General features: G+C 34.2%; 59 protein-coding genes, 1 pseudogene and 1 other annotated feature (1 of these 61 running past the window's edge). Of the genes and pseudogenes, 3 read left to right on the top strand and 57 right to left on the bottom strand.

The window, feature by feature from the left end:
- The 38 genes and pseudogenes from rpmA to EKH84_RS12545 form a co-directional block, all read right to left on the bottom strand.
- Window positions 1-47, bottom strand: the start of a protein-coding gene (rpmA, locus tag EKH84_RS12730) for a 50S ribosomal protein L27 (protein WP_013657117.1). 244 nt of this gene lie to the left of the window's left edge; the window shows 47 of its 291 coding nt (coding positions 1-47); its start codon is at window positions 45-47; its stop codon lies beyond the left edge, outside the window.
- A 12-nt stretch (window positions 48-59) separates the two neighbouring features.
- Window positions 60-395, bottom strand: a complete 336-nt coding sequence (locus tag EKH84_RS12725; RefSeq protein ID WP_013657116.1) for a ribosomal-processing cysteine protease Prp — start codon at window positions 393-395, stop codon at window positions 60-62.
- A 5-nt stretch (window positions 396-400) separates the two neighbouring features.
- Complete coding sequence (rplU, locus tag EKH84_RS12720; protein WP_013657115.1) at window positions 401-712, bottom strand: 50S ribosomal protein L21; 312 nt, start codon at window positions 710-712, stop codon at window positions 401-403.
- A 119-nt stretch (window positions 713-831) separates the two neighbouring features.
- Entirely contained in the window at window positions 832-2259 is a 1428-nt protein-coding gene (locus EKH84_RS12715) for a ribonuclease E/G (RefSeq protein WP_127066592.1), read from the bottom strand.
- Window positions 2256-2948, bottom strand: coding sequence for a TIGR03936 family radical SAM-associated protein (locus EKH84_RS12710; protein ID WP_190283320.1), 693 nt, complete (start codon window positions 2946-2948; stop codon window positions 2256-2258). The genes EKH84_RS12715 and EKH84_RS12710 overlap by 4 nt, the downstream gene beginning before the upstream one ends.
- Window positions 2938-4785, bottom strand: a complete 1848-nt coding sequence (locus EKH84_RS12705; protein WP_127066590.1) for a TIGR03960 family B12-binding radical SAM protein — start codon at window positions 4783-4785, stop codon at window positions 2938-2940. Before EKH84_RS12705 ends, EKH84_RS12710 begins: the two co-directional genes overlap by 11 nt.
- On the bottom strand, window positions 4782-5090 hold the full coding sequence (locus EKH84_RS12700) for a hypothetical protein (protein ID WP_013657111.1): 309 nt from the start codon (window positions 5088-5090) through the stop codon (window positions 4782-4784). Before EKH84_RS12700 ends, EKH84_RS12705 begins: the two co-directional genes overlap by 4 nt.
- 107 nt (window positions 5091-5197) lie before the next feature.
- Window positions 5198-5593, bottom strand: coding sequence for a methylglyoxal synthase (mgsA, locus tag EKH84_RS12695; protein WP_013657110.1), 396 nt, complete (start codon window positions 5591-5593; stop codon window positions 5198-5200).
- Between the two features lie 13 nt (window positions 5594-5606).
- On the bottom strand, window positions 5607-6725 hold the full coding sequence (gene rodA / locus EKH84_RS12690; RefSeq protein ID WP_127066589.1) for a rod shape-determining protein RodA: 1119 nt from the start codon (window positions 6723-6725) through the stop codon (window positions 5607-5609).
- A gap of 31 nt (window positions 6726-6756) precedes the next feature.
- Window positions 6757-7041, bottom strand: coding sequence for a cell division topological specificity factor MinE (gene minE / locus EKH84_RS12685; protein WP_013657108.1), 285 nt, complete (start codon window positions 7039-7041; stop codon window positions 6757-6759).
- A gap of 16 nt (window positions 7042-7057) precedes the next feature.
- On the bottom strand, window positions 7058-7855 hold the full coding sequence (minD, locus tag EKH84_RS12680; RefSeq protein WP_013657107.1) for a septum site-determining protein MinD: 798 nt from the start codon (window positions 7853-7855) through the stop codon (window positions 7058-7060).
- Window positions 7856-7877: 22 nt separating this feature from the next.
- Window positions 7878-8564: a septum site-determining protein MinC gene (locus EKH84_RS12675; protein ID WP_127066588.1), complete on the bottom strand. Its 687-nt coding sequence runs from the start codon at window positions 8562-8564 to the stop codon at window positions 7878-7880.
- A gap of 33 nt (window positions 8565-8597) precedes the next feature.
- Window positions 8598-11678: a penicillin-binding transpeptidase domain-containing protein gene (locus tag EKH84_RS12670; protein ID WP_190283319.1), complete on the bottom strand. Its 3081-nt coding sequence runs from the start codon at window positions 11676-11678 to the stop codon at window positions 8598-8600.
- A 32-nt stretch (window positions 11679-11710) separates the two neighbouring features.
- Entirely contained in the window at window positions 11711-12220 is a 510-nt protein-coding gene (gene mreD / locus EKH84_RS12665) for a rod shape-determining protein MreD (RefSeq protein ID WP_013657104.1), read from the bottom strand.
- A 13-nt stretch (window positions 12221-12233) separates the two neighbouring features.
- A complete protein-coding gene (gene mreC / locus EKH84_RS12660; protein WP_013657103.1) occupies window positions 12234-13046 on the bottom strand; it encodes a rod shape-determining protein MreC in 813 nt (270 codons plus the stop codon).
- A gap of 17 nt (window positions 13047-13063) precedes the next feature.
- Window positions 13064-14074: a rod shape-determining protein gene (locus EKH84_RS12655; protein WP_013657102.1), complete on the bottom strand. Its 1011-nt coding sequence runs from the start codon at window positions 14072-14074 to the stop codon at window positions 13064-13066.
- A gap of 90 nt (window positions 14075-14164) precedes the next feature.
- Window positions 14165-14317 (bottom strand): annotated as a pseudogene (locus EKH84_RS12650) (JAB domain-containing protein); the annotation flags it as partial.
- Between the two features lie 73 nt (window positions 14318-14390).
- On the bottom strand, window positions 14391-15716 hold the full coding sequence (locus EKH84_RS12645; protein WP_127066586.1) for a site-specific integrase: 1326 nt from the start codon (window positions 15714-15716) through the stop codon (window positions 14391-14393).
- A 15-nt stretch (window positions 15717-15731) separates the two neighbouring features.
- Window positions 15732-16034, bottom strand: a complete 303-nt coding sequence (locus EKH84_RS12640; RefSeq protein ID WP_127066585.1) for a helix-turn-helix domain-containing protein — start codon at window positions 16032-16034, stop codon at window positions 15732-15734.
- Window positions 16035-16037: 3 nt separating this feature from the next.
- Window positions 16038-17114, bottom strand: a complete 1077-nt coding sequence (locus EKH84_RS12635; RefSeq protein WP_207669737.1) for a tyrosine-type recombinase/integrase — start codon at window positions 17112-17114, stop codon at window positions 16038-16040.
- Window positions 17115-17150: 36 nt separating this feature from the next.
- On the bottom strand, window positions 17151-17762 hold the full coding sequence (gene radC, locus EKH84_RS12630) for a RadC family protein (RefSeq protein ID WP_127066584.1): 612 nt from the start codon (window positions 17760-17762) through the stop codon (window positions 17151-17153).
- 79 nt (window positions 17763-17841) lie between these two features.
- On the bottom strand, window positions 17842-18396 hold the full coding sequence (locus EKH84_RS12625; protein ID WP_013657100.1) for a Maf family protein: 555 nt from the start codon (window positions 18394-18396) through the stop codon (window positions 17842-17844).
- A 12-nt stretch (window positions 18397-18408) separates the two neighbouring features.
- A complete protein-coding gene (locus tag EKH84_RS12620; protein WP_013657099.1) occupies window positions 18409-18672 on the bottom strand; it encodes a DUF4321 domain-containing protein in 264 nt (87 codons plus the stop codon).
- 123 nt (window positions 18673-18795) lie between these two features.
- Window positions 18796-19653 carry an RnfABCDGE type electron transport complex subunit B gene (locus tag EKH84_RS12615; protein WP_127066583.1) on the bottom strand — a complete coding sequence of 286 codons (858 nt, stop codon included), beginning with the start codon at window positions 19651-19653 and terminating at the stop codon, window positions 18796-18798.
- Window positions 19654-19665: 12 nt separating this feature from the next.
- Window positions 19666-20241 (bottom strand): electron transport complex subunit RsxA, encoded by a 576-nt coding sequence (gene rsxA, locus EKH84_RS12610; protein ID WP_013657097.1) that lies wholly within the window; start codon window positions 20239-20241, stop codon window positions 19666-19668.
- Window positions 20242-20253: 12 nt separating this feature from the next.
- The gene (gene rsxE, locus EKH84_RS12605; protein WP_127066582.1) at window positions 20254-20850 is read right to left on the bottom strand and encodes an electron transport complex subunit RsxE; all 597 of its coding nucleotides are present in this window, start codon (window positions 20848-20850) and stop codon (window positions 20254-20256) included.
- Window positions 20847-21410 carry an RnfABCDGE type electron transport complex subunit G gene (locus EKH84_RS12600; protein ID WP_013657095.1) on the bottom strand — a complete coding sequence of 188 codons (564 nt, stop codon included), beginning with the start codon at window positions 21408-21410 and terminating at the stop codon, window positions 20847-20849. Before EKH84_RS12600 ends, rsxE begins: the two co-directional genes overlap by 4 nt.
- Complete coding sequence (locus EKH84_RS12595; RefSeq protein WP_127066581.1) at window positions 21407-22390, bottom strand: RnfABCDGE type electron transport complex subunit D; 984 nt, start codon at window positions 22388-22390, stop codon at window positions 21407-21409. Before EKH84_RS12595 ends, EKH84_RS12600 begins: the two co-directional genes overlap by 4 nt.
- Before the next feature lie 16 nt (window positions 22391-22406).
- On the bottom strand, window positions 22407-23726 hold the full coding sequence (rsxC, locus tag EKH84_RS12590; protein ID WP_127066580.1) for an electron transport complex subunit RsxC: 1320 nt from the start codon (window positions 23724-23726) through the stop codon (window positions 22407-22409).
- Between the two features lie 111 nt (window positions 23727-23837).
- Window positions 23838-24380: an ATP-binding protein gene (locus EKH84_RS12585; RefSeq protein ID WP_013657092.1), complete on the bottom strand. Its 543-nt coding sequence runs from the start codon at window positions 24378-24380 to the stop codon at window positions 23838-23840.
- Window positions 24381-24485: 105 nt separating this feature from the next.
- Window positions 24486-25643 (bottom strand): phosphoglycerate dehydrogenase, encoded by a 1158-nt coding sequence (locus tag EKH84_RS12580; RefSeq protein ID WP_013657091.1) that lies wholly within the window; start codon window positions 25641-25643, stop codon window positions 24486-24488.
- A gap of 11 nt (window positions 25644-25654) precedes the next feature.
- The gene (serC, locus tag EKH84_RS12575) at window positions 25655-26734 is read right to left on the bottom strand and encodes a 3-phosphoserine/phosphohydroxythreonine transaminase (protein WP_041712959.1); all 1080 of its coding nucleotides are present in this window, start codon (window positions 26732-26734) and stop codon (window positions 25655-25657) included.
- Between the two features lie 195 nt (window positions 26735-26929).
- Window positions 26930-27865, bottom strand: coding sequence for an ornithine carbamoyltransferase (gene argF, locus EKH84_RS12570; RefSeq protein WP_127066579.1), 936 nt, complete (start codon window positions 27863-27865; stop codon window positions 26930-26932).
- 207 nt (window positions 27866-28072) lie between these two features.
- On the bottom strand, window positions 28073-28801 hold the full coding sequence (locus EKH84_RS12565) for a pseudouridine synthase (RefSeq protein ID WP_127066578.1): 729 nt from the start codon (window positions 28799-28801) through the stop codon (window positions 28073-28075).
- A gap of 9 nt (window positions 28802-28810) precedes the next feature.
- Window positions 28811-30172 carry an RsmF rRNA methyltransferase first C-terminal domain-containing protein gene (locus tag EKH84_RS12560; RefSeq protein WP_127066577.1) on the bottom strand — a complete coding sequence of 454 codons (1362 nt, stop codon included), beginning with the start codon at window positions 30170-30172 and terminating at the stop codon, window positions 28811-28813.
- 57 nt (window positions 30173-30229) lie between these two features.
- A complete protein-coding gene (locus EKH84_RS12555; protein ID WP_127066576.1) occupies window positions 30230-30919 on the bottom strand; it encodes a metallophosphoesterase in 690 nt (229 codons plus the stop codon).
- A 14-nt stretch (window positions 30920-30933) separates the two neighbouring features.
- A complete protein-coding gene (locus tag EKH84_RS12550; RefSeq protein WP_127066575.1) occupies window positions 30934-31896 on the bottom strand; it encodes a TIGR01212 family radical SAM protein in 963 nt (320 codons plus the stop codon).
- A 1-nt stretch (window position 31897) separates the two neighbouring features.
- Window positions 31898-32815: a M14 family metallopeptidase gene (locus tag EKH84_RS12545; protein ID WP_127066574.1), complete on the bottom strand. Its 918-nt coding sequence runs from the start codon at window positions 32813-32815 to the stop codon at window positions 31898-31900.
- A 190-nt stretch (window positions 32816-33005) separates the two neighbouring features.
- Between EKH84_RS12545 and EKH84_RS12540 the strand changes: the two genes are divergently transcribed.
- Both EKH84_RS12540 and EKH84_RS12535 read left to right on the top strand, forming a co-directional pair.
- Entirely contained in the window at window positions 33006-33227 is a 222-nt protein-coding gene (locus tag EKH84_RS12540) for a DUF378 domain-containing protein (protein WP_127066573.1), read from the top strand.
- Between the two features lie 185 nt (window positions 33228-33412).
- Window positions 33413-33826 carry a twitching motility protein PilT gene (locus EKH84_RS12535; protein ID WP_127066572.1) on the top strand — a complete coding sequence of 138 codons (414 nt, stop codon included), beginning with the start codon at window positions 33413-33415 and terminating at the stop codon, window positions 33824-33826.
- A gap of 65 nt (window positions 33827-33891) precedes the next feature.
- On the opposite strand, the gene EKH84_RS12530 is transcribed toward EKH84_RS12535, so the two are convergent.
- The gene (locus EKH84_RS12530) at window positions 33892-35850 is read right to left on the bottom strand and encodes an alpha-amylase family glycosyl hydrolase (RefSeq protein WP_127066571.1); all 1959 of its coding nucleotides are present in this window, start codon (window positions 35848-35850) and stop codon (window positions 33892-33894) included.
- Window positions 35851-36035: 185 nt separating this feature from the next.
- Window positions 36036-36232 (top strand) — a binding site (T-box leader).
- A gap of 61 nt (window positions 36233-36293) precedes the next feature.
- Between EKH84_RS12530 and tyrS the strand changes: the two genes are divergently transcribed.
- Window positions 36294-37517: a tyrosine--tRNA ligase gene (gene tyrS / locus EKH84_RS12525; protein ID WP_127066570.1), complete on the top strand. Its 1224-nt coding sequence runs from the start codon at window positions 36294-36296 to the stop codon at window positions 37515-37517.
- A gap of 71 nt (window positions 37518-37588) precedes the next feature.
- Here the strand turns inward: tyrS and EKH84_RS12520 are convergent, their stop codons facing one another.
- The 18 genes from EKH84_RS12520 to EKH84_RS12435 form a co-directional block, all read right to left on the bottom strand.
- Window positions 37589-38848: an AI-2E family transporter gene (locus EKH84_RS12520; RefSeq protein WP_127066569.1), complete on the bottom strand. Its 1260-nt coding sequence runs from the start codon at window positions 38846-38848 to the stop codon at window positions 37589-37591.
- Window positions 38849-38867: 19 nt separating this feature from the next.
- Entirely contained in the window at window positions 38868-40328 is a 1461-nt protein-coding gene (locus EKH84_RS12515) for an aminoacyl-histidine dipeptidase (protein ID WP_127066568.1), read from the bottom strand.
- Window positions 40329-40351: 23 nt separating this feature from the next.
- Window positions 40352-41710: a PFL family protein gene (locus EKH84_RS12510; protein ID WP_013657077.1), complete on the bottom strand. Its 1359-nt coding sequence runs from the start codon at window positions 41708-41710 to the stop codon at window positions 40352-40354.
- Between the two features lie 56 nt (window positions 41711-41766).
- Window positions 41767-42036 (bottom strand): ACT domain-containing protein, encoded by a 270-nt coding sequence (locus EKH84_RS12505; RefSeq protein ID WP_013657076.1) that lies wholly within the window; start codon window positions 42034-42036, stop codon window positions 41767-41769.
- 15 nt (window positions 42037-42051) lie between these two features.
- Complete coding sequence (locus EKH84_RS12500) at window positions 42052-44115, bottom strand: cell division FtsA domain-containing protein (RefSeq protein WP_127066567.1); 2064 nt, start codon at window positions 44113-44115, stop codon at window positions 42052-42054.
- An 11-nt stretch (window positions 44116-44126) separates the two neighbouring features.
- Entirely contained in the window at window positions 44127-45026 is a 900-nt protein-coding gene (locus EKH84_RS12495; protein WP_127066566.1) for a DUF4931 domain-containing protein, read from the bottom strand.
- Between the two features lie 104 nt (window positions 45027-45130).
- Window positions 45131-46729 carry a peptide ABC transporter substrate-binding protein gene (locus tag EKH84_RS12490; protein ID WP_127066565.1) on the bottom strand — a complete coding sequence of 533 codons (1599 nt, stop codon included), beginning with the start codon at window positions 46727-46729 and terminating at the stop codon, window positions 45131-45133.
- Window positions 46726-47337 (bottom strand): dephospho-CoA kinase, encoded by a 612-nt coding sequence (coaE, locus tag EKH84_RS12485; RefSeq protein WP_013657072.1) that lies wholly within the window; start codon window positions 47335-47337, stop codon window positions 46726-46728. Before coaE ends, EKH84_RS12490 begins: the two co-directional genes overlap by 4 nt.
- A 10-nt stretch (window positions 47338-47347) precedes the next feature.
- The gene (polA, locus tag EKH84_RS12480; RefSeq protein WP_127066564.1) at window positions 47348-49996 is read right to left on the bottom strand and encodes a DNA polymerase I; all 2649 of its coding nucleotides are present in this window, start codon (window positions 49994-49996) and stop codon (window positions 47348-47350) included.
- Between the two features lie 220 nt (window positions 49997-50216).
- Complete coding sequence (gene recO, locus EKH84_RS12475; RefSeq protein WP_127066563.1) at window positions 50217-50975, bottom strand: DNA repair protein RecO; 759 nt, start codon at window positions 50973-50975, stop codon at window positions 50217-50219.
- 7 nt (window positions 50976-50982) lie between these two features.
- On the bottom strand, window positions 50983-51120 hold the full coding sequence (locus EKH84_RS12470; RefSeq protein WP_013657069.1) for a YqzL family protein: 138 nt from the start codon (window positions 51118-51120) through the stop codon (window positions 50983-50985).
- A gap of 96 nt (window positions 51121-51216) precedes the next feature.
- A complete protein-coding gene (gene era, locus EKH84_RS12465; RefSeq protein ID WP_013657068.1) occupies window positions 51217-52125 on the bottom strand; it encodes a GTPase Era in 909 nt (302 codons plus the stop codon).
- A 21-nt stretch (window positions 52126-52146) separates the two neighbouring features.
- Window positions 52147-52551: a cytidine deaminase gene (locus tag EKH84_RS12460; protein ID WP_013657067.1), complete on the bottom strand. Its 405-nt coding sequence runs from the start codon at window positions 52549-52551 to the stop codon at window positions 52147-52149.
- 12 nt (window positions 52552-52563) lie between these two features.
- Complete coding sequence (ybeY, locus tag EKH84_RS12455; protein ID WP_330547543.1) at window positions 52564-53076, bottom strand: rRNA maturation RNase YbeY; 513 nt, start codon at window positions 53074-53076, stop codon at window positions 52564-52566.
- Entirely contained in the window at window positions 53066-55093 is a 2028-nt protein-coding gene (locus EKH84_RS12450) for an HD family phosphohydrolase (RefSeq protein ID WP_127066561.1), read from the bottom strand. Before EKH84_RS12450 ends, ybeY begins: the two co-directional genes overlap by 11 nt.
- A 36-nt stretch (window positions 55094-55129) precedes the next feature.
- Entirely contained in the window at window positions 55130-56098 is a 969-nt protein-coding gene (locus tag EKH84_RS12445; RefSeq protein WP_013657064.1) for a PhoH family protein, read from the bottom strand.
- The gene (gene yqfD / locus EKH84_RS12440; RefSeq protein ID WP_127066560.1) at window positions 56085-57317 is read right to left on the bottom strand and encodes a sporulation protein YqfD; all 1233 of its coding nucleotides are present in this window, start codon (window positions 57315-57317) and stop codon (window positions 56085-56087) included. Before yqfD ends, EKH84_RS12445 begins: the two co-directional genes overlap by 14 nt.
- Window positions 57318-57332: 15 nt before the next feature.
- Window positions 57333-57632, bottom strand: a complete 300-nt coding sequence (locus tag EKH84_RS12435) for a YabP/YqfC family sporulation protein (protein ID WP_127066559.1) — start codon at window positions 57630-57632, stop codon at window positions 57333-57335.
- Window positions 57633-57671 lie beyond the last annotated feature (39 nt).

The following is a 57671-nucleotide window of genomic DNA, read 5'->3' as shown; positions in this document are numbered from 1 at the left end:
CCTTGTCCTTTTTTATGAGCAAAGAATTGAAGGTCTAAACGTAACATGTGATCCACCTCCTATTTATTTAGAATATTAATGTATTTTTCTCCGTACATTTCCTTGACGGTCTCAAGACCTAATATCATACTTTTAATAAGTAGTTCGGCTTCTGGTGCATATTCCCCTGTCTTACGACGTGGAAATTCTACATCAATAACGCCTTCTTTTTGATTAATACAGATTTCTTTAAAAGGCTCATCTGTATAAGATTCTATAGCATTTAATGTGTTTATGGTAAGCATGCTAATTGCAGCACAAACAACATCTTCACCATGTTCAGCAAAACTAGCATGTCCGTCTACTCTAAAGCGATAAACATGTTCGTCTTTCTGATAAAATGTAACCTCCGTCATAACAATTAAGCTTCAATAGCTTTGATTGTCACTTTTGTGAAAGGTTGACGATGACCACGTTTTTTGTGGTAAGATTTTTTAGCTTTGTATTTGTAAACGATGATTTTTTTACCTTTACCTTCAGCTACTACTTCAGCTTTAACTGTTGCATTAGCAACAACTGGAGTACCTACAGTTAAAGAATCCTCTTTACCTACTGCTAAAACTTTGTCAAAAACAACTTCTTCACCAGCTGCAACATTTAATTTTTCAACGATAATGCTGTCTCCAACTTTAACGTTGTATTGTTTGCCACCTGTTTCAATAATTGCGTACATGTGTACACCTCCTTATTCCGAAAACTCGCCGAATACGGTACTGCCAAGACAGTTTAGACCTCTTCGTGCGGCTTAAAACACTTAAGTATTCTATCATAGGGCATCTATCCTGTCAACGCTTATCTTTGATAAAATTGACATAAAAACATTTTTTTTGAACTTGCAGTGCTTCTTTCTATTTGAAGTTGTAAATTATAAGCATTTTCTAATTGTTCAATACAATTATTTTTAAGAAGAAATTGATAAAAAATCGGAGCTACTTCCACAAAAACAGCTGTATGCTCTGTTTTTTCACTGATGTCCTTAATGGTCTTCTCTAGCTCCATCATATAGTAGGATAAGCTATTTTCACTATAGGGGGCTTCACATTGTATACAACTTGTAAAAAGTTGTTGTGGAAGTCCAATATACTTTTTAGTTCGAGAAAATTGTAATAAACCTAAATCTGTGAGAGGATAGACCTTTGTTCTTCTATCTCCCCACTTATTGAGTAATTCTTTGGCGTATTCATAGATGTACTGTTTATCTTCCTGACTAGGCATTTCAACTAAATCAATCACAATTATTCCAGATAAATTACGTCTAAGCATTTGCAATATACTTTCTTTAACAGCCAAAAGATTAAGATCTAAAACAGCCTTTTGAGGATTCTTAGTTAAAATGGCCTTAGCGCTATTCACATCAATAACTGTCATAGCTTCTGTATAATCTATTACTAAATTACCACCATTCTTAAGCCATATCTTCCTATTTAAGAGTTGTGTTCGCTTTTTTTCAATATCATAAACCTGAAAAAGTCCTTCTATCTCATTACATAACTTGAATGAAATGTGCTCCTCATCATCTTCTTCTCCTATATCAGCTTGAATAGCCGATAATACACTTTGTTGATTACAGATAATTTCTACTTTCTCCGCACCTTCTAGCTCTTCTCTAACAATCTGCATGAATAAAGGAGGATCTTCATAGAGCTGGGATCCCTTTGATAGATAATCTTTAGCTTTCATAAAAGCATCTGCTTTTTCTATCAGTTCAAGTGCATCTTTTTCTAAAAGTGATTCGCTAGCATTCTTAGCTGTAGTTCTCACAACAAAACCATACTTGCCATTAGACAAGCACTGTAACTTTTGTTTAAGTACTTCTCTAATTTCTTGTTCTTTTATTTTTTTAGAAATGTTTATACCCGTTTCAAAAGGTAAACAAACTAAAAATCTCCCCATCAAATTAACTTTCCCAGTTAATTTATAGCCCTTTTCCCCACTATTTTGCTTAACAACTTGTACAGGTAATCTACTACCAGGCGAAAGTTTATTTTGATAGCATTCGGGTACTTGTTTTATATGAAGTAAACCATTTTTTTCTTCTCCAAAATTTACAAAAACAGCTTTTAAATTTTTAACAACTTGTTCTACTTGTCCTACAACAATGCGATTTTGTTTATCACTCTTTATACAAGTCTCTAAATAAAAAGAAATAAATTCACTTTCTTGAAGAATAGCAATCTGTGTTGATAAAACATTTTTTTCAATTAAAATTTGTTTTCTCATTCAACTCTACCAAATGTATCAATTGCCTGATAGCCTTGGTGCCCTTCTGTATACATTTCCTTCCTTGTCACCTGAATCTCATAGTCTGTTGTATATTCTTCAATTAAGGCTTTTACTAAAAGTTCAGGATTTAAGTTTTGGCTACTCCCTGCTAATACCTGACTTTGAATATGAATACCATCTTCACACGCTACAATATTACAACTCAAAATAAGGGGTTTAATATCAATTGGTTTAATACCCTTCTTCCCTTTTTTCATAACTGTTAATTCATCTGAGCGACTTAATCGTTCTTTTAATAGCTCGGCTGATAAACTATCATTTTCTTTTAAAACAAGTCTAATGTCATAATCAGCAGCAGCTACTAAACTCATAAGTGAATCTCCCTTATCTTCTACTTGCCATGATTCTAGGATACAAATACCACCTACAAGTACTTTATTTAAACGATTCATAACGCTTTCAGGTGCTATATCTTCTGCTGTAATAATCTCCATATATTCTCCTGTACTACTTACACCCACGCCTAAAGGCAAGGCAAAATAAACAAGAGAATGAGGACTAAAACCTTGTGAATAAGCAACAGGAATGCCGGCTACCTTAATAGCCCTTTGGAAAAGGCGCATTGTGTCTAAGTGTCCTACATACTTTACTGGTCCTTGTTTTGTAAATTTCAATCTAATTTTCATGACATAATCCCTTTCCAAATCTACTTGCACCACATCCTGTACATTTTTCTCGGCAGTTTGGCGTAGTGGCTGCTGCCTTTGCTCTTTCATTCTCGCGTATTAAAAATTGTTTTGTAACGCCAATATCAATATGATCCCATGGTAAAATTTCTTCATAACTACGTTCACGGTGCGCATAAAACTCAAAATCAACCCCTGTTTCCTTAGCAGCTTCTAACCAAGCCTCTGGTTTGAAGTGCTCTGACCAACTATCAAAAGTACACCCTTTTCGATAGGCTTTATAAATAAGTTCAGCTACTTTTTGGTCACCTCGAGCAATCACCGCTTCTAAAACACTGGTTTTAGCATCATGGTGATTATACCTAATTTGTTTTCTTTTAATGGCACCTTTTAAAAGTTTAATTTTGTGTTTGAAGCTTTCTTCACTGTCTTGTGATGCCCATTGGAAAGGTGTAAACGGCTTTGGCACAAAACAAGAAGTACTTACAACTAACTGTAAGCCTGGTGCACGTTTTTCTTTATCAACTCCAAAATAGGTCATAGCAATCTTTTCTGCTAGTTCAGCAATTCCTAGAACGTCGCTTTCTTCTTCATTTGGTAAACCTAACATAAAGTATAATTTAACACGATTCCATCCACCCTCAAAAGCCAATTTACAACCACTTAATATTTCTTCTTCTGTTATATTTTTATTAATCACATCTCTTTGTTTTTGTGTACCTGCCTCGGGTGCAAAGGTCAAACTACTTTTTCGTACTTCCTGAACTTTTTGCATTAAATCTACTGAAAAAGCATCTACACGTAAAGATGGAAGAGAAATATTAACACACTCACTAGTGCAAAGTTCCATGAGTTCATTTGTAAAAGCTTCTAAATCTTCATAATCACTAGTACTTAAAGATGCTAATGATAATTCATCATAACCTGTGCTTGCTAATAAATTCTTAGCATGCTTTAACAGTGTTTCTTTGTTCTTTTGCCTTACAGGTCTATAAATCATTCCTGCTTGGCAAAAACGACACCCTCTGATGCATCCTCTAAACATTTCCAAGGTTGCCCTATCATGCACTGCACGGATCCAAGGTACCACCTGAGCTTTTGGGTAAAATGCTTCATTCATATCTGTCACAACTACTTTACGAATGGTATCTGGTGCATCTGGATGTAAGATTACACGCTCTTTAATAGTTCCATCTTCATGATAAAGCACTTCATAAAAGCGAGGTATATACATACCTGGTACTTTTAAAAGTTGAACTAAAAAGCTTTCTTTGTCACCGCCATTTTTCTTCCAAACTTTATAAAGATCAAAAATCTCATCATAACTTACCTCACCTTCTCCGATATAAAAAATATCAATAAAAGGTGCTAAAGGTTCTGGATTATAAGCACAGGGGCCACCTGCAATAATAAGAGGGTCCTCCTCAGTTCTATCCTTACTATAAATAGGGATATGAGCTAGCTCTAGCATATTAAGAATGTTTGTATAACTCATTTCATACTGTAAAGTAAAAGCTACAAAGTCAAACGCTTTAAGAGCTGTATGCGTCTCCAGACTGAATAATGGCAACTTTTCTTCGCGCATAATTTGCTCCATATCTGTCCATGGTGCAAAAACACGTTCACAATAAACATCTTCCCTTCTATTAAAGAAGTGGTATAAAATTTGCATTCCTAAGTGGCTCATACCTACTTCATATACATCAGGAAAACAAAATGCTACCCTTGTTAATTCCGGTGTTATTTCCTTTTTACTACTATTCAGCTCACCACCAATATAACGTGCGGGCTTATCTACTTTATTTAAAATCGAATCTGGTACTACTACTTTTGTCATTTTATCCTCCAGTATTTGTCACTCATTTCTTCTAGTTCATATATAAACTGTTTTACATCTTCTATTTCAACTGTTTGTGTTAACTCCTTCTTGATTTGTTCCTCAAACATAGTATTAGGCTCCATATACTTTAAAAATAATACCGCAATAATCATTATTATACAAATAGATGTTTGAATAAAAAAGCCATTTCCTCGAGTAGTTATACTGTTGGACTCAGTAGCTTCCTTCTTGTTATCTTCGGTAATATTTTTATTAACCTCTTCAATACTCATCTTTGATTTTTCTTCTCTTACTTGGTGCATATTAAGTCACCCCATATCTTTTTATACTATATATATGGACAATAGAAATGACTTATGCACCTGGCATTAAAATACCCACAAAATAAAAAAGACTTTAAAAAAGTCTTTTATCTCATTACCTCACGCCAGCTTAGATCACCTCTCTCTAATGCTTTTACAAGCAATTCTGCAGTGGCTAAATTTGTGGCAATAGGTATATTATGAATATCACAGAGTCTTTCGATACTGCCTAAATCAGGTTCATGAGGTTTCTGTGAAACAGGGTCTCTTAAAAAAATCACCATATCGATTTGATTATGAGCAATTTGTGCTCCTAATTGTTGTGCACCACCTAAATGACCTGCTAAATACTTATAGATATTCAAATTGGTGGCTTCCTCTACGAGTCTACCTGTAGTACCTGTTGCATACAAAGTATGTTTTGTTAAAATATGTCTATAAGCAATAGCAAAGTTTTCCATTAATTTCTTTTTTGCATCATGTGCAATTAATGCAACGTTCATATAATCACCCTCTCTAAAACATCTTTTCTTCCCTGCGCATTGCAACATTAAGGACCAATCCTAATCCCATCATATTAGCCCATAGAGAACTTCCTCCATAACTAATAAACGGAATAGGGATACCTGTATTAGGTAATAAATCTGTTACAACTCCCATATTGACAAAGCCTTGCATTGCAATCATTCCCATATAACCTACCACAATAAACCGACCTAAATCATCTGGTGCACCTCTAGCAATCCAAATGCCACGTAATATAAAAGCAAGTAAAAGAACTACTACACTTACTGCCCCTATAAAGCCGAATTCTTCTCCAATAACTGCCATAATAAAGTCGTTGTGAGACTCTGGTAAATAATTAAGTTGACTGATAGAACCCTGGTATAATCCCTTGCCTTGTAAACCACCTGAACCTATAGCTTGTACGGCTCGTTGTGTTTGATATTTATCAGCTGAAGCATCTCCACCATTTACTAAGCTCATAATACGATTACGTTGATAATCTTGAATAAGCTTTTGATCAGGATTTTTAACAATATATACAAAAGCTATTACAACTACTAATAAGCTGACAACTGTTGCAGTAATAATATACTTAAAATCTATTTTTGACATAAATAATTGTATCACTAAAATCACAACAATGACAATACTAGTTGATAAATTAGGTTGTTTATTAACTAAAATAAATGGAATAAATTCAAATGCACCTATTATTAAGATTGGCCATAACTGATTAATACGGTTGTTATATTTATTAATGATTGTAGCGCCACATAAAATCATTCCTATCTTAGCAAACTCAGAAGGTTGAATTCTGATAGGACCAATTTCAAGCCATCTAGTAGCACCATTTACGTTTTTTCCCAAAAAGAAAACTGATGCTAATAAAATGATAATGCCAACATATATAATTAAATACCAATTAGCTAATAAGTGATAATCTATACTCATAACAATCAACATCAGTACTAATCCTGCAATAAAGAATGTTATTTGATTTTTCACATTAGAAGTGTCTCCAGAATATGCTGTGGCACTATTAATAGCTACAACACCTACTCCAAATAATATAAGCATTAATAAAATAAGCCATAAATCAATTCGTTTAATAAGTTCCTTAATGTGCATTTTTTAATATTAAGTCCTTTCAATTCAATAATTACTTAACTTTCTTTAAGTTCTTGATTGGAATATTGGCTGATAGCACAGGTGCTTTCTTTCCGCCTGCTTCATATTCCATATTAGAAATTTCAATATTTAGTTCTTCTGTATCTATATCTACATATTTGCAGATAACAGCAAGTATATCTGCTCTCATCATCTCAAGTAACTCTGTTGAGCAATTCATACGATCATGAATTAATACCAATTTAAGACGATCTTTAGCTACATTACTAGATTTATTCTTCTTTCCGAATAAAGTATTAAAATCTAACATCCCCATGCTTGTCCCCCCTTAGTTAGTTTCCAAATCCAAATACTTTTTTAATGCGTCCCATCAAATTATTGTTGACATTCAAATCCAAGAATGGAACATCTTCACCCTGTACACGAGCTGCAATATTTTTAAATGCTTTACCAGCTAAAGAGTTACCGTCTGCTGAAGCAGGTTCACCCTTATTAGTAGTGATAACAATATTCTCATCATCTGGAACAACACCTATTAGATCAATGGCTAAGATTTCAACAACATCTTCCATCGCCATCATGTCACCACGTTTCACCATATTCATTCTTACACGATTGATAATAAGTTGCATATTAGATACACCATGTGATTCTAATAATCCAATAATACGGTCTGCATCTCTTACAGCAGAAACTTCAGGTGTTGTAACAATAAGTGCACGATCTGCTCCTGCCACTGCATTTTTAAAGCCTTGCTCAATACCAGCCGGGCAATCCAAAATAACATAATCAAATTCTTCTTTTAAAGAATCACAAAGTTTTTTCATTTGTTCTGGACTTACTGCATCTTTATCTCTAGTTTGAGCTGCTGGTAGTAAAAAAAGACCTTCAAAACGCTTATCTTTAATTAATGCTTGTTTAAGCCTACATCTTCCTTCAACAACATCTACTAAATCATAGACTATTCTATTTTCGAGTCCCATAACAACATCTAAATTTCTAAGTCCTATATCTGCATCCACTAAAACTACTTGTTTTCCTTGTAATGCTAATGCTGTTCCAACATTTGCCGACGTCGTTGTTTTACCAACGCCACCTTTGCCTGACGTAATTACTATGACTTCACTCATCATTTTGCCCCCTATTATTATTTTACCTTAGCATATGATTTAAACTTTTTGCATCTAGAACATCTACGTATATCTGCTCTTCATTTAAATAAGCAATCTGTAGATCTTTACCATCCTTAGATCCAAAAGATTCACCTCGCGGTGCTTGTGCAATAATATTGCCTATACCAATTTGTATGGGATCCATAACCTCACTAATAATAAATGGATGTGGGTAACTATTATCTAATCCTGCATGGACCTTTCCTTTAAGACTTCCTAAAATAATCACATTTCCTCCAGCAGTAATAAGTCCTCCTGGATTGACATCGCCTAATACAATTACATTCCCTTTATAATCAATATGATTTCCAGAACGTACAATGCCATAATGAAAATGTGTTAAAGATCCTTGCTTACTTTCCAGCTGATCCTTTATCCAAATCCAGTCCTTATCATAATGAGTTTCTTCTCCTTCAAACTGATGGACAAACGAAATATTTAAGATATTTTGATGTGCCAGTAGGTCCATTAATTCTTCCTGCTGTTCTTTACTTAAAGAACGTCCTTTAAAACGTATACTAATTTTAGAACCCTTAAAAAATTGCTTAGATTCTTCTAATTTTTGTTTGAAATGGCTTATCACCTGTTCAAAGTCAGCTTGATTATCTAAGAGTACAGTAATACCATCAACTGTTCCTTTGAAAACGACAAGATTTCCCTCTCCCATATTTCCCCCTCTATTCTATATTAAAATAATGACTTATATTTTTTGCTTAAAATAACAAGATATTAAGTCTTTTGCAACCTCTTGACCATAGCTTCCTAAACGGTCTGTATCATACAGCGTAACCACAACAGCCATCTCAGGATTATCCGTAGGTGCAAAACCAACAAACCAACTGTGTGCATGATTGCCTTCTTCTGCTGTTCCTGTCTTAGCAGCTATACTTATACCTAAGTCTTTAAGCATTCCATAAGCTGTACCATTTGGTTCAGAAGTAACAGCTGACATGCCTTCATGAATGGCTAAGATAGTTTCTTCTTTTAAGTCTAAAAGTGTCTTTTTGGTATCTAGCTGAGTATAATACGTTGCCTTGGTATAATCATACATACCTTTAACAAGTGTTAGGTCACACATATACTTACCATTAGCTATAGCCGCAATATATCTTGCAATTTGCACTGGAGAAAAAGTATTATCTCCTTGACCTATAGCGCTACGTACGGTAATGCCATCACTCCACTTTAATTCTACACCATCTAGTAAGTCATTGACAATTATATTTATCATATTTTGTCTTATTTTTAATAGAATATCTTCAAAATTATTGTTTTTTAATGTTTTTATCCTTTGTAATTGTATTTTAACAACGTTAGCTTCTTCCTTCTTATCTGAGTTCCTAATAAGCTGGCGATATAACTGTGTATAAGTCGTTTCATAAGCATCTAGTATTTCATCATTATTCATTGCATCTTGTACATCGTCTAAATGAGCATCTAGTATTTCTCCAACCCATGTTTGTATGTCAGCTACCATACTCTGTTTAATTGTTGTTTCTATCTTCTTAGTATCCGCACCAATTAGTGCTTTCTCAATCCACTGCTCTATAAATAGTGATGCATTCTCTTTTAACCTCAAATCTATTGTCTTGTAGATTTCTATAAGAAGTTCCTCATAAATAGGTGTTAGCTCTTTTTGAACCATAGGCTCGATTGCCAATGCTAATCGTTGCTTGTAATATTTTGCTTGTTCAGTGTCCATAGGAAAATCTATTGGCAATTCATTTAAAATACCTTGGCGCATTATTTCTTTTACACTTTGAATACGTTTTATCCTATTCTCAGCTATTTCGCCTTGATAAGTATTTAAAGCTGTTTTAAGTTGTCTATTTAAAAAAGCAGATGGATTAGAAATACAAGGCTCACTTTCTTCTAGCTCAATTCCTGTTACATGGTCTAGCCCTAGCTTCTTACCATAATAGGAAAAAATATTAGCTGCATCAAACGGTTTTTTACTTAAATTTTCTAGCCGCATAGCTACTTCATAAAAATAATAATTACACGATACAGCCAATGCCTTTTTTAAATTGACTTTTCCATGAGTGGTTCCGTTTGTATTGGCTACCCAACATTTTGGATACGGAACACCTGCTTTTTTATAAATACCTTCATCTAAAATCTCATCCTCTGGTGTTATTACACCTTCCTCTAATCCAGCAATAGCTGTTAGCATCTTAAAAGTTGACCCCGGTGCTTTTAATGTCTGCATACTTCTATTCCATAAAAGACTGCGAGAATCACTATTAACAATGGGCCAGTACTCACTAAAGGAACTTACCATCTGATTATTATCATAAGTTGGATAACTTACTTGGCTCAATACCTCCCCCGTTTTAACATTAACAATAACAGCAGCACCACTCGAGGGGGTAACATCTACTTGAGATGGTTTTAAGCTACCTGATTTAAACAAAGTTATTATATAATCTTCTGTAGTACCCTCTAAATCACTTTTTAATAAGCTCATTTGCTTTAGACTTAAAGAGATTACTTTTTGTTCATTTAAAGCTAACAGTATTTCCTTTTCTTTAACTAACGTCCCATTACTGAATCCTTCTAATAATAAATCTTTAAGACTAATAGTAGAGGCTATAACCGGATCAAGTGCATTATACGCTACCATGAGACGTTGATAAATATCAAATTGCATAGTTCCTTCTGAAGCTTGCTGCATTAAAGCAATTTGAAGTGTATTACATCTAATAATTGAACACAACACTTCCTTACTAGTGAGTGGATTAGATTTTTGTGATAAGCGTTCTATGATGGCTTCACTTAATCTTTTCTCTATGCTTTTGTATGTTGCTAATTGAAGATCTGCATCTATAGTAAGATATATACTGGCACCAGTACTAGCTTCCTTTGTATTTAAAGTAACTGCCCTTTGACCCTTTTGATTAACTGCAATAACTTCCTCTCCTGATTCACCGTGCAAACTAGCTTCATGACTTTTTTCAAGTCCCATCTGGCCTACATCTTCCCATAAATGATAGCCTTTTGAAATATAATTTTTAGATTGCACGCTGGTTATTTTTCCCGTATACCCTAAAATACTACTTAAAGCTTCACCATAAGGATAAGTCCGCCTTGCTTCAACTTCTACAGTAATCCCCGGAAATACTTTGCTTTGCTCTTGAAGATATAAGGTAGTTTGAGAAGACACTTCATCTGACAATTTAACACGTTCATATTGTTTATACGAATAAGCATATAATTCATACTCTATCCCTATAAGCTTTCTAACTTCTTCCATAGTGTACGTATCAGCTATTTTAAATCGCTTTTTTAAATAATTCAGAAGTTCCTCCGCTGTATAAGTTTCTAGTTCTTCACGCTGCAAGTCTGTGTCATAAGGCACGCCATATAAAAAATTCCTAACTTGACTCTTACCAGATGTATAAAGAAAAGGTGATTGTTTAGAGATAGGTACTTCATCTATTAGACTATCTCCATTTTCTTCAACTACTTTTTCTAATTGAATAAAAAGCTTATGTTTCTCTTCTATAGAGGTTTGTTTTTCTAGATTGTAATAAATAACGTAAACCGGTTTATTAGTAGCTACTTCTTTTCCATTACGATCATAAATCGTTCCACGTATTCCTGGAATATGAATGGTTCTCTGTATACTATTATTAAGTGCATCAACATAATAATGGTGTTTTATTATTTGTAATTCATAGAACTCAAAAACCACTATTCCAAATGCTAATGTGACACCTATACTTAATAAAAATAGGCGATTTTTTAAAAAAAGGAGAAGCTTGTTTAAGATTTTACTCAACGTTGCTCCTCCTTTCATTAAGATATATGCTTTTAAAAAATATTTCTCGTTTTTCGTTCGCTAATTTCAATTTTTTCATTAATTAAATAAGCTATCTGATAAACAATAAGTGATATGGTGATTGTATAAATAAGTTCGGGTATAACAATCGCTTTAAAGAAATAAACAAAGCTTAGCTTTCCTCTTAGCATGAGGGAAAATATATTGGTGCAACTATAAAATAAACTACTAAACATTGTACAAATAAACGGTATAATAAAATTTTCTCTATAGAAATTTTTATTAAATTTTCCACATACATAACCAATAGCCGCATAGCTTATTATGGTGGGTCCAATGGTTAATCCAAATGATATATCATTTAACAATCCTGCTACTACCCCTACCAAAGCACCTTCTTTACTTCCTCTTAATAGTGCAAATGATACAATGATCATAATCATGAAGTTAGGAGCTATATTGCCAATTCTTAGGTTCTGAAAGAGGGTAGCACTTAAGGTATGCACAACCACTAATAAACTTCCTATTACTGCAACTCTCATATTAACTCCTTCTTTAATCATTATTAATGACTAAAACTTGTTCTAGATGTTTAAAGTCTACAACAGGCCTTACATAAGCATAATGAACTAAGTCATTATTACCTGCTATGACTTCTTCTACTGTGCCAATTAAAATCCCGGGTGGGTAAATTGAACTTAAATGAGAAGTAATAATTTGATCACCCTTAACAACTTCTGATTCACTATTAATTTCTAAAACGCATAATCCTTCATTGGCTAATTCAATATCACCTTTGATAATACCCACATCCCCTGTACGTACCACCTTAGCACTTACTGCACTTCTACTATCAATAATAGAAATAACTTTTGAAACCGTATCTGTTGCTTCATCTACGTGTCCAACTAAACCACCATTAGCTAGTATAACGCTATTATTACCTACACCTTTTCTTGTTCCCTTATCAATGGTAAAAATCTTATACCAATTGCCAATTTCTTTACCAATAACATTAGCTCCAATACCTTCATAGGCCTCATAACGTTTTTTCATTTCCAAAAGTGTTCTCAAATTATCATTTTCTTCTTGATATTGATTCAATATCGTATTTTCATAACGAAGTCTACTTACTTCATCTTCTAAGTCTTCATTACTCTTTAATAATTCATCTACATTTTGAAAATGCGCCACAATATTTTTCGTTTTATCCGAAACAAAATGAATACTTTTTTCAAAAGGATACAGTATATAATTAACGCCTGTACTAAGAACGGGTATATCGAATTGCTTACCAATCACAATGGCTATGATTAAAAGGCCACCGCCAATAAGTCCCATTTTCTTTACCTTTTTATTAAGTTTCAAGGCATTCTCTCCCTATACTATTTATCATCAGCAAAAATTGCAGACCACTTCTCAATATTTTCTAACGCATAACCTGTTCCTTTAGCAACACAATCTAGTGGATCCTCTGCTATTTTAACTGGCATCCCTGTTTCTAAGCTAATAAGTGTATCAAGCCCTGTTAAAAGCGCACCACCACCTGTTAGCATAATACCACTTTCCATAATATCCGCTGCAAGTTCTGGTGGTGTTTTTTCAAGTGTTAATTTAATGGCATCAATAATAGAATTAACAGGCTCTTTGATAGCTTCTGTTACTTCTGTTGATGTAATTGTAAGCACTTTAGGAAGACCTGTTACAAGGTCACGTCCTCTAATCTCCATTGTTTCATCTTGACCTGTTGGGTAAGCTGCGCCAATACTAATTTTAATTTGCTCAGCAGTTCTTTCACCAATCATTAAGTTGTATTCTCTTTTAATATAAGAAACAATGTATTCATCAAATTCATCACCTGCAATACGAAGTGATTTGCTTGCTACAATACCACCTAATGAAATAACAGCTACGTCTGTTGTTCCTCCACCAATATCTACAACCATATTACCTGTTGGTTCTTCTACACGAAGATGTGCACCGATTGCTGCAGCCATCGGCTCTTCCATAATTAATGCTTTTTTAGCACCTGCTTTTTCTGTAGCTTCTTCAACAGCACGCTTTTCAACAGATGTCACACCTGATGGCACACATACAATAACACGTGGTTTTGAAGCAAATAAAGATTGTTTGTATGCTTTACCAATAAAATAACGTAGCATAGCTGAAGTAGTTGCAAAGTCTGCAATAACACCATCTTTAAGCGGTCTAATAGCTACAATGTTACCTGGTGTTCTACCAATCATTTGTTTAGCTTCATCACCAACTGCTAATACTTCATTCGTTTTTTCTTTGATTGCTACTACTGATGGTTCATTAACTACAATTCCTTTTCCTTTAACAAAAACAAGTGTATTGGCTGTACCTAAGTCAATACCCATATCTTTTCCAAACATATAAAATCCTCCTAATTCAATCTATATAATGTGTTGTTTGCAAAATCTCATATTTAACATCATACCTTTTTTTCATCCAATTATCAACATCTAGAGATAACTTTCTTCTTTAAAACTCTTATAAATACCATCTCCAATAATAATATGGTCTAAAAGTGGAATGCCTACTAGATCACCTACCTTTTGAAGACGTTTAGTCATCTGTAAATCTTCTTCACTAGGAGTAGGATCTCCACTAGGATGGAAATGTGTAAGTTCATTTAGTTAATGTTTAACATTCCCATATTCTAATCTTCTATAAGTGTGATTATAAATATTATTTTATTTGTTCCCTAAGTTCCTCTTCTATTAGATATTCTTCAAGCTTTCCATATCTAGATGCCTGTGTCATTGATAGTCCAAAACATTCTACCAGTAACTGTGGTCCATATCGTGAACTAAATACTGTATAGCAAGTTATTCTTAACACCTTGGGATTATACCCTGTTAAAGACCTTACTGCATTAGTTATATATCTCTTACTTACTGGTTTATCTTGATAGGACATATATTTTCCTGTGATTAAATAGTTTTTAGTTCTGATTTTCTTATTTAAGTTTTTTTCCTCGATATAGGCCTTCAATGTGACTAATTCATCTGATGCTAAAAATACCGGACTTCTTTCTCTAATATTAATTAATCTGTTATCTATATCAACATCTTGAATCTTTATGTTGCGTATTTGTAATGATGATAGCCCATGATAAAAGCATAGACTACTTATTAAACATGCTAGAGGATTCTCATAAATATTTGTTCTTAAGATTAGGGCAATTTTTTTCTGTTCCTCGATTCCCAAAGGCTCTATAGATGATGGAAATTCTCTAGCTGGTAGATCTGCTATCGGTATATGGAATATTAACTTTTTACTTTTAGCAAATCGAAGTAGTGCATACATATCTTTCCTCACTACTTCTCTATGTCTAATAGTAAGGGTTAGAAAATATTCATTATATTGATACTCCTCAATTAGATCCCATGATGTGTTCATTGGATAATTTAATTGTATCCAATTTATAAACTTTCGAAACACCTCTAAATCTGTGATGATTGTTTTTAAAGATAAAGGTTTTTTAGCATTATTAGTAATATGTCTATTTCGAAGTTCAATACGATTATTTACATATATTTCTAGTAATCTTCTAAAACCCTTTGGAACTGTATTTAGGCTATCTTGAATTCTTTCAATAGTCATTCGTTCTTGTCTGTTTTCTAGTATTTTATTAGTTTCTAAGAAGTAACAAAAACCCTTGTATGACCTTTTTGAACCCTTTACCCTATGAAATGCTTCTTCAATCCATTCTTCATTGATATCATTAATTTTAAATAGTTCCTTATCTGCTATTATCAAAATGTCCCTAACTTTCCTAATGTGTCTTAAACACATAGCATTACTCATACCTATCTCTTGTAAGTACTCATAGTACTTTACAAATAAATTGCTTACCCACTTCTTAATGAAAATTTTATCCATCTCACTGGTAGAAGTTATTTTTATTGCTGCACTTTTGCACCTACATGATTCACATTCCTTACGTCCATTATTAAGCTCATAACTTTTTAATTCTTTGCTGCAGCTTTTACAATATTTGTCTTCTGCCATTTAAGATACCCCCTTTCATATGGGTGGAAGTTTAGAACCATTACTAACTTGTGCCATTTGAATTTCTGCCTTAGTTTTTAATTTATTTATATAAGAAGGCTTGTGTTTCCATAAATCTCCTGGACTACATTCTAATGCTGTACACAAGGCATCCATTGTCTCTGCCTTTACTACTCTAGGTTCATTATTAAGTAATGCACTAATTGATGGGGGACTAATTGAGTAACCGGCCTTTTCTTCTAATAATCTTCCCAATTCTGCGCCCGACCAAATATTTTTCTCAGCCATTACATGCCTTAATCTCCACTCTAATGCCATCTTTTAATCCTCCCCTTGTTCATTTAAAAGTTCCCTTCTCCATTTATCTTGTGCCAAACGTATACGTTTTTCAAGATACTCTGATCCTGGATTTGCATATGTCAATGTTGTGCTTACATCTGCATGTCCTAATAATGTTTTTAATGTTAATAGATCTACTCCTGATTCTGTCAGTTTTGTAGCAAAAGCATGTCTTAATTGATGTGGGCTAAATATCTCATCATCTCTAAAACCTAACGACTCTTGCCTACGTCTTAAACCACTTCTGCAGGTATCTCTATTAATTCTTTCTCCCCCTTCTGCTAAAAACAATGGACCTTTTATATCATCTGTAAATAGCGGCCTAACAGTAGTAAGGTACCACTCTAATAAGACATCTAACTCGTTAAGCATAGGAACCCACCTGGCCTTATGTCCAGTTCCTTTTGAACCCTTGCCAAACCTTACATGAATCTTCCCTCTTTCTCCTAAGTCAAATCTACAATCTTGTACATCAAGCTTTACAGCCTCATATATTCTCAAGCCTGCTAACTCTAGTACTCTAAATATGATATAATCACGTGCAACTGTCTTATATTTTCTAGCATGTTGCATTTCTTTTTTTAATCCATCCCAAAATCTATTAAGAACTTCGGGCTCTGGTGGAATAACATTACCTTCATAGTCATCCACTCTATGTGTATGCCTATTAAATTTATCTAAAACTATCGGTACCTGAACTTTATACTTCTCCCATAGTTCAATACTATGTCTTGCTTTTAAATAATCCAAGCATGTAATAATATTTGATTGATATTTTCTTCTAGTAGAATAAGCTAAGCCTCTTCCTACTAAGCTTAAATAAAACTTATCAAAATCCTCCGGTGTAACCTCCCAAATAAACTTATTAGCTATATCTAAGAACTCATTAATATTCCTTTGATTTAACGCTATTGTTTCATTTGTATACCCCAAAACTCTTTGTTGTTGTTCCCACATGCCAAATACTTTAGTTTGAAATTCACAAGATTCTTCATATGTCGGATATGCAAAAGTAATATCATCAACTTTAACTATTGATAAAAAGTTCTTGTTCATCATCTAGCAACCACCTTTATTAGTCATTACCTAATTTTATTAGGCAATACCTAATATATCATAAGGTTTTATTATTGTAAACCTTCCCATTCTCCGTTGATTGTGAACAGCAATAATACTATGTGCTGACTTCTGAATAGCTATACGATAAACTTCTCTTGGGTGAACAATGGAAGCTGTTAAACTGCCTTTTGATACCGTTTCATAACCTATCATTTTACACTTGGCATCCAGTAAAGTAATAATAAAACGTTCTTCACGACTATGTCTAAGTTCTTCCATAAAATAACATGAGAGGATAGCTGGTGAAGTAATCTTCTCACCTGATTGATATTTCTCTTTTGTTATTCTTTTACTTAATTCTAATAATGTTAGGATTTGTATGGCTTTTACTGGACCAATTCCATTAATACTCATAAGTTCGTTATAGGATATATGATAAAGACCAATTAAAGAAGGAGTCTTTATATGTTCTGGTTTTTCTTTTTCCCCATACGTTAATAGATGCCATGCTAGTTCCTCTGCATTATATGTCTTAGTTCCAGAACGTAATAAAATAGCAAGAAGTTCTGCATTAGACAAATAATCAGGTCCATATTTGCCAAATTTCTCATAAGGCCTTTCTTCTATCGGTTGATCTTGAATTCTCATCGTATACCCCCTTTACCTTCAAATTATTGCCGTCATTTTCACACTTCATACACCCAAATAAAAAAAAGGCCATATGGCCCTAATTTTCTAATAATCTCTTATAAATTTGATGAATTGGGAGTCCTACTACATTATAATAATCCCCCTCTATGCTTTCTATAAAAATTGCCCCCTTACCCTGAATACCATATGCACCGGCCTTATCTAAAGGTTCTCCTGTCGCAACATAATGATCTATTTCCTGCTTACTTAATATTTTCATTTGAACATAAGTTGTTTCACAAAAAGTACTGACTTCATTTTTCTTAATAAGAGCTACACCTGTAATCACACGATGTCTTTGCCCAGATAACAATTGTAGCATTTTTCTAGCCTCTTCTTCATTCTTAGGCTTTCCTAATATATGACTTTGCAAACATACCATTGTATCAGCACCAATAATCCATTCAGCGCTATATTCCTTTGCTACTGCTTCTGCTTTTAGCCTAGCTAAATATTTGACGTTCTCTTCTGGAGAAAGTTGCGGATTAATGATTTCTTCCACTTCTCTAGTATGAATTTCAAATGGATAGTCTAATAATTGAATCAATTCTCTTCTACGCGGAGAACTTGAAGCTAGTATTATTTTCTTCATATCGGTCTTCCTTTATTTTATTTTTTTATATACAAACACGCCCGCAAGCATGCCCAGAATAGCTGTTAATGTAATCTTAAACTTAACCTGTAAAGAAAACCATATCACACCCAAGTCAACTTGTACAGGCTGATCAAGGCCAAAAGAACCTGTATAATTCATCCATTTTAAGAAACTTACACGATCACATAAATTGCCAACAAAATAACCTACAGTTAATCCTGATAGCATGCAAAGTAACAAAATCCAAAATTGCTCTGTTTTTTGATTTGCCATATATAACTCCCCCTTTGTATTACGACTCTATTTATATGGAATAAGATTATAAAACAACTCAATTTTTCAAAATGTAGCATAACCATTAAGATTATGCTACATTTTCATTACTCCATTATTCAATTATACTACCACGCTACTACTTGATGCTGATATAGCATTGTTTTCTTGCTTTAATACTTGTTTCGAAAGATTAGAGATAGCTTTTGTTGGGCATTTAGCTTCACATTTACCACAACTTACACATTTAGTCATTTCTATAACTGCATGATTATCTACAAGTGTAATAGCACCTTCCTCACATTGCTTAACACATATACCACACCCTATACAACCCACTTCGCATGCAGCTTTAACCTCTTTTCCTTTATCTTTTGAGATACAGTTTACATGATAGGTTGTACTCATAGGAAGGATCTCAATAATATGTCTAGGGCAAGCATTCTTACAAGCACCACATCCTACACACTTTTCCGGATGAATAATAGGAAGGCCTTCCTCCATAGTAATAGCGCCAAATGTACATGCTTTTTGACAACTTCCATATCCTAAACAACCATAGGCACATACTTTAGGACCTCCACCTATTAAATGAGCATCCATACAATTAGCTATACCTTGATAATTATATTTTAATTGGGCATGAACATGATTTCCTTTACAACTAACAACAGCTATTTGCTTTTCTGAAGCACTGGCTGCTATTCCCATTATTTTTGCAATGGCTTCAATTTGAGCTTCATTACATACTGGACAGGCATTAATATTACTTTCTCCTGTTACAATTGATTTCGCCATAGCTTCACAACCAGCTAACCCACAGCCACCACAGTTAGCACCCGGTAAGAACTCTTTAACCGCTTCTACTCGCTCATCTATAGGAACGGCAAACTTTTTAGCTGCAATACCTAGTCCTATTCCAAATAAAAGTCCCATTCCACCTATAGCTATGACAGGAGAAAAGATTGCTGATAAATCCATCTAAATCCCTCCTTATTTGATCATATTTTGAAAACCAGAAAAAGCAATAGCCATAAATCCTGCAATCATTAATGCTAATGGCAAGCCCTTAAATCCACTAAGTACATCATTATCTTCAATACGTTCTCTAATGCCTGACATAAGTAGCATAGTAATAGTAAACCCTATCGCCGCACCTAAGCCATTAACTACTGATTGAATAAGTGAATAATTCTGTTGCATATTGAGTACAGCTACACCTAGTACAGCACAGTTAGTTGTAATAAGTGGTAAGTAGACACCTAATGCACTATGAAGTGATGGACTTACTTTTTGAATAACCATCTCAACAAATTGAACTAAAGAAGCAATTACCAAAATAAATGCAAGTGTGTATAAATACTCTAGTTCTAATGGTACTAAAATATAACGATACACTAAATAAGAGAACATAGAGGCAAGTCCCATAACAAAAGTTACTGCTGCTCCCATACCAAGTGACGTCTCTACTTTTTTAGAAACACCTAGGAAGGCACATATTCCTAGGAATTTAACAAGTACAAAGTTATTGACTAATGCTGCGCCAATAAAAAGTAATAATAATTCCATTTATTTCCCCTCCTATTGTTTTTTAGCTTTAATCGTGTTCAATATGGCCATCAAAATACCTAGTGTAAAGAAAGCACCTGGCGCTAGAATCATAATGGTAGCTGGTGTATAAAAACTAGGTGTTACCGGATACCCCATAAAAGCACCCGCTCCTAATATTTCCCTAATGCAACCAATAACTGTTAAAGAAACTGTAAAGCCTAGTCCCATCCCTATTCCATCAAAAACAGCTGCAATAGGCGAATTTTTAGAAGCATAAGCTTCTGCTCTTCCTAAGATAATGCAGTTAACAACAATAAGTGGGATGAATAAACCTAAAGCACTATATAAACTAGGTATATAGGCTTTTAATAAAAATTCTATAACAGTTACAAAACTAGCAATAATAACAATAAATGCTGGTATTCTAATTTTAGAAGGTATTACTTTTCTTAAAAGACTAATAACAAAATTTGAACAAATGAGTACTGCTGTAGTAGATAATCCCATACCAATAGAGTTGGTTACACTTGTTGTTACCGCAAGTGTGGGACACATGCCTAATACTTGAACAAAGGTGGGATTATCTTTTATTAAACCTGCTTTTAGTCGTTCACTTATTATACTCATTGCACGCTCCCCCATTCATTTTGGTGTTCTGCCACAAAGGCTATTGCTGCATTAACACCGTCTGTAATAGCCGCCGATGTAATTGTAGCTCCTGTTATGGCCTGTATCTCATCTTCTTTTGGGCTTGTTTTGGTTACTTTGATAGTTCCTTGCTTTCCGATATATTGATCAATAAAACTTGGTTTTTCTGCGTTAGCACCAAAACCTGGTGTTTCTGAATGACTTAGTATCTTAACACCTTTCACTGCCTTATTTTGATCAAGTCCTATTAACACGCTAATAGCACCACCATAGCCTTTTGGCTCTACGTTCAAAATATAACCAACTACGTTATGAGAAGCTTTAGCTACAAATACCTTTTTAATAAGTGTATCTGAAATAGCATCTATCTGAGTAAAAGTATCTGCTTCACTTAAAAGTTGCTTCATAGAATCTTGCTCTATCTTAAGGTTATTAGCTTCAATAATAGGACGTGTTATCTGATTAACTGTCCCTAATAATCCTACACAAATTCCCGTTATGAGAAAGAGGATTGCACCTAATTTTAATGCTTCTTTCATGCTTTAACCCCTCCTCCAAAACGACGTTTTCTTACATACATATCAATAAGTGGTACTGTTAAATTCATAAATAAAATACTATAACTTACACCTTCTGGATAACCACCATATAATCTGATGAGTGTCGTAATAATACCAGCTCCTATAGCAAATATCACCTGACCTTTAGGGGTCATTGGTGTAGTCGTGTAATCTGTAGCCATAAAGAAAGCTCCTAAAATAATACCACCTAAGAATAGTGAGTAAAATGTTTGATAAAGAAGCTCTAATGAAAATCCTTGACTAAATCCACTAAAAATAAAGGTGAGTCCAAAAATAGTCCCTATGTAACAAGCAGGAATATGCCATGAAATTACTTTTCTAATAATAAGATAAGCTGCACCTATTAATAAAGCCAGTGCACTGGCTTCGCCAATACAACCGCCTATATTACCTATCAAAGCATCCGTGAAACTTGGTAATCCCTCTACCACTCCATTTTTAATAAGTTCTAAAGGTGTAGCTCCTGTCACAACATCAACTCCTAAACCTAGTGAACCTTGTGTTGGTACTGGAAAGCTTCTCATATGACTTGCATAAGCCGATAGTAAAAATGCTCTGGCTGCTAAAGCCGGATTAATGAAATTTTGACCAATCCCTCCAAAAACTTGTTTAGCTAAAATAATAGCCGCAAATGCGCCTACTATAATAACAAAAAGAGGAACATTTGCAGGTAAATTAAATGCTAATAATAAGCCTGTTACAACTGCACTTAAATCTCCAACTGTACTCGGACGGTTAAAAATCTTCTCCCAAATCCACTCAAACCCTATACAACTCACAACACTTACTAATGTAACTAAAAGTGCTCTTAAACCGTAAAAATAAGTACCCGCTAGAAGGGCCGGTGTCAAGGCAATGATTACATCTCTCATAATAGTATGGGTAGTGTGAGAAGCTCTTACATGAGGCGAGGAAGAAACTACCAACATTTTATCCATTTCTCATTCTCCTTTTCTATTTTTTCGCACGTATAACTGCTTTAGCAGTACGTATACTTTGCACAATATCCCTCTTAGCAGGACAGGTATAGGAACAGCATCCGCATTCTATACAATCCATACCATAATAATCCATAAACTTATCATAATGTTCATGAAGTGCATGTCTATGAAGAGTATTAGGAATCAAATGCATCGGACATACTGTTACACATTTACCACAATGCATACAATGAGTCGTAGGAACAGATGTTACTTCTTCATCTGTAAAACATAAAATGGCAGACGTCCCTTTCATCACAGGAATATTAACATCTGAAATAGCAATCCCCATCATAGGACCTCCGGCAATAATCTTTACCGTTCGTTCCATATCCCACTCAGCATACTCTAAAACTTCCTTAAATGAAGTACCTACTTTCACTTCAACATTACAAGGTTTCTTTACGCCACTACCAGATACAGTTACAATACGTCTCATAACAGGTTGACCTTTTGTAACAGCGCGGCAAACAGCAACCATTGAATCAATATTCTGCACAATACAACCAATATCTATAGGTAGTTTGCCACTTGGTACCTCTCTCTTTGTAATCGCATAAATTAAATGTTTTTCTGAACCTTGAGGGTATTTAGTATCTAAAGTCACAACTTCCAAGCGTTCTGTATTTTTAGCAAGCATTTTCATCTGCTTGATAGCATCCATCTTATTATTTTCGATGCCAATAATAGCTTTAGCTTCTTTATATACTTCTAACAAAATTTTAATACCTTCTATGACTTCTTCACCATTTTCTAGCATGACCCTGTGATCTGAGGTCAAATAAGGTTCGCATTCTGCACCATTAATAATAATGTATTCTACTGTTTTATCTGGTGGGGTAGATAATTTGACATGAGTAGGAAAAGTAGCCCCCCCCATTCCAACCAAACCAGCTTCCTTAACTAAACCTATAAGTTCTTCTTTAGTTAAGTTTTTATAATCGCTTTTAGCAGAAGTCGCCATTCCAGGTGTTTCTTCATACAAATTATCGTTTTCAATCACTATACTATTTTCCTTATTACCTCTAAAGGTTAAACGATTTTCTATACTTTTTACTGTACCTGATACAGAACTATGTATGGCAGCAGAAATAAAGCCACTGGCTTCACCAATCTTTTGCCCTACTAAGACACGGTCACCCTTTTTTACAATAGGTGTGCACGGTGTGCCAATATGTTGTGACATTGGAAATACAAGTTCACTTCCCGGTAGCATCACTTCAATCTTCTTATCACAGGTGATTTCCTTATGATAATTGGGATGAATACCTTTTTTGAAGGTTAATCCTTTCATACTGCGCCCCCTTTAATTATCTTAAATAGTTAAATCCAATCATAAGAATTATAGCATATTATCAAAGAATTTATCATTTATTTTTAGTATTTCAGCAAAATATAAAATAATTTATTTTTTAACAGAGTTCATATTTTCTTCAAGGTATTCTTTAAGCCATGCCAAAACATCTAAATTATCAATAGCTACATCTCCTAAAATTTTTTTCACCTCTGCTGTTTCAAAAGCAAAACTTTTTTCTTCATACTGATAGTTATAAATAAAATTGATTTTAGGATTGCTTTGTATAAGGATAATGAGTGTACTAACTACATCACCTAAAGGTACCCTATCAATATGCCGATAAGCCATAGTTGCTTTTATAATAGTTCCCTTACCTTGTTCACTATCAATACTTAATTCACCCTCGCTATTTTCACAATTCTGTTTGAGTAAGGGGATGCCCAAACCTACACGCCTTAGAGTACGTGTTGTAACAAAAGGATCTGTGATTTGTTTAGCAAGTTGTTTCGGCATACCGCTTCCATTATCTTCTATAGATAAAACTAACTGATTTTTACTTGGCATTTCTTCAATGCAAATATGTATCTCATCAGCATGCGCTCTGATACTATTTTGAGCAATATCTAGTATATGTAAAGACAAATCCTGCATATTGAACCTCCTCTTTGAATACCTCTTTATTTCTTTTCAATAAAAGAAAGGAACTAAGAGTCCTCTTAATTCCTTTCTTTACCTTCTAAGTTTATATATGACTTATTATTTAGTTAATATACGTACTTTAATAACATTATCAACACTTTCAATTCTTTGAATATCCTCCTCAGAAATGCTAGTGTCTGTATCAATTAAAGTATAGGCATAGTCACCACGGCTTCTATTAGTCATATCTTGAATATTGATACCTTGTTCAGCAATAATAGCTGTAATTTTGCCTAAAATTGCTGGCGTGTTTTTATGAGCAATAGCAAGTCTAGCGCTTGTATTCCAAATCATAGAACATTCAGGGTAATTAACAGAGTGCGTGATATTTCCTTGTTCTAAATAATCTTTAATTTCTTTAACTGCCATAACTGCGCAGTTTTCTTCAGATTCTTCTGTTGATGCGCCTAAATGAGGAATAGCAATAATGTTTTCTTGATTAAGAACATCTTCTACAGGAAAATCTGTCACATACTTAGCTACCTTACCTTCAGCAATGGCTACCTTCATATCCTCATTTTGAACAAGTGTATCTCTAGAGAAATTAAGAACAGCTACGCCTGTCTTCATTTTATCAAAAGCTTCTTTATTGAGCATGTGTTTTGTGCTATCCAAAAGAGGCACATGTATTGTAATATAGTCTGCTTCAGCATAAATTTCATCTAAAGTATTAGCATGCTTAATATGACGTGAAAGCCCCCATGCAGCATCTACTGAAATATAGGGATCATAGCCGATGACTTCCATTCCTAAAGCTTGTGCGGCATTAGCTACCATAACACCAATAGCACCCAGACCAATAACACCTAGCTTTTTACCAAGAATTTCTCCACCGCCAAAAGCACCCTTACCTTTTTCTACTGTTTTAGCTACATCTGATTCTAAGGTTTTAGCCCAATTAATGCCATCTACAACTTTTCTAGAAGCAAGTAAAAGACCACACAGTACTAACTCTTTTACTGCATTTGCATTAGCTCCTGGTGTATTAAATACAACAATCCCCTTTTCTGCATAAGCTTCAATAGGAATGTTGTTAACACCTGCTCCCGCTCTAGCAACAGCTTTAACACTTTCTGGTAAAACCATATCATGCATTTTTGCACTTCTTACAAGAATGGCATCAGCATTATTTAATTCATCAGATACCTTGTAAGCATCTCCGAGTAACGCTAAACCATTTTGTGAAATCTTATTTAAAGTATGAACTGTATACAAAACGTTCCCCCCTAGTTTTCACTTTCAAATTTCTTCATAAATTCTACTAATTTTTGTACACCTTCAAGTGTCATAGCATTATAAATGCTAGCACGCATACCACCTACACTTCTATGTCCTTTTAGATTTACAAAACCAGCAGCTGTTGCTTCTTTTACAAATTTAGCATCTAGCTCCTCATTACCTGTTACAAAAGTAACATTCATTAAAGAACGGTCTTCTTTATTGGCTGTTCCTTTAAACATTTTTGATTCATCTAAATAGTTATAAAGCACTGCTGCTTTTTCTTTATTTCTCTTTTCTAAAGCAGCTACTCCACCTTGTGCTTCAATCCATTCAAACATCAGTTTAAGCATATAAATACCATAAGTTGGTGGTGTATTATACATGGATTCATTTTCTACCATTAATTGATAATTAAGCATTGATGGTACAGTTTCTTTGGCATGACCAACGAGGTCTTCACGAATAATAACTAGTGTTACACCTGCAGGTCCTAAATTCTTTTGTGCGCCTGCATAAATAATACCAAAACGACTTACATCAACTTGTTCTGATAAAATACATGAAGACATATCTGCTACTAATGGCACATTACCAGTATCAGGATACTCATGATATTTTGTTCCATAAATCGTGTTATTAGCACAAATATAAGCATAATCTGCTTCTGAATCAAATTGATCTTTTGTTACTTTTGGTATGTAAGCATATTTATCTGCTTTTGAAGAAGCGACAACATTAACTTTTCCAAACTTTTGAGCCTCTTTAAGTGCTTTAGATGCGAACATACCAGACTCAATATAATCAGCTTTATATGAATTTCTCATTAAGTTTAATGGAATCATGGCAAACTGAAGGGATGCACCACCTTGTAAAAATAACACTTTATAATTGTCAGGAATGTTCATAATTTCTCTGAGTTTTGCTTCAGCGCCTTTGATAATTGCGTCATAAGGTTTCGAACGATGACTCATCTCCATAACACTCATACCGCTATCTCCATAGCATACAAGTTCTTTTTGAGCTTTTTCAAGTACTTCTAGTGGCAATGCACCAGGTCCTGCTGAAAAATTAAATACACGCATGATACCCCTCCTATAATTTTAAAAATAATCTCCACATTATATCTAATGTTTATAAAATTATATTTAATTTATTAAAAATAGTCAATGTAAAATTTTACACATAATTTTAACATATGATTTTTTGTCATAACTCAGATTCATATTTCCTCTAAATTTTTGTCTATTTATACAGTTTTTATATCATTGCATTGTTTCAGATTAGCTTAAAGTTGCTACCATGACGGCTTTAATAGTATGCATACGATTTTCTGCTTCATCAAATACAACAGAATAACTGCTTTCAAACACCTCTTCCGTCACCTCATAGCCCTTCACTGCAGGCAAACAATGCATGAAAATCATGTTTGGATTTTCAACTTTTGCAATAAGCGCCTCATTCACTTGATAAGGTTTTAAAAGTGCAATGCGTTCCTTAGCTTTATTTTCTTCTCCCATAGAACACCAAACATCTGTATAAATCACATCTGCACCTTTCACAGCTTCAACAGACTCTGTAATTTCTACTTTGGAACCAGAAAGCTTTGCATAACCCTCACAAACTTTTACATGGTTTTCTTCTGGCCATAAAGATTTTGGTGCAATAATCGTAATATCTACTCCCATCTTTGTGCAACCAATTAATAAGCTATTGCCCATATTATTACGTCCATCTCCTATGAAAACGAATTTCTTTCCTTTTAGTTCGCCTAAATGTTCTTTCATAGTCAATAAATCTGCTAAAATCTGTGTTGGATGATACAGGTCTGTTAAACCGTTATAAACAGGTACACCACTGTACTTAGCTAAATCAGTTACAACTTCTTGTGAGAAACCTCTGAATTCTATGGCATCAAATAAGCGCCCTAATACACGTGCTGTATCAGCTACACTTTCTTTATGACCTAATTGAATGTCGTTCTTTCCTAGATATTCTGGATGTGCACCTTCATCTACACAAGCTACAGTAAAAGCACAACGTGTACGTGTAGAAGGTTTTTCAAAAATAAGAGCTACATTTTTTCCTGTAAGTAGGTCTCCTTTTATGCCCATTCTTTTTTTATTTTTTAATTCGCCTGCTAAAGTTAATAAGTAATTAATTTGTTCTGACGAAAAATCATGTAATGTCAAAAAAGATTTTCCTTTTAATCCAAACATTTTTATTCCCCCTTAAGTAATCTTTATAAATATATTTATAATTATACATACAATTAATAAAAATTCAACTTTTTATTAATAAAAACTTTTTATACTTCTGTTGAAATAAACGGCCTACTCTCTAAATACTAAAAACACCTTTTCTTGAAAGCTTTATAAACAAAAAATGATTAACATACTTAACTGTCTGCTAATCATTTTCTTAACTTATTGAGTTTGTGTAAGTAAATCCAATTCTTCTTTTGTAAGGGTGCGGTAATTCCCTAAACTTAAATCTTCTGGCAACTCAAGTCCACCCATTTTAATACGTTTCAAATAGACGACTTCTTTTCCAACTGCCTGAACCATACGTTTTACCTGATGAAACTTTCCTTCGTGGATAGTCACATAAATTTCTGATTCCTCATCACTTCTGATAATTTCTAGTTTTCCTGGTGCATACTTTGTACCATCAGTTAAAGTGATTCCTTCAGCAAACATTTTTATGTCCTCTTCTGTCATTTTGCCAGCCACCCTAGCATAGTAGACCTTATCAACATGACGTTTAGGAGAAAGTAAACCATGAGCCATCTTGCCATCATTTGTTAAAATTAGTAGGCCTTCCGTATCTTTATCTAGTCTTCCTACTGGAAAAACTTCTTTATTCTGATCTCTTTCCTCTAATAGGTCTAAAACTGTTTGATCACGTCCATCTTCTGTTGCTGTAATATAACCTCTGGGTTTATTCAGTATAAAGTGATAAAACTCTTGGTAATCCATTCTTTCACCATTTACTTCTACTATACTTGTTAGAGGGTTAACAGCTGTTTCGGGTTTTATAATGACTTGGCCATCTACCTTAACTTTTTTACCTCTGATTACCTTTTGAACGGTACTACGAGTCCCATAACCTACATGTACTAAATATTTATCTAAACGTATCTTTTTTCCACTCATTTTTTCCACCTATACCATTCTCCAAGTTGCTGGATATTGATTTTTGAGCCTTCCGTCTTGAGCCTTTACCCATCCTAAAGGCTGATCATCTACACAAATAACATGATACCCTTTATGTGCCTCATGTAAAAGCGTTTCTCCTTTTAAATAACGTATAACTTCTTCATCTGTACTTTTATAACAGATAGTATTTTTAAACATTTCTTTTCCATAAGCTAACACTAAGGCATGCCCTGGATCAAAACGCTTATTTTTAATTTCACCCAGTAATACCCCACATCTAATCACACGAATACCCATTAAAGGTGGATTGTCTGATGGGACTTGGTACAATTTCCCCTTAATCTCTACAACAGGTAAATCCTCAGGTAAATAGGTTTGTTCCTTTAAAAAGGCGTACGCTTCAGAATAATCCTTTAATCTTTTATAAAGCTGTGGTTTATATGATAATTCATGATTTTTATTTTCACGCTTTAATAAACAAACGAAATGTCCTTCACCTTCTATATGATGAGGCCATAATCTTAATGCTCCCTTTAAACTAGCTGGAGCATCTATCCACTCAGGTTTACCTTCTTGTATCCCTCCTACAGGCAATAACGGCACTACTTTAAAATCTGAATGCTTTTTTAAAAACGCACCAATCATCCCTTCATTTTCTTCAGGTGAAAAAGTACACGTAGAGTATAATAACATACCATCAGGTTTTAACATAGTAGCGGCATCTTCTAAAATAGTTTCTTGAAGCTTCATACAATAATCAACACCATAATTCTCCCAACTTTTAACTGCGGTTTCATTCTTTCTAAACATACCTTCTCCCGAGCAGGGGGCATCAATTAAGATCTTATCAAAATAACCTGGCCACTTACTAGCAAGTTTCTCAGAGGTTTCACTCGTAACAATAGCTTGCCTAGCGCCAAAGTTTTCTAGATTCTTCAAAAGCGCTTTCGCTCTTGAAGCACTGATATCATTAGATACCAATACGCCTTTTCCTTGCATACGTGCTGCTATTTGTGTACTCTTTCCTCCTGGTGCTGCACATAAATCAAGTACACGATCTCCAGGAACAATTGGTAAATAAGCGCCTGGTGACATAGCACTTGGTTCTTGTATATAATAAAGGCCAGCATAATAGTATGGATGTTTAGTCGGTTTCTCTTCCTTGTCATAGTAAAAACCTTCCTTACACCATGGGACTTCTTTTAAAGTTGCAAAGGGATTTATTGTTTCCCATTGTTCTAAATCTACCTTTAATGTATTAATACGAATCCCCTGATATTGAGGTAAATGATAAGAAGCTAAATAATCCTCGTATTCATCTTTTAACAACGCTTTCATCTTTACTGTAAAAGTTTCTGGTAACTTCATTTTCTCTTCTCCATTATTGATATAGTATCATTACTTGTTAGATCTTTAAGTATAGGCTTATACTTCTCCTAAATAAAGTGGATCAAATTGCAAGTAATCAGCCGATACAAGCTCATAAGTAATTCCATCATACACACCTCTTAGACTTTGTCCCCAAGAAATTTCATCATGCAAGTGACTATAAATCACTTTCGTTACGGGGTAACCGGTTAATTTCTCTATTAAAGAGGAGGTATGCTCCTGCTGAGTAGTTGGTGGATAGTGAAGCATCACCCATATTTCCTTTGCCTCTTTTGCTGCTTTAAGAGAAAGATCTAATCTCATTAGTTCTCGTTCATATATTCTTGAATCTTCCTCTGTAAAAGAGGATGTATTAGGACTAATCCATCCTCTTGTCCCACAAATAGCTACCTCTCCTATTCGATAAGCTGTATTTTGCAAAAAAACAATTTGTTTATAGTACTCATTCAGCTTTTTAGGTCGATCCCACCAATAATCATGGTTTCCTTTAATACAGATCTTTTTGCCCGGAAGCGCTTCTAACCAATCTAAATCGACTTGTGCTTGTTGAAAACGCATTGCCCAAGATATATCTCCAGGAATAAGCACCACATCTTCATAACTAATATTCTTTCTCCAATTCTTTTCTATGCGCTTGTAATGATTTTCCCACCCATCACTAAATATGTTCATAGGCTTATTAGCGCTAAAGCTTAAATGTAAATCACCAATAGCAAATATCTTCATGACCTTCTCCTACCCTATTCTAAACTTAAACAACTGTTAAAACGCTTAAGAGCCTTCCCATTTAAATAATTGCATAGATCGCCTTGCTTATAACCATGCTTTTCCATAGTAGCTACAATATCATCATGTATTTTCCACCAACTGGTATTCCAGTTAGCATATAAAGTATGCTCTTCTGGTGCTCTTCCTATAATACGCTGTACGACAATATCGGGTGATAAATATCTTAGAAATGTAATCACTCTCTCTTTATAGCTTTCTAAATCTATAAGTTCTAATTCACCTTTTTCATAAGCAGCACCTAAAACGGTATTTTTGACAATGTACAACGCATGTAATTTAACATAATCACTTTTTAATGCACTCATACATTTGGCTGTTTCAATAACATCTTCCATTGTATCCCAAGGTAAATCTACAATAATATGGGTACATAAAGTAAAAGGATAAGCTTTAATCTGCATAATAGCATCTAAATATTCTGCCAAACTATGCCCTCGATTAATGATTTTTAAAGTATGATAATTAATTGTTTGTAATCCTAACTCTATACATACTTCCTTCTTATAGGTAGTGGCCCACTCATGTAATGCATCTAAATAAGCCTTATTAATACAATCAGGTCTTGTTGATACTGAAATACCTACACTATCTGGATGATTAAGTTCTCCTAATACCTTTTTAAAAGTGTCAAGAGGCATATACGTATTACTGTAGTTTTGTAAATAGGGAATAAAATATCTTGCCTTATATTTATTTTTAATTTTTTCAATGTTTTTTTCTAACTGTTCTGCAACACTTTCTTTACTACTACGCATTTCATATCCTGCACCTACGTCTCCGCAAAAAGTACATCCCCCATAAGCTACTGCTCCATCACGATTAGGGCAAGTAACTGGTAAATGGATTGGGATTTTATAAACCTTATCTCCATACTTTTCTTTTAAATAAGTTGAATATTTATGGTAAACTTCCAAATCAAATGACTCCTTCTCTTATGTCCTTTTGCGCACATTTGATAATAGGCCATGTACGTCTTATGATACTTTCTGCCTGACTAACTGAAATGGGATTTTCTCCTATACCACATTCAATTGTAAAGCCAGGTTTTTTATAAGTCGCTATAAACCAATCTTTATATCCACCAGATGATGCTGCTTCTTCTGGTTCATCTAGTAAATAGCCACTTGCTTCGGAAAACATTATAGCATATTCCTTAGCAGTTGGCACCTCAACATTCCCATAATTCCAATAGATCACTTCTCCTTGAGTATGATAAGCTAAGACCATATCATATAATCGTTTTCTGGTGAGCATTGCTAAAGCCTTACTTTCTGGTTCACTCTCGGGTGCCATACCAGCATAATACGCATAGCTTGGTCCTTTTTTTTCACTATTTTTCTTATAGCTTGCAAAACCTGCATCATAATTTCGATTTAAGTCTACCCCACGTATATTAGCTTTCCATCTTGAAAAATTATCAAATCCCTCATTCATTTTTAATAATTTTTCTTTTTGCTTACTATAAATAGTGGACTGTAGACCATATAAAGAAAGCTCAACGCCATCAGGATTAACCATTGGCACAAAGTCAAAATTGATTTGTTCTAGTTTTACTTGTCCAATCCTTACTTCTTCACAAAGCTTTTCTACGGATTTCATTACAACAAAACTAGTTACCCATTCATTGGCATGATGACTACCATTGATATGTATTTTTCGTTTTCCATTACCTAAGTGAATAAGATAAAGGGGACGCTCCATAACACTTTTACCTATCATTTGTATTTTTAAAAAGGGATACTGATTTTCAAGTGCTTTTAATTGCTGTAACATGATTAGATAACTATACATTTGATTTTCTAAATAAACAAGACTTTTGGAAATATATGACATACTTTTCTCCTTATTTCGTTTATTTTATTTATATGGACTATCAAATAACTTTATGTACCTACTATCTTATATTTTGGTAATAATATCCATACCTTATCACAGCGTATAATGAATAAATTTTGATAATATACACATAATACAAGTATCATCTTGCTTTGCTATAAAATATCAGAAAGGTGGTTACTTCATTATGAGATCTAGAACTTGGGATTATATTGCTATTACACTTATTATCATCGGTGCAATTAACTGGGGACTTATTGGCTTTTTCCAATTTGACCTAGTGGCATTTATTTTCGGTGGTATGAGTTCATGGGTAAGTAGAGTTATTTATGCGGTAATTGGTATCGCAGGTCTTTACTGTCTTACACTTTATGGACGTGTTTACGATCAACCTTATTCCAATAATTAATATGTTTTACTAGAGCCACTTTTTCTAAAGTGGTTTTCTTTTTATTATCTGGAGTCTTTTATCATTTATACCTATATCAAATCATAAAGCTTAAAAAGCATTTTACTTTTTTCCTAAAAAAAGAGGTATTTTGAAAAAAAAATTGAATAAATATAATAATAAAAACTATTTAAGAGGTGATGTGTATGATCAAAATTATAACAGGTCAAACAGGCGAAGGTAAAACAAAAAAAATGATTGAAGCTGCCAACCAAGCTGTAACACACATTAAAGGTCATGCTGTTTATATTGACAGTACTAATACTCATCGTTATGCCCTATCTCATCAAGTACGTCTTATTGAAGCCTCTACCTTTCCTTTAAAATCCCAAACGGATTTTTTCGGTTTCTTGTGTGGTATTTTATCTGCTAATCATGATATTGAAATTGTGTTTATTGATGAACTTGTAAAACTTACCCATTGTTGCATTGACGACTTGGCTCAGTTATTTGATCGCATCAGGGAACTCTCCGATAAATATCAAGTTGAATTCATCATTGGTACCTCCTGTTCCCATGGAGACATTCCAAAACACCTCACCCCTTATCTTATTGCATAATGAAAAGTCAAGGGGCTATTGTGATGTATAACGTTTAATCGTTCATCTCAATAGCCCTCTTTATTTTATCCTATCTTTTTATAATTTATTTCTTTAAAAAGACAAATACTATAAGGCTTTACCTCATAATTTGTTTCTTCTACCATCTCTTCATTAATGATGTCTTCTATTTCCTTATTTGCTGTATCAATCACACGGCACCACTTCTGATTAGAAGGAGGCATTTCAAATCTTAAACTTTCATAGTGGCTATTTGCCACTAAAAATAAACTTTGATCTCCTTCAATAAAACAAGCAATACTCTTTGAGTAATAAGACCAATCCGGTTGATTATACCGTATACCGTGCCAACTTATTTTATAGTTATTTTTATCAGCTGTTTTAAAATAGTCTAGACTTTTTCTGAGCGCAATTAATCTTTGGACAAATAAATACTGCGATTTAAACGTTGTTACTCTTTCCCAATCCATCCAAACAGATGCATTATTTTGACAAAAAGCATTATTATTACCTCCTTGTGTGCGTCCTATTTCATCTCCCATAAGAAGCATAGGTACCCCTTGGGCAAGAATAAGTAAGCACATTAAGTTGCGCATCCCCCGTTTTCTGGCTTCTAAAATATTGGTATCTTCTGTCGTTCCTTCCACTCCCCAGTTGTAACTATAGTTAGCATTGTGTCCATCTCTATTTCCTTCCCCATTAGCTTCATTATGCTTATCATTATAAGATAACAAATCCCACATAGTAAAGCCATCATGAGCTGTAATGAAATGAATCATATGAGAAGTCCCTTTCGTTAGGTCTGTAAAATAGACTTCTTTTCCCTGAATACAATCAGCCAAGGCTTTTATCTTTCCTTGGTCACCTTTCACAAATTGTCTCATGGTATCTCTAAAGTAGTCACTCCACTCTCTAAAAGGATAAGGCATTCTTCCTACATCATAACTCCCTTTTGCATCCCAACTTTCACTAATAAGTTTAACTTTTCCGAGTAAAGGATGCTCAGCAATCTCATTAAGCAGCGATGTCTTAATCCATCTACCACATTCATCCTGCCCTAAAATAGACGCTAAATCGAAACGAAAGCCATCTACACCGACCTCCTCACTCCAATAAACTAAACTATCTATAATGAATTTTTTTACGATGCTATGATTCGTATTTAAAGTATTTCCTGTTCCTGAACAATTTAAAAATTGCCCTTTATCATTGTACTTGTAGTAGACTTCAGGAGCGAGGTATTTAAAATGAAAAGCTGTTCCGTCTTCCCCACCTTCACCTGTATGATTATATACTACATCTAATATAATCTCTAGGCCCTCTTCATGAGCTTTTTCTACTAAAAGTCTAAATTCATCAATAGCTTTTGAACTCTCTTTACTTACACTAAACCTCTCATCTACACAAAAAAAACCTACTGGATTATAGCCCCATACATCCTCTAGGAGTTCCCCTGTCTGTGGATTTCTATTTTTTAAAGTATAGGCATTCCACTTAAAAATGGGCAAAAGCTCTAACGTCGTTACACCTAATTGTTTTAAATACGGTAACTGTTGCATTAAGCCTATAAATGTCCCTCTTGTTTCTTTAGAAAGTGTCTTATTATTCATCGTAAAATGTCCTACATGCATTTCATAAAGAATAGTCTCTTCCCATGGAATCTGTGGTTTAGGGAGATGATACCTCTTAGTTTTCTTTATGATATTTCGCCACTCTCCTTGAAAAAAGAATGTTCCTTTAGCATACGGATCCATAATAGATGGAGAATATGAATAATCTTCGTGAACGATACGCCATACATAGGCCATTCCTTCTTTTAAATCCTCTATCTGTATACTAAAAACATTATCCTTTTGATAGGTTGCCGCATCCATAATAAATTTAGTAATAGGTACAATACTTTGTGCTTCCTCGTATATTTCTAAAAGCATTTTTGAAGCTCTCGTCGTATAGACACCTAAATGAGTCCTCATTTCTGTAAAATGACATCCTATTACGGATTGCCCTACAGATGAACCATACATATACTTAACCTCCCATTTAAACCCAATCGCTGTTTATCATTCACTGATTATTAATTATTATACTCTTAATATTTTGAAGTATATGGTTTTATTTTGCAAGGTAATTTATTATTTTATCAAAACTTTTTTACTCCCTCTTGAAAATCAAAAATGTCTATGTTAAGATAAGCATTAATCAAATAGTCATAAAAACGATGATAAAGTCTTAGTAGTAAACTAATGTATGGGTTCAGCGAGTGTGTGGTTGGTGTGAACACATCCCTAATTATTTATGAATTACAACTTTGGAGTTGAATTATTTCGGTTGTCACCGTTATCGACTTGAGGCAAACTTACTTGGTTTGTGAATTAAGGTGGTACCACGGGTTATCTCGTCCTTATTGGATGAGGTAACCCTTTTTGTTGTTTTTATGATAACCATTTATAACATAGGAGGCAAAGTAATGAATGTATTAGACATTTTAATGGAACGTGGGTTTATTGAACAAATGACTCATGAAAAAGAAATTAGAGAGCTTTTAGAAAAGGAAAAAGTTACTTTTTATATAGGTTTTGATCCTACCGCTGACAGTCTTCACGTAGGTCACTTTGTAACCGTTATGGCTATGAGCCATATGCAAAAAGCCGGTCATAGGCCTATTGCTCTTTTTGGTGGTGGAACTGCTATGGTTGGTGACCCTACCGGAAAAACAGATATGCGTAAAATGATGACAACAGAAATAATTGACCATAATGTTGCATGTTTCAAAAAGCAAATGTCACGTTTTATTTCCTTTGAAAATGATGAAGCGATTATGGTTGATAATGGAGATTGGCTACGTAACCTCAACTATATTGATTTTTTAAGAGAGGTTGGTGTACATTTTTCTGTTAATCGCATGCTTACTGCTGAATGTTTTAAACAACGTCTTGAAAAAGGATTATCATTCCTTGAATTTAACTATATGCTTATGCAGTCTTATGACTTTTTAGAACTCTATCGTCGTTTTAATTGTAAGTTGCAATTGGGTGGCAATGATCAATGGTCTAATATACTAGGTGGTGTGGAATTAGTTAGAAGACTTCATGGAGACCAATCCTTTGGTATGACTTTCTCACTATTAACTAATAGTGAAGGTAAAAAAATGGGTAAAACAGAAAAGGGTGCTGTTTGGCTAGATCCTGAAAAAACATCTCCTTATGAGTTTTATCAATACTGGAGAAATGTAGCTGATGCTGATGTTAAGCGCTGCCTATCTCTTTTAACTTTTATTCCTATGGATGAAATTAATAGCTTAACAGCTGTAGAAGGTTCTGCAATCAATAAAGCTAAAGAACGTCTTGCTTTTGAAGTTACTAAAATTGTTCACGGTGAAGAAGAGGCTCTCAAAGCTGATACAGCCGCAAAAGCTCTTTTCTTAGGTGGTGCTCATGGTGGTTCTATTCCTACTACAGAAATAAATGCCGCCGACTTCGAAACAGGTATGGATATTCTTTCTTTATTACAAGAAACAAAGCTTGTTCCTTCTCGTTCTGAAGGTCGTCGTTTAGTCACTCAAAATGGTATCAAATTAGATGGTGTGGCAATAACAGATCCTAATAGCCTCATAACTTTAGACTACTTTAAAGATAATGAATTAATGATTCAAAAAGGCAAAAAAGTATTCCATAAAGTTATTTTAAAATAATAGACTCACAAAAAGACACCTTATTATTCCTTAATGGTTATAATGAGGTGCCTTTTACTTTTTATATGTGGTTATTTCTCTTTTATTTCTTCTTTGGCCTGAGAGGCTATTTCCTCCTCTAGTACTTCTTCTCCATCTGGAAACAGTTCTGTTACGTATCTGAGTAAAACTAATCTAATGAAAGCTGCCACTGGTACACCAATAAGCATTCCCATTAAACCAAATAAATTACCACCAATTAAAATCGCTAATAATACAATAACCGGGTGAAGTTTGACACACTCTCCTACTACTTTAGGGACAATAATCCATCCATCTATTTGCTGAATGATCAAAATAGCTATTGCTCCATAAACAGCTTTCATTGGATTAGGATCTAGAATGCCAATAATGATGGCTAAAATAAAACCTACAATAGGTCCAAAATAAGGAATCAAATTGAATATGCCTGCAATAACACCAATAATAATAGCAAAGTCCAGCTGAATAACTGTTAAAGCCAAGCTTGTTAATACAGCTACAATCATTGCATCAATAATTTGCCCTCTAATATATCCCGAAAAAACATAGTCAATGTCATGACAAAGTACCATAGTATGTCTATAAATTTTAGGTTTTAACAGTGTGTAGCTGGCTTTTTTAACTACAGCAATGCAACGCTGTTTATCTTGAAGCAAATAAAAAGCTATAACGAAAGCTAACAAAAGATTCATAGTATTTAATCCTATGGTCGTTAAGGAGTTTAGAAGTTGGTTAGACAATCTTAAAACAAAATCATTAATAGCACTATAAACCTTCTGAACAATTCCCTCTTGTCCTCTTAAAATCCCCATTTCATTCGTAAACCGATTAACGCCTTCTAACATATTTTCAAAATAAGCTAAATAGCGATTGATACTTTCTTTGATTCCAAGCAAGGAAAAGTTGCCTGCAATAGCTTCTATATTCATTACTATGATTAAAATGAACAAACCTAATACCATAATAACTGTTAAAAATGTAAAAAGCGTTGGCACAGTTCTCATATGCCAACGCTTTGGATGATTTAAATCACTTTCGGCTTGGTCTTTCTTACTATGAAATAATTCTTTTCCTTTTATCTTATGGCATCTATTTTCATAAAACTCCACAATTGGATCCAAAAGGTAAGCAATAACAAACCCCAAAATAAGCGGTTTTAATAACCAATAAATAAGCCCAAATACTTTACAAATAGCAGCCCATACCTCCTTAAAATGAAGTACGGCTAATATACCAATGACGGTTACTAGACATGCTCCTACAGCATATGCCGCTATTGTAAAATAGCGATTATTTTTTTCGATTTTCATAGTAAGTAGCCTCCCGTATTTAGTACGCTACTAGGTTTTCCAAAAGTTTAACAAGATATTCATAAACGCGAGCCATAGAAGAAATACTTGCCACTTCTTGTGGTGAGTGAATATGTTTCACATTAGGCCCAAACGAAATCATATCAAGGCCCGGTAATTTCTCAGCAATAAAACCGCATTCAAGTCCAGCATGAATAGCTGTCATGATAGGTTCCTTACCGTACATCTTCATATAAAGTTCACCTGCACATTCTCCAATACGAGAATTTTCATTATATTGCCATGCAGGATAATCACCTTTTACTTCAAATTTTAAATTAAAAGCTCGGCTAAAAGCTTCTAATTTTGCAAGTAACTCTACCTTGCGAGAAGCAACACTGCTACGCACTGCACTTCCTAATTCGATGCGGTCACTATGCATTTGTAAAATTCCCAAGTTAAGTGATGTTTGAACTAACCCTTTCATGTGTTGATCGTAACCCATAACGCCATTAGGAATCATTACAAGAATATCTATGAGTCTATTTAAACAATCGTCTATTAGCACCTCTTTAGGAACTGCAACTTCTTCTAATGTAAGGCAAATATGTTCCTCTTGGGCACTGTATTCTTTTTGAAATACCTCTACCATTTCATAAGCTGTAGCTTTCAATGTCTCTACTTGTTCTTTTTTAACGGCTATAGTCACTTCACATTCACGAGTGATCACATTATCCTTAGACCCACCTATTATTTCAGCTAGTTTGAAGTCTATTTTACTTTTTAAAGCATATAGCATACGCCCCATTAAAATATGTGCATTGGCTCTTTCAAAGTGAATATCCGCACCTGAATGCCCACCTTTTAAACCATTTAAAACTAAACGATAATACACTAATTCATGACTAGCTGCTTCTTTATCTAAAACCATGGTCAGATATGCCTTGGCACCACCTGCACAGCTTAATAAAAATTCACCTTCTACATCTGTATCTAAATTTAATAGCACCTTACCTGATAAGTACTCAGGATGTAAATGAGCAACACCGCTCATGCCACGTTCTTCATCTGTAGTCATTAAACATTCAAGTGCAGGATGCTTAAGGGTATCGTCTGCTAAAACTGCCATTTGATATGCAATAGCAATACCATTATCAGCACCTAACGTTGTTCCTTTGGCACCGATCCAATCCCCTTCTATATAAAGCTCAAGACCATCTTTTTCAAAATCATGTGCCTTTTCTTTGTTTTTTTCACACACCATATCTAGATGTCCCTGTAAAATCACTGTTGGTGCATTTTCATAACCTGGGGTTGCAGGCTTTTTAATATAGATGTTATAAGCTTCATCTTGCTTTACCTCTAATCCAAGATCAGTAGCAAATTTCACCATATAATCACTAATGACTCTTTCATTTCCTGAACCACGTGGAATGTTACTAATTACTTCAAAATACTCAAATACTTTCCTAGGCTGTAATGCTTTTAAAACGTCTGACATAAGTATTTCTCCTTTTAACCAAATTAATTTTTAAAACTATGAATAGGCGCTGGTATTCTACCACCTCTTGCTATAAAGGCATCACATTTATAGTTATTAACTGGCATAATAGGTGCATAACCTAAAAGACCACCAAACTCTACTTGTTCGCCTACACCCTTCCCAATAACTGGAATAATTCTAACAGCTGTCGTTTTAGCATTAATCATACCAATAGCCATCTCATCAGCTAAAATTCCCGAAATAGTAGCTGCACTTGTAGCTCCTGGAATAGCAACCATATCAAGCCCCACTGAGCACACACAAGTCATAGCTTCTAGTTTTTCGAGTGTAAGAGCACCTCTTTCAGCTGCTTTAATCATAGCGTGATCTTCACTTACAGGAATGAAAGCACCACTTAATCCACCTACATAAGATGAAGCCATAACGCCACCTTTTTTTACGCAATCATTTAAAATCGCAAGGGCAGCTGTTGTTCCTGGTGCCCCAGCACTTTCGAGCCCCATTTCTTCAAAAATCTCAGCAATACTATCTCCTACCGCTGGAGTTGGTGCTAAAGATAAGTCGATAATTCCAAAAGGTATATCTAATATGCTAGACGCCTCTTTGGCTACCATTTGCCCTGCTCTTGTAATCTTGAAAGCTGTACGTTTAATAGTTTCACATAAAGTTTCGAAATCAGCACCTCTTGCAGTCTCTAGTGCTTTTTTTACAACACCCGGGCCACTAACACCCACATTAATAACGGTATCTCTTTCACCTACACCATGAAAAGCACCTGCCATAAATGGATTATCTTCTGGTGCATTACAGAAGACAACTAGTTTAGCACAACCAATGCTACCACGGTCTGCTGTACGCTCTGCGGTTAATTTAATAATTTCACCCATACGTTTAACAGCATCCATATTAATACCTGTACGTGTTGTTCCTACATTCACAGATGAACATACATTCTGTGTTACCGCGAGTGCTTCTGGAATAGACTCTATAAGCACATTATCTGCATTTGAGCATCCTTTATGCACAAGAGCCGAAAAACCCCCAATAAAGTTAACACCTACGGTTTGTGCCGCACGGTCTAAGGCTTTAGCAATAGGTACATATGAATTAGCTTTAGTAGCTCCACCTACTAAAGCAATAGGTGTAACTGAAATACGTTTATTAACAATAGGAATGCCATACTTCTTAGAGATTATTTCTCCTGTTTCTACTAAATGCTCAGCTTTGCTTGTGATTTTTTCGTAGATATTATCACATAGTTTATTCATATCATCTGATATACAATCCATCAAATTAATACCCATGGTAATGGTACGAATATCTAAATTATCTTCTTGAATCATTTTATTGGTTTCTTGCACTTCATATCTTGAAATCATGGTTTTTATTCCTTTCTTTTTGAAAACACCTTCTCACATCATTTCCCCTGAATGTTTTAAATACGGTGCATATTGTCAAAAATATCTTGATGCTGAAGACGAATGTCTACGCCAATCTCCTGTCCTAATGCAACAAGTGCATCTACCACTTTCTCAAAATCTTTTTCTATTGCCGTAATATCTACAATCATCATCATATTAAAGTAATCTTGAACGATAGTCTGTGAAATGTCTAAAATATTAATATTTTCACCACTTAAAAAAGTACACACCTTTGCAATAATCCCTACTTTATCTTTTCCTACTACTGTAATAATCCCTTTCATTTTCCTATCCTCCTGTTATTTCTTCCAAAAAATTTTAAGTACATCCCCATCTTGTAAAACATCTGTTAAAGCACCAGGTTGACCATTTCTCTCTAACTGAACTGTTCCTTGAGGTTTACTTAAATCAAAATCTATAAAATCAAATATACTCGCAAAAATGTAATCGGACTCTTTTTTAGGCAAAGCAACAGTCTTATCATTTGCAATAATATACAGATTTTCACTCATTACTTTCTCTGACACCCTACTACTTTGATGAGATTCTTCTATTATTGGTGTCTCTTTTTCTTCAGGTATCCTTCTTTCTGTTACCGATGCTGCATTTTGTTCCTGCATCCCCTTCACTTTTGTATCAATAAGCAAAGCATCTCCATCTTTTAGGACATAATCTAAATTAACTGGTTCAAAATCAACTGTAATTAGTTTATTTTTAGGATCTATTGACATAGCTTCTAAAAGTTCTGCTACTGTTTGAATCGATTGTACTTCAATTAAGTCATTTGACATAATCTCATAATTCCCAGAAACAATATGACCTCCAACCTTTACTAAAGGCAAAGTCATATTTTTTCCTTCTATACTTATTTTCTTTTCTATTTTACAGAAGTCTGCCAAATTTGCTTTACCAGGTGTCCCATTTACACCAAATTCTACCTGAATTGTATCTCCGTCTTGAATATGGTCATGAATGGTTGCAGTTTCACCATTTAATAAAATAGAAGCTGGTATACCATTCTCCCCTTTAATGCGCCTTCTTTCACCGTTTAATTTGAACATTAATGTCTCACCTTTTTTAGGGAATATGGCTGTATGTTCTATTCCCATAGCTACAATAGCATCTAATACGGTTAGCTTCTTGGCATTTAAAAGCTGTACTTTTTGACCATTTAGATTAACGAATGTAAATTGACTATATTTATTTTGTATCGTCGTCATACAAATGCCTAGTGGTGTAATCATTTCAGGACTATCAATCATGCCAATTTCATCTTTTATATGAACCAAGTGTGTCGTACTACGAACGGCCACTCTTTGTTCTGCTAACTTTAAATGCTGAGCTAGACGAGTAGTAAAACCAAACATCTGGCTGCCTCCTCCTACACAGAACACAGCATTAGGTGGATTATTACCGTTGAGTTCCACAATCTTAGTTGCAATTTGTAAGGTAAGTGTATCAATTACTGGTGCCATTACCTTTTTTAGTTCTTTAGTCGTTATTTTTTGAGTAAGTCCTAAGATATCTGTAAAAGTAATACTCTCTTCATTTAAGGCTTGTATTTTGATACGTTCTGCCGTTTGAAAATCAACTAAGTATTTATGTATAATCGCTTCTGTTACTTCATCACCAGCAGTAGGAATCATTCCATAAGCTACAACACTTCCTTCTTTTGTAATGGCAATATCAGAAGTGCCTGCCCCTATATCTACAAGAGCAAGATTAAGTAATCTAATTTGTTCTGGAATAACTGCATTAATAGCTGCAATAGGTTCTAAGGTCAAATGGCTAACTGCGAGTTCAGCTCTCTCGGTTACCGCATATAGGCTATCAATCACTTGTTTAGGTAAAAAAGTAGCTATCAGCTTTGCACCAATACTATGACCTTTATGTCCTTCTAAATTAGTCATCACATAATCATCTAGAAAATATTGTATAACCGAATACGCAACACAGAAATAATCTGCATCTGTATTTTCACTTTGTTGCATTGCCTTCGCTTTTTCTACACCTTCTAGTTCCAAATGATGAATATGATTTAAGTTAAATTCTTGGACATCTTCATAATTTTGAGCTACATTTACAATTTGTGTACTTAAAGCACGACCAGCTGCTGCTATAGCTACTTCTTTAAGTTCTAATTTCAAGCGTTTTTCTAAAGCTGTTTTAACTTCATAAACCACCTTAGATACCTTTTGAATATCATGAATTTGCCCATCCATCATAGCTCGTTCTTCATGAGCCATGCATTCATAGTCTACCAAGACAAATTCATTACCTTCCTTATAACCTACCACACCTATAACGGTACGGGTGCCAATATCTAAACCAAAGCAAAGTGTATCTCTTATATAGTCCTTCACGCGTACATCACCTATCCCTGTAATAGTTGTTTTATTCTTAAAGCATATTGTTCCCTATCTATCATTAAAATATGGCAATGGGTAGCAATTTCAAAACCTGCAATATGACCTATTCTCATCATTAATTTAATATGAAAGTGGTATTGCCACTCCCCTCTTAAATCACCACTCATCATACAAATATTAAAAGCACCCTCTGGCAAAAGGATATCATAAACCATTAGTAATTGTTTGAGTAAGTTTCCTAATTCTACTACTTCCTTTTGTACTAACTCTCCAAAGTGTTGCCTATGACTTTTAGGTACTAACCAAATTTCGTAATTAAACTCAGGGTTTGGTGGTATAATAAGCCTCCACAATGAAGTTTCTTTTATAAGAATTGCCTCTTTTAAATGATTTCTTTCACATAAAAAGCATGGGCTTTCTTTTTGTTTTTGATATTTTTCATACTGTGAAATCATGCCATAAGGAATCTTAGTCATAGCTACTAATTGCCAGTGGGAATGATAAATACTGGCTCCTGCTAGAGAGCCATGATTTTTAAAAATTTGTATAAAAACTATTTTTTCATTCTTGCTTAGTTGTTGCCATCTTTTTTGCATCGTTAAAAGTAATACCTGCCAATGCTCTGGAGAAAAATCTTTAGGATGCTCCCAATGATTAGCTGTATCAATAATGACATCATGTAAGCCTGCATAATCACCTTGAATGGGTATAACAGGATATTTATTTGCTAAAATGCGTACAAGAAGCTTTTCTCCTTCCCATACTTCATCATAAATCACTTCTAACTCCTTTTCATTTTCCTTGCAAAATGGACAAGCTTCATTCTGCTTTCCCACCATAGGGCGGTTTATTCTTGACGGAGCAACAATGCTATCATTAAAAAAATAGTTGCGATATTTACTCATAGGCCATCGCCTTTCTTTTTACCATTTTACACTATAGTTATTTAAATTTAAAGTAATAATATGCATAAAATCAAAAGAACAAGGCATCCCTTGTTCTTTTGATTTTATTTTCTAGTCCATTTTTCTACATTAGCAAAAATATTTAATGGTGTAGGTTTAATATCACCTTGAATTTCATTATGGGTAATTAAAACAGATTTTTTAAAATACAAACTAATATAAGGTGTCTGTTTTACAAAATATTGTTGTAATTTTTGATAAGCATCTATTGCTGCTTCAGGTGTTGCTAAAAAAGCCTGTTGCAATAGCTCATCCATTTGTGGATCTTTATAACTTGTATAGTTTTCCCCATTTAAAATACTAGATGAATGAAGAGCAAAACTTAAATCTGTTGCATAACCTAACTGATAACCTCCTAAAAAAGCATCAAATTGCTTTGTCTGAATACGTTCTAAATAAGTGGTTTCATTTACGGCTTCTACCTTAAGATCGATACCTATTTCTTTATAAATAGTTTGTATTTGTTTAGCAACTTTCATGCGATCTCGATTTTCTTCATTAACAAGTAAGGTGAAACTAAGTGGCGCACCATTTTTACTCAAAAATCCAGTATTTCCATCTTTCTCATAGCCTTCTTGAGTAAGTAAAAGCTTAGCTTTTTCTTTATCATAACTTTTTATTTCCAATGTTCTATCATATAAATAGGAAATAGGACTAATAGGTGTATCTGTTACAACCGCATGGTCAAGATAAAAAAGATGAACCATTTCCTGTCTGTTAATGCCATAAAGTAATGCTTCCCTAATAGCTGCATTTTGAAATAACACTTTGTTGTGATTAACTCCCATGAACTCATAAACAGGAGATATCATCTCATATGCCGTGGAAGCTTCATCATTGATATATTTACCCCATTCCGTTTCCTTAGTATAGATTACATCAATTAACCCCTGCTTAAAAGCATATAACATACTTTGTTGATCTGGAATAAAGTTGATTTGTACTTCCTCAATTTGTGGTTTTCCTTTAAAATAACCTGGATTTGCTTTGAGCATAATAGACTTAGCTGGCGTGGTACTTTCATACATATAAGGACCGGAACCTACTGGTGTAATATTTAATGTATCTTCACCTGATACGTTATAAATATGTTCAGGTATAACAGGGAAAAATAAGGTTTGTAACACGCCACTATAACTCCCTTTATAGACGAGTTTGAAAGTCGTATCATCCAATTTCACCATTTCTTGCAAGTTAGCTACTGTATCTTTATAAGGACTATCAGGAATAGATTTTATTTGATTCAATGTATATAGTACGTCATCCGTTGTAAGAGACATACCATCATGCCACTTTATATCTTTCTTTAGGGTAATGGTTATAGCTGTATTACTTTCATTAACCACCCAGGATTCCGCTAAATTACTGCTAATTGTTCCGTTTTCTTCAATATTAATAAGTGGACTAAATATAAGGTATAAGGCTTGTTCTACTGTTTCTTGTGTATTATAAAGAGGATGTAAGGTAACTGGTGTATCCATAGCAATCACCATGCGGTTATCAGGTGTTTTAGGAGCTGTTGTTTGCTCTACTTCTACTTCATTAGGCTCCTGTTTGCCTTCCGCTAGTTCTCCTCGTCCACAACCAACTAACGAAAACGCTAATAAAGTCATAACACCTATTATTTTATGCCACTTTTTCATCCTATTTCCTCCTCCTCAAGTGCAATTAAAATTTGCTGAATTTGCATTTTAGTAGCTTCTAAAGAAATACTGTTATCGATGATATAATCAGCTACCCTTTCTATTTCTTCCCACTCTTTTTGTGCTTTAAGCCTGCGAATCATTTGTGTTTCATCAATGCCATCCCGCATCATAACACGTTTGGTTCTCTCCGATACTTCTGCATAAACAGCAATCACTACATCCGTCAATTGAATCAAACCGCTTTCGATTAAAAGAGCAGCTTCTAAAACAATATGTTGACTAGGTGCTATTTGCTGATAACTCACTATACGCTCCTTAATAATCTCTGTAATAAGTGGATGTGTAATGGCATTAAGCTTTTCTAAACGCTCTGGATTTCCAAATACCATTTTACCTAAACGCTCTCTTACAATTTCTCCACTTTCATCTAAAATAGACTCACCAAAAGCTTTTATTACTGGCCCATACCCCTTTTGGCCTTTTCGTAAAATTTCATGACCAATTAAATCTGCTGATATACTATGAATAGGTTTTATTTCATTCATCAGTGCTACCACTGTTGATTTTCCCGCACCTATTCCCCCTACTATTCCAATCACTTTCATTTCTAATCTCCTATTTTACTGCTAACCAATTGGCCCCCTGATGTACATCTACTACAAGTGGCACGCTTAAATCAGCTGCATGTTCCATCTCTTCTTTTAAAAGTTTTTTAACAATTTCAACTTCATCTTTATGGGCATCAATTAAAAGTTCATCATGAACTGTTAAAATAAGTTTTGACTTAAGACTGTGTTCTTTAAGTTTTTGATGTACACGAATCATAGCAATCTTAATAATATCAGCCGAGGTTCCTTGAATAGGTGTGTTCATAGCAACACGCTTCCCAAACTCCCTCATATTATAATTGCTTGCTAATATCTCTGGAATCTCTCTTTTTCGATGATATAAGGTTTCTACATAACCATTTTGCATAGCGAAATCAATAATCTCATCTAAATAGGCTTTAATACAAGGATATTTTTCAAAATAGCCATCGATATATTTTTGAGCTTCTTTTTGGCTAATTTTAAGATCCTCTGACAATGCAAAGGCACTAATACCATATACAATACCAAAATTAACAGCTTTTGCATTACTACGCTGCATACTTGTCACGTCTTCAAAAGGCACATGAAAAACTTGCGAAGCTGTTAGTGCATGAATATCAATATTTTCTTTAAAAGCTTTGATAAGCGTTGGATCTCCCGACATATGGGCAAGTACTCTTAGCTCGATTTGAGAATAATCTCCATCTAAAAAAATATGGTTTTCTGAGCTAGGTACAAATAGCTGACGAATTTTCTTACCCATTTCAAATTTAACAGGGATATTTTGTAAATTAGGTTCTGTGCTACTTAAGCGTCCTGTAGCTGTAATAGTCTGATTAAAGGTAGAATGAATCTTATTTTGTTCAGTTAGTACATTTAACAGCCCATCTACATACGTGGATTTTAATTTAGCATACTGACGGTATTCTAGAATCTGTGCCACAATAGGATAGTCATTTTTTAAAGCTTCTAGCACCTCTGCTGCTGTAGAATAGCCTGTTTTCGTTTTTTTAGCACATGGAATACCTAGTTTTTCAAATAAAATAACACCTAATTGTTTAGGTGAATTTATATTAAAACTTTCACCAGCTGCTTCATAGATAGAAGTTGTCAAAGTATCTAATAACCCCTGTAGTTCTTCTCCATAACTTCTGAGCCCTTCTGGATCCACTTTAATTCCCTCAACCTCCATATCAAAAAGAACATCAATAAGTGGCATTTCTATATCATAAAATAATCTAGTCATGTTTTGTTCTTGAAGTGCTTCTTTCATAGCTTCTGTTACACTTAAAGCTAACTGCGACCTCTTTCCTAAATTATTTATACGTTCCTCATCTTCTAGCTGTAACCATGTTTTTTGGCTTTTTCCTTTCCCTAATAGGTTTTCTAAACTCATTAAGCTTTGTTTATTAATGAAAAGTTCTTCTAGTTCTGCTAGATCATAGCTCTTATTAGTTGGATGTAATAAATACGCTGCAATGAAAGTATCAAAGCAAACACCATTTAATCCCAATCCTACTTTTAAAAGTTCATGTTTGAAATTTTTACTATCATGAACGATTTTTTGATAAGTCGCACTTTCTAGAAACTCTATCAAAACAGCTTTAGCTTCTGTATCTGTTAAGTCCCACTCACTATACCCTACTCGCTCTCCTATAGCAACACCCAAACCTAATGTATTATCTTCTACAAAATAAGCTATCCCGACCATTTGGTCCTTGCTTTCCTGTAAAAACTTTTCAAAATCTGTTGTCTTCCACTGCTCTACTTTAACTTCTTCTGCTTCTGCTATAGCTTCATTTTCCATCTTGGGTAGTTTTGTTAAAAGGGACTTAAGCTCTAAATCTCTAAATAGTGCTGTTGCTTCACTATCTAGAGCTAAATCAAACTCAAAATCGCTCCATTTATAAACTAAGGGAACATCACAAATAATAGTAGCCAACATTTTACTGTCCCTAGCATCCTGCGCATAAGTCATTAAATTTTCCTTAAGTTTCTTTTGTGTAATTTGATCCACCTGATCTAGAAGATTCTCAATACTACCGTATTCCTTAATAAGTTTAATAGCTGTTTTTTCACCAATACCTGGTACTCCTTTAATATTATCAGAAGCATCTCCCATAAGCCCTTTAACATCCACAAAAGCTATTGGTGACACACCATAGGTTTCTACAACGTCTTTGGCAAAAAAGCTTTCGATTTCTGTTCCTGTCTTTTTTGTACGAGGTATCTTAATCTCAATCATATCCGATGTAATTTGGAATAAATCTCGATCTCCAGACACAACAGTTACTTGCATCCCTGCTTTTTCTCCAGCTTTAGCCAAGGTCCCTAAAACATCATCTGCTTCAAAACCTTCTTTTTCAATAATGTGAATATGCATTGCTTTGAGTACCTTTTTAAGCAACGGAATCTGTACCCTAAGCTCTTCTGGCATACCTTTTCGATTCCCTTTATAATCTGCTGAAAATTCATGTCTAAAGGTTGGTACACTTAAATCAAAGGTAATACCTAAGTAATCAGGTTTTTCTTTTTCCATAATACTTAACATCATATTTAAAAAACCATATATCGCATTGGTATATTGACCGCTTTTATTCGTTAATAAAGGCACCCCATAAAAGGCACGGTTGGCAATACTATGCCCATCAAATAATAATAATTTCTGTTTCATATAGCACCTCATTCATTTATTTAAAAGTAGTATAACATATTTTCCCTCATCTCGTTATGTTAAACCATAAGTTATTCATTTTCTCTTATAGTATACCCTATGTGCTAATTTTTTACAGTATTTCTTACAAGAATTTAAGCTTTCCTTCACTAAAACTAAAAAATATTTATTATTAATTAAAAAACAGACTTAGTCTGTTAGTTTTCAGATTAAGTCTGTTCTATAATTTTTCTAATCTCTCAATAAAATCAAGCGTTTTAAAAGGCTTATCAACATAATACGGTACATAGTGATTACCTACAGCATCTAACTCTTTTTGTACTTCTTCACTGATTTGAAAATGATAAAGCTGCTTTAAAGAGACGGTTAAGATATATTGCAGGGTATATAATGTACTATAACTTAAAGAAACTACATCCTCATAAGTTCCTTTACACCCTTTGCAAACAAGTCCCCCCGCTTCTGCTGAAAAATAATAATGTGCTTCCGCTTTTTCATCTATTGCCAAACCACAATCTACACAAGCAAAAAGCTGAGGCATAAAACCTAACAAGCCTAGAGCTCTTATTTCAAATACTCGCCTAATCCGTTTGTAGTCTGCCTCTGATTTACTTAAAGCTTGCAAGGTCACTAGTGTGAGCTTCAATAATTCACTTTGTGATAAGCCTGGTTCGGTCACATAATAAATAAATTCCATCATATAACTCGCATAGCTTAAAGCAGATAAATCGTTTCTAATATTATGAAACATCTCTATCAGATCTACTGATACTAAACGATATGTATCTTTATAAGAAGTCAGCATAAAATCTCCATAAACAAATAATTGAGTTGCCGAAGCAAATCCTTTATCTGACTTTTTAGCTTTAGGCGCAATAGCTTGAATGCGTCCTAAATCTTTTGTAAAGAGAGTGATATATTTATCACTCTCTCCCACAATGTATTCTTTAATGACTAATGCTTTTGTTCTTACCATCATGTTACAATCATCCTACCTCATGCGTTTCTTTAGGCAGCCCTTGGGTGCCAATATGACTATGATACTCTCTTTCATATGCTTTGTAATTCATATACGCATCAATATTACCTGTTGTCATAAAATAACTCCAAAATTCTTGTAACATTTTATAACCCCCTATTGGTTGATTTATAGTTAAGTTACGCAATTTTTACGAAGCTATCCTACAAAAAAACTACCAATTCAAAAGGCCTTGACAACTTTACATTAAATCTCTTTTATCATATCCATAGTTTTTAATAAGAAAATCACTATCACGCCAATTCTTTTTCACTTTTACCCAAAGCGTTAAATAAATTTTCGAGCCTAATAGACGTTCCATATCATAACGCGCTTTAGAGCCAATAGCTTTAATCATTTGTCCTTGTTTACCTATAATAATTCGTTTATGGGAATCTCTTTCACAAACAATAGTAGCCTCTATATCTACAATGTCTCCTTCTTCCCTTTTTCTCATGGTTTCAATCTCTATGGCAATACCATGTGGAATTTCCTTATCTAATAGATGAAGGGCTTTTTCTCTAATCATTTCTGCTACAATTTGACGCTCAGGTTGGTCAGTCAGCATATCACTTGGGAAGAACTGTGGTCCTTCTGGTAAATAAGCTGGCATACATTTTAAAATAGCATCTACATTGGTATTTTCATATGCTGAGATTGGAATAATCTCCTTAAAGTCATAGGCCTCACGGTATGTTTCAATGGTTTTAAGAACTGTTTCTCTAGGAACACTGTCAATTTTATTAATACATAGGAAAACAGGTGTTTGAATGCCTTTTAAGCGTTCGATAATCTCTTGATCCGTTTTTCCTATAAATGGCTCTGCTTCTACTAGATAAAAAATAGCATCTACTTCATTTAAGGTAGTCATAGCTGATTTTACCATAAATTCACCTAGCTTATTTTTAGGTGTATGAATACCTGGAGTATCAATAAAAACAGCTTGATAATGCTTAGTTGTTAAAACAGTTTGAATACGGTTACGTGTCGTTTGTGGCTTATTTGACATAATGGCAACTTTCTCGCCAATCAGCTTGTTCATAAGAGTTGATTTTCCTACATTAGGTCTACCAATAATAGAAACAAAGCCTGACTTAAATGGTTCTTTCATTTTTTCCTCCTATGAGTATTGCTACTCTTCTTTTAATAAATCTACTTTTGTAAACGTATAAGGGAACATTTCCGCAAATGGAATAACTTTCATTTCACCTTCTGCATTTTCAAAAATAAAATCTCCCTCACTCATAAACTCAGCAATGACTTGTCTACAAATACCACAAGGATAAGTAAACTCATTGTGACTTCCTACAATGGCAATAGCTGCAATTTCATGTTCGCCTTCTGATACAGCTTTAAAAATAGCTGTCCTCTCAGCACAGTTAGTTGCACCAAATGAAGCATTTTCTATATTGCAGCCTGTGTAAATTTTACCACTTTTCATCAGCACAGCTGCACCTACTTTGAATTTTGAGTAAGGTACATAAGCTTGTTCTTGTGCCTCATGTGCTTTTACTAATAACTCTTTATATTGTTTCATGTTAATCATCCTCTATCTTAATATGGAAAGACATTGTAACACACTTTCCTGCTTTCTGACCATAGTTTTTTCATCTTCTTCTGTCATATGGTCATATCCTAAAAGATGAAACATACTATGAGCTACCAAAAAACAGACTTCTCTCGTCAAAGAGTGCCCATAATTTTTTGCCTGTTCTTTAGCTTTATCCGCACATAAAATAATATCTCCTAGGATCACTTCTTCTGTGTCATAATTGACACAACTAGCAGTATCAAGGGTATCCCAATTAATATGCCCAATATATTCTGGATCTATTTGCGGAAAGGAAAGTACATCCGTTGGACGATCTATCTCCCTATGTTCTTTATTAATTTCATGAATGGCATCTAAGTCAACTACCGTCAAACTTACTTCTACCTCATAAGGAACATCTTCCTCATCCAAGCATTGATTAATAACAGCTTTTACTTGTTCTAATAATTCATATTGTTCTTTAAAAAAATCAACTTCATCTTCTAAATAGAGTGTCACTTTACTTTTCATTCCTTTCTGGATAAGCAATGCGTTGATGATACATACCTGTTAGCATTTTTGTAAAGGAATCTATAATTTTATCGATATCAGATATGTATAATTCACATTCATCTAACTGTCCCTCATCTAATTTTTGCTTCACCATTTTTCTAACCACCGATTCAATGGTTAATTCTTTACCTAATTTATCCTGCATTGATCTTATAGTTGCTTCTACTACATCAGCTAACATAACAAGGGCAGCTTCTTTCGTTTTGGGTTTTGGACCATGATACTGAAAAGCCTTTTCTGACACTTCACTATCACTTTCTTGTTGGGCTTTGATATAAAAATACTGCATAGTGCTTGTCCCATGATGCTGACAAATCATATCTTTAATATACTGAGGCAAATGATATTCCTCTGCTAACTTTAGACCTTCAGTGACATGAGAAAGAATAATGTTGTAACTCTCCTCTGGCGTCATGTAGTCATGAGGATTATTCGCGCCTTGATTTTCTTTAAAATACTTACTACAAGTAAGTTTACCAATATCGTGATAATAGCCTCCTACTCTTGCCATAAGTGGATTAGCATTAATGGTTGCTGCCGCACTCTCAGCTAGGTTAGCAACCAATAAGCTATGATAATAAGTTCCTGTAGCTTCTAATAAGAGACGCTTTAAAATGGGTTGATTAGGATTTGTCATTTCTAAAAGCTGCATCGGTGTTGTAAATCCAAATAAAGATTCAAAAGCAGGAAGAGCACCTACTACTGTCACTACAGAAATCATTCCCATAATAAAAGCAACCAATCCTTGTGAGATAACTGATATATTTAACTCTGAACCAACGAAAAGCTTAAGGCCTAAAAAAGTAAAGCATTGGATAATTCCTACATATAAGCCACTCATGACAGTCTTAGTCCGCTCTTCCATACGCGTTACAATTAAAATGCTAGCAATTCCGGAAATGATAAAATATAAAACAAATAAAATATCACCTTTGAAGATAGTGGTTGAAAAAATAATAATCAATATTTGCACAAAAGCAGCAGCAATAGGTCCCACAGCAAACGCAATAATCATACAAGGTACACTTAAAGGAAGATAGACAAAGGATAGACCCACCATCCCACGCGTTACTAAAATGGCTAAAGTATATAAAATGAGTACTAGGCTTAACTGTCTTTGGTCTTTCACTTTAAGGTTATATCCCGTTTTCATAAATTTAAAACTTAAATAACTCATCAAAAGCATTAAAATCAAAATGCCGCTATATTGCTTATATTTAGTTGTTTTATCTGTATCTAAATAACCTACTTTTTCTAATAGCTGATAGATTTCTTCTGTTACCTTTGAGCCTTTCTCAACAATCTTTTCTTGAGCTAATACATAAACAGGATCTACCTTATCACTTTTTATCTTTTTCTGCTCATTAGTAGCCACTTCATCTTCTACAACATTAGGAGCTAAAACATCATTAATAATGTCCTGTGCAATTTTTTTCATAGTCACACTTAAATCTGTGTTATCTATGGCACTTCGTACCTCGACTGTTTTATTGCTCTCTTCGCTAGAAATGCCTGTTGCAAAAATATCACTTGCAATACTAATACAGGCATCTTTCACATAAGTTAGTTCATCTGTAGACGCGCTGAGTAGGGTTTCATATTGTTCATTATATAGACCAATAGGTGAACGTCCACTTAGGACTTCTACCTCTGTTTTTCCTAAAGTAGTTGCCACATCCGAAGTTTGAATAGCTGTTACAGCCTCAAATAATTTTTCAATATTACCAATGGCTTTTTCTTGTACAGTACTATCTTTTTTATAAACAGGTTCCACTCCTGCAGCTGCTAGGGTACGCAGACGATTAGTGGCCACTTCATTTTCCACTTGAAAAGGTGCATAGACTGTTTCCTTTGCAATCTCCCCAATCTGTAAGGATACTTTCTTCGTAAAGAAATTACCTGAAATAACTGAAAAGAATGTAATGATTAAAGCTAGTGCTAAAAAAATTGCCCATCCATATCTCCTTTTTTTCATCTTTTGTCCCCCTTTGACTCTTACACTTCTCTTTAGCTATTCTTTTTCTACTTTATTTTCAAAGGCATCATAAGCTTCCACTATGCGTTGTACAATCGGATGTCTTACCACATCATTTTTGCTAAGATAAGAAAAACCTATCCCTTCTACGCCCTCTAAAATCTTCATTGCTACCTTTAATCCACTCATTTTTTCGCTAGGTAAATCTACTTGAGTTAAATCACCCGTGACAACTACTTTCGAATTAAATCCTATACGGGTTAAAAACATCTTCATTTGAGGCGAGGTCGTATTTTGTGCTTCATCTAATACAATAAAGGCATTATTAAGTGTACGCCCTCTCATATACGCTAAAGGTGCTACCTCTATTAATCCCTTTTCCATATTTTTTTCGAAATTCTCGGGTCCCATAATTTCAAATAAAGCATCATATAAAGGACGAAGGTAAGGGTCTACCTTGCTTTGCAAATCACCAGGTAAAAATCCCAGCTTTTCACCGGCTTCAATAGCTGGCCTTGTTAAAATAATCTTGCTCACTTCATTTTTACGGAAAGCATTAACTGCCATAGCCATTGCTAAGTAAGTTTTACCGGTTCCTGCCGGTCCAATACCAAATACAACTGTATTCTTTTTAATCTTTTTAATATACTCACTTTGACCTACTGTTTTACATTTAATAGGTTTTCCTAAATGCGTTAAAATAACAGCTTCTTGACTCAGTTCATTTAATTGCTCCTCTTGATACTTATCTAACGAATCTAATATATATTTAACGCGTTGGGCATCAATTTCTTCATTCTTCTTTGCTACTTGAAAAAGTTGATTAAGTACCGTTATAGCTGTATCTACCTGCTTAGGCGTTCCTCCTACTTTAATCTTGTCATTTCTCAAGATAATACTAACACGTAAAGTTTTTTCAATAAGTATAAGGTTTTCATCAAATTGACCAAATACAGCACCTATATCATAAGCTGGTACTTCAAGTTCTTTTTCAATTTTGCTCATAATCTGTTTTCTCCTTTATTTGCTGACTTGCTCCTTGGTCTAAATCCAAGCGATAACCGATATCTTCTTCTGCTATCACATGAAGGGTTCCAGTAATAGCATCTCCAGTTTTCTTAAAAAATGCTTCTCTTTTAAGAATTTGTGCTTCAACTCCTAAACTACCTTCTATTTGCTCCCATAGTTCACAAAGTAACCGGTCTTTAGCATCTTCTTCACTTAAAGTATATATCATAGGCTTATAAGCCACTCTATTTTCGACCTCTATAGCAAAGGGTAGTGGAAACATTTTTGTTATTCTTAATTGGTGCAAGGTAATTTGTTTATCAAAATTACCTTGAGGTGGTTTTGAAGCATAGAGCTGAAAGGCTTTGTTAAAAAGTTTAAGTGTCCACTTTTTACTACTTTCATTAAGATATTGTTTCTTTTCTTGTTGGAACTGAATTGTACCGCTAGCTGTATACGTGGTTTTTCCTTTAATATGTGCTTTAGCAGCTGTATAGTAAAGCGAATCATCTTCTTCTCCTCTAGGCATCTCTCCTGTAACCAAGAGTTCTCCTTTTTTTACTATGTCTCCAGCTTTTATAAGAGGCTTTCCTTTTTCTACTGCTATATATGTAACAAGTGCATCTCTTTTTGCAATAAGCATCTTAGGTTTTTCATTCATCTCACTCATTTCTGGCTTAGGAACACTTTCAGCGACACGTACCATCATCCTAGTACCTTCATAAGTGATGCCTGTCCAAACAATATCAGGGTATTGTTGTAATAAATAGGTTTCTGCCTCTCGTAAATTCATTTTACTTTTCAGCTTGCCTGTTTCATACCCTTTCTTTTCTAAAGATTTAATAATATCTAGACCATTAATACGTTCTGTTCCCTCTACTTCTACTAACCAAACAAAAGAAGACAGTAACCATAACATAGCTATAAAAACAACAATACCTGCCACAAAAAAACGGCGCTTTTTATAACGATGTGCTATAAAAGGAAAACCCTTCTTACCCACTATTTTAGCTCTGCAGTGGGCCTTTTTAAGATCAGGCTTCATGCATTTAAAAGCTTCAATAGGGGTCTTAAAGCAAACCTTATTTTCCTTTTGCACCACATCCCACATAGGAATATGATGATGAAGTGCAAGATTAAGAAATTTTTCTATCATATAGCCACTTACTTCTACTATAACATACCCTTTTAAATAATGCCATAATGATACAAACAAAGTCTTTCACCTCCTTTATATTGCAAAAGCTACTTGTAAAATAGTCCCTTTAATCAGCATACGTTCTGCCGTCATGCTTTTCGCTTCAAGTGCTACACCATCTATAATGAGTAAACCACATCTCGTATTTAATCGTACTTTTTGAGGTGTATATTCTACAAGACTTATAAAGTTCTCTATACTTATTTCCTTATTACCACTTAGTTTAATCACTGGTACATTGCTCATGACCTCTGTTGGAATATCCAATCCTTTGGCTACTTGCTCCCGCAGATTGATTTTTGCTAACTTATTTTTCTTGTTTGGTTTTATCATCGCACTGCCCCCCTATACATTATATGTATGCATAAAATG

It is taken from the genome of Cellulosilyticum sp. WCF-2, from assembly GCF_003990395.1.
In the GTDB taxonomy this organism is placed as follows: Bacteria; Bacillota; Clostridia; order Lachnospirales; family Cellulosilyticaceae; genus Cellulosilyticum; species Cellulosilyticum lentocellum.
This window is presented reverse-complemented; position numbering and strand designations above follow the sequence as displayed.

What these genes read in the sequence shown, in the direction of transcription:
- EKH84_RS12725 (WP_013657116.1), bottom strand. Translation starts at nt 395, where the DNA reads ATGACGGAGGTTACATTTTATCAGAAAGACGAACATGTTTATCGCTTT.
- rplU (WP_013657115.1), bottom strand. Translation starts at nt 712, where the DNA reads ATGTACGCAATTATTGAAACAGGTGGCAAACAATACAACGTTAAAGTT.
- EKH84_RS12715 (WP_127066592.1), bottom strand. Translation starts at nt 2,259, where the DNA reads ATGAGAAAACAAATTTTAATTGAAAAAAATGTTTTATCAACACAGATT.
- EKH84_RS12710 (WP_190283320.1), bottom strand. Translation starts at nt 2,948, where the DNA reads ATGAAAATTAGATTGAAATTTACAAAACAAGGACCAGTAAAGTATGTA.
- EKH84_RS12705 (WP_127066590.1), bottom strand. Translation starts at nt 4,785, where the DNA reads ATGACAAAAGTAGTAGTACCAGATTCGATTTTAAATAAAGTAGATAAG.
- EKH84_RS12700 (WP_013657111.1), bottom strand. Translation starts at nt 5,090, where the DNA reads ATGCACCAAGTAAGAGAAGAAAAATCAAAGATGAGTATTGAAGAGGTT.
- mgsA (WP_013657110.1), bottom strand. Translation starts at nt 5,593, where the DNA reads ATGAACGTTGCATTAATTGCACATGATGCAAAAAAGAAATTAATGGAA.
- rodA (WP_127066589.1), bottom strand. Translation starts at nt 6,725, where the DNA reads ATGCACATTAAGGAACTTATTAAACGAATTGATTTATGGCTTATTTTA.
- minE (WP_013657108.1), bottom strand. Translation starts at nt 7,041, where the DNA reads ATGGGGATGTTAGATTTTAATACTTTATTCGGAAAGAAGAATAAATCT.
- minD (WP_013657107.1), bottom strand. Translation starts at nt 7,855, where the DNA reads ATGAGTGAAGTCATAGTAATTACGTCAGGCAAAGGTGGCGTTGGTAAA.
- EKH84_RS12675 (WP_127066588.1), bottom strand. Translation starts at nt 8,564, where the DNA reads ATGGGAGAGGGAAATCTTGTCGTTTTCAAAGGAACAGTTGATGGTATT.
- mreD (WP_013657104.1), bottom strand. Translation starts at nt 12,220, where the DNA reads ATGAGAGTTGCAGTAATAGGAAGTTTATTAGTGGTTGTGCATACCTTA.
- EKH84_RS12655 (WP_013657102.1), bottom strand. Translation starts at nt 14,074, where the DNA reads ATGTTTGGAAAAGATATGGGTATTGACTTAGGTACAGCCAATACACTT.
- EKH84_RS12645 (WP_127066586.1), bottom strand. Translation starts at nt 15,716, where the DNA reads ATGGCAGAAGACAAATATTGTAAAAGCTGCAGCAAAGAATTAAAAAGT.
- EKH84_RS12640 (WP_127066585.1), bottom strand. Translation starts at nt 16,034, where the DNA reads ATGGCATTAGAGTGGAGATTAAGGCATGTAATGGCTGAGAAAAATATT.
- EKH84_RS12635 (WP_207669737.1), bottom strand. Translation starts at nt 17,114, where the DNA reads ATGATGAACAAGAACTTTTTATCAATAGTTAAAGTTGATGATATTACT.
- radC (WP_127066584.1), bottom strand. Translation starts at nt 17,762, where the DNA reads ATGAGAATTCAAGATCAACCGATAGAAGAAAGGCCTTATGAGAAATTT.
- EKH84_RS12625 (WP_013657100.1), bottom strand. Translation starts at nt 18,396, where the DNA reads ATGAAGAAAATAATACTAGCTTCAAGTTCTCCGCGTAGAAGAGAATTG.
- EKH84_RS12620 (WP_013657099.1), bottom strand. Translation starts at nt 18,672, where the DNA reads ATGGCAAATCAAAAAACAGAGCAATTTTGGATTTTGTTACTTTGCATG.
- EKH84_RS12615 (WP_127066583.1), bottom strand. Translation starts at nt 19,653, where the DNA reads ATGGATTTATCAGCAATCTTTTCTCCTGTCATAGCTATAGGTGGAATG.
- rsxA (WP_013657097.1), bottom strand. Translation starts at nt 20,241, where the DNA reads ATGGAATTATTATTACTTTTTATTGGCGCAGCATTAGTCAATAACTTT.
- rsxE (WP_127066582.1), bottom strand. Translation starts at nt 20,850, where the DNA reads ATGAGTATAATAAGTGAACGACTAAAAGCAGGTTTAATAAAAGATAAT.
- EKH84_RS12600 (WP_013657095.1), bottom strand. Translation starts at nt 21,410, where the DNA reads ATGAAAGAAGCATTAAAATTAGGTGCAATCCTCTTTCTCATAACGGGA.
- EKH84_RS12595 (WP_127066581.1), bottom strand. Translation starts at nt 22,390, where the DNA reads ATGGATAAAATGTTGGTAGTTTCTTCCTCGCCTCATGTAAGAGCTTCT.
- rsxC (WP_127066580.1), bottom strand. Translation starts at nt 23,726, where the DNA reads ATGAAAGGATTAACCTTCAAAAAAGGTATTCATCCCAATTATCATAAG.
- EKH84_RS12585 (WP_013657092.1), bottom strand. Translation starts at nt 24,380, where the DNA reads ATGCAGGATTTGTCTTTACATATACTAGATATTGCTCAAAATAGTATC.
- argF (WP_127066579.1), bottom strand. Translation starts at nt 27,865, where the DNA reads ATGTTTGGATTAAAAGGAAAATCTTTTTTGACATTACATGATTTTTCG.
- EKH84_RS12565 (WP_127066578.1), bottom strand. Translation starts at nt 28,801, where the DNA reads ATGAGTGGAAAAAAGATACGTTTAGATAAATATTTAGTACATGTAGGT.
- EKH84_RS12560 (WP_127066577.1), bottom strand. Translation starts at nt 30,172, where the DNA reads ATGAAGTTACCAGAAACTTTTACAGTAAAGATGAAAGCGTTGTTAAAA.
- EKH84_RS12555 (WP_127066576.1), bottom strand. Translation starts at nt 30,919, where the DNA reads ATGAAGATATTTGCTATTGGTGATTTACATTTAAGCTTTAGCGCTAAT.
- EKH84_RS12545 (WP_127066574.1), bottom strand. Translation starts at nt 32,815, where the DNA reads ATGTCATATATTTCCAAAAGTCTTGTTTATTTAGAAAATCAAATGTAT.
- EKH84_RS12540 (WP_127066573.1), top strand. Translation starts at nt 33,006, where the DNA reads ATGAGATCTAGAACTTGGGATTATATTGCTATTACACTTATTATCATC.
- EKH84_RS12535 (WP_127066572.1), top strand. Translation starts at nt 33,413, where the DNA reads ATGATCAAAATTATAACAGGTCAAACAGGCGAAGGTAAAACAAAAAAA.
- EKH84_RS12530 (WP_127066571.1), bottom strand. Translation starts at nt 35,850, where the DNA reads ATGTATGGTTCATCTGTAGGGCAATCCGTAATAGGATGTCATTTTACA.
- tyrS (WP_127066570.1), top strand. Translation starts at nt 36,294, where the DNA reads ATGAATGTATTAGACATTTTAATGGAACGTGGGTTTATTGAACAAATG.
- EKH84_RS12520 (WP_127066569.1), bottom strand. Translation starts at nt 38,848, where the DNA reads ATGAAAATCGAAAAAAATAATCGCTATTTTACAATAGCGGCATATGCT.
- EKH84_RS12515 (WP_127066568.1), bottom strand. Translation starts at nt 40,328, where the DNA reads ATGTCAGACGTTTTAAAAGCATTACAGCCTAGGAAAGTATTTGAGTAT.
- EKH84_RS12510 (WP_013657077.1), bottom strand. Translation starts at nt 41,710, where the DNA reads ATGATTTCAAGATATGAAGTGCAAGAAACCAATAAAATGATTCAAGAA.
- EKH84_RS12505 (WP_013657076.1), bottom strand. Translation starts at nt 42,036, where the DNA reads ATGAAAGGGATTATTACAGTAGTAGGAAAAGATAAAGTAGGGATTATT.
- EKH84_RS12495 (WP_127066566.1), bottom strand. Translation starts at nt 45,026, where the DNA reads ATGAGTAAATATCGCAACTATTTTTTTAATGATAGCATTGTTGCTCCG.
- EKH84_RS12490 (WP_127066565.1), bottom strand. Translation starts at nt 46,729, where the DNA reads ATGAAAAAGTGGCATAAAATAATAGGTGTTATGACTTTATTAGCGTTT.
- coaE (WP_013657072.1), bottom strand. Translation starts at nt 47,337, where the DNA reads ATGAAAGTGATTGGAATAGTAGGGGGAATAGGTGCGGGAAAATCAACA.
- polA (WP_127066564.1), bottom strand. Translation starts at nt 49,996, where the DNA reads ATGAAACAGAAATTATTATTATTTGATGGGCATAGTATTGCCAACCGT.
- recO (WP_127066563.1), bottom strand. Translation starts at nt 50,975, where the DNA reads ATGATGGTAAGAACAAAAGCATTAGTCATTAAAGAATACATTGTGGGA.
- EKH84_RS12470 (WP_013657069.1), bottom strand. Translation starts at nt 51,120, where the DNA reads ATGTTACAAGAATTTTGGAGTTATTTTATGACAACAGGTAATATTGAT.
- era (WP_013657068.1), bottom strand. Translation starts at nt 52,125, where the DNA reads ATGAAAGAACCATTTAAGTCAGGCTTTGTTTCTATTATTGGTAGACCT.
- EKH84_RS12460 (WP_013657067.1), bottom strand. Translation starts at nt 52,551, where the DNA reads ATGAAACAATATAAAGAGTTATTAGTAAAAGCACATGAGGCACAAGAA.
- ybeY (WP_330547543.1), bottom strand. Translation starts at nt 53,076, where the DNA reads ATGAAAAGTAAAGTGACACTCTATTTAGAAGATGAAGTTGATTTTTTT.
- EKH84_RS12450 (WP_127066561.1), bottom strand. Translation starts at nt 55,093, where the DNA reads ATGAAAAAAAGGAGATATGGATGGGCAATTTTTTTAGCACTAGCTTTA.
- EKH84_RS12445 (WP_013657064.1), bottom strand. Translation starts at nt 56,098, where the DNA reads ATGAGCAAAATTGAAAAAGAACTTGAAGTACCAGCTTATGATATAGGT.
- EKH84_RS12435 (WP_127066559.1), bottom strand. Translation starts at nt 57,632, where the DNA reads ATGATAAAACCAAACAAGAAAAATAAGTTAGCAAAAATCAATCTGCGG.